General features: G+C 72.6%; 42 protein-coding genes and 1 pseudogene (1 of these 43 only partly in view). 12 read left to right on the top strand and 31 right to left on the bottom strand.

Annotated features, from left to right (window positions below):
- Window positions 1–95 precede the first annotated feature (95 nt).
- The 3 genes from pyk to AB0M11_RS16370 all read right to left on the bottom strand — a co-directional run bounded on the left by pyk (window position 96) and on the right by AB0M11_RS16370 (window position 4,537).
- Complete coding sequence (pyk, locus tag AB0M11_RS16380; RefSeq protein ID WP_365705802.1) at window positions 96–1,532, bottom strand: pyruvate kinase; 1,437 nt, start codon at window positions 1,530–1,532, stop codon at window positions 96–98.
- 234 nt (window positions 1,533–1,766) lie between these two features.
- Entirely contained in the window at window positions 1,767–3,182 is a 1,416-nt protein-coding gene (locus AB0M11_RS16375) for a SidA/IucD/PvdA family monooxygenase (RefSeq protein ID WP_365705800.1), read from the bottom strand.
- Window positions 3,179–4,537 carry an aminotransferase class V-fold PLP-dependent enzyme gene (locus tag AB0M11_RS16370; RefSeq protein ID WP_365705798.1) on the bottom strand — a complete coding sequence of 453 codons (1,359 nt, stop codon included), beginning with the start codon at window positions 4,535–4,537 and terminating at the stop codon, window positions 3,179–3,181. The genes AB0M11_RS16375 and AB0M11_RS16370 overlap by 4 nt, the downstream gene beginning before the upstream one ends.
- A 218-nt stretch (window positions 4,538–4,755) precedes the next feature.
- Between AB0M11_RS16370 and AB0M11_RS16365 the strand changes: the two genes are divergently transcribed.
- Window positions 4,756–5,304 (top strand): GNAT family N-acetyltransferase, encoded by a 549-nt coding sequence (locus AB0M11_RS16365; RefSeq protein ID WP_365705796.1) that lies wholly within the window; start codon window positions 4,756–4,758, stop codon window positions 5,302–5,304.
- Between the two features lie 301 nt (window positions 5,305–5,605).
- Here AB0M11_RS16365 and pepN read toward each other — a convergent pair whose 3' ends face one another.
- From pepN to AB0M11_RS16350, 3 genes are all read right to left on the bottom strand, one after another.
- A complete protein-coding gene (pepN, locus tag AB0M11_RS16360; protein WP_365705794.1) occupies window positions 5,606–8,089 on the bottom strand; it encodes an aminopeptidase N in 2,484 nt (827 codons plus the stop codon).
- Between the two features lie 244 nt (window positions 8,090–8,333).
- Entirely contained in the window at window positions 8,334–8,684 is a 351-nt protein-coding gene (locus AB0M11_RS16355; RefSeq protein ID WP_365705792.1) for a chorismate mutase, read from the bottom strand.
- A gap of 11 nt (window positions 8,685–8,695) precedes the next feature.
- On the bottom strand, window positions 8,696–9,589 hold the full coding sequence (locus AB0M11_RS16350) for an AraC family transcriptional regulator (RefSeq protein WP_365705814.1): 894 nt from the start codon (window positions 9,587–9,589) through the stop codon (window positions 8,696–8,698).
- Between the two features lie 122 nt (window positions 9,590–9,711).
- Here AB0M11_RS16350 and AB0M11_RS16345 point away from each other — a divergent pair, with 122 nt between their 5' ends.
- Window positions 9,712–11,463 carry a beta-galactosidase family protein gene (locus tag AB0M11_RS16345; RefSeq protein WP_365705790.1) on the top strand — a complete coding sequence of 584 codons (1,752 nt, stop codon included), beginning with the start codon at window positions 9,712–9,714 and terminating at the stop codon, window positions 11,461–11,463.
- Window positions 11,464–11,555: 92 nt separating this feature from the next.
- On the top strand, window positions 11,556–12,446 hold the full coding sequence (locus tag AB0M11_RS16340) for a hypothetical protein (RefSeq protein ID WP_365705788.1): 891 nt from the start codon (window positions 11,556–11,558) through the stop codon (window positions 12,444–12,446).
- Window positions 12,447–12,492: 46 nt separating this feature from the next.
- Here the strand turns inward: AB0M11_RS16340 and AB0M11_RS16335 are convergent, their stop codons facing one another.
- The 6 genes from AB0M11_RS16335 to AB0M11_RS16310 all read right to left on the bottom strand — a co-directional run bounded on the left by AB0M11_RS16335 (window position 12,493) and on the right by AB0M11_RS16310 (window position 22,931).
- Window positions 12,493–13,101 carry a TetR/AcrR family transcriptional regulator gene (locus tag AB0M11_RS16335; protein ID WP_365705786.1) on the bottom strand — a complete coding sequence of 203 codons (609 nt, stop codon included), beginning with the start codon at window positions 13,099–13,101 and terminating at the stop codon, window positions 12,493–12,495.
- A gap of 18 nt (window positions 13,102–13,119) precedes the next feature.
- Complete coding sequence (locus AB0M11_RS16330) at window positions 13,120–14,781, bottom strand: cytochrome bc complex cytochrome b subunit (protein WP_365705784.1); 1,662 nt, start codon at window positions 14,779–14,781, stop codon at window positions 13,120–13,122.
- Window positions 14,782–14,857: 76 nt separating this feature from the next.
- Window positions 14,858–15,595 carry a VWA domain-containing protein gene (locus AB0M11_RS16325; RefSeq protein WP_365705783.1) on the bottom strand — a complete coding sequence of 246 codons (738 nt, stop codon included), beginning with the start codon at window positions 15,593–15,595 and terminating at the stop codon, window positions 14,858–14,860.
- Window positions 15,596–15,776: 181 nt separating this feature from the next.
- Window positions 15,777–17,237, bottom strand: a complete 1,461-nt coding sequence (locus tag AB0M11_RS16320; RefSeq protein WP_365705781.1) for a glutamate synthase subunit beta — start codon at window positions 17,235–17,237, stop codon at window positions 15,777–15,779.
- The gene (gene gltB, locus AB0M11_RS16315) at window positions 17,230–21,825 is read right to left on the bottom strand and encodes a glutamate synthase large subunit (protein ID WP_365705779.1); all 4,596 of its coding nucleotides are present in this window, start codon (window positions 21,823–21,825) and stop codon (window positions 17,230–17,232) included. Before gltB ends, AB0M11_RS16320 begins: the two co-directional genes overlap by 8 nt.
- Window positions 21,826–22,199: 374 nt before the next feature.
- Window positions 22,200–22,931 (bottom strand): VIT1/CCC1 transporter family protein, encoded by a 732-nt coding sequence (locus AB0M11_RS16310; protein WP_365705777.1) that lies wholly within the window; start codon window positions 22,929–22,931, stop codon window positions 22,200–22,202.
- A gap of 298 nt (window positions 22,932–23,229) precedes the next feature.
- On the opposite strand from AB0M11_RS16310, the pseudogene AB0M11_RS16305 reads away from it, so the two are divergent.
- From AB0M11_RS16305 to AB0M11_RS16275, 7 genes and pseudogenes are all read left to right on the top strand, one after another.
- Window positions 23,230–24,219, top strand: a pseudogene (locus tag AB0M11_RS16305) (ADP-ribosylglycohydrolase family protein); the annotation flags it as partial.
- Window positions 24,220–24,677: 458 nt separating this feature from the next.
- The gene (locus AB0M11_RS16300; protein WP_365705775.1) at window positions 24,678–25,796 is read left to right on the top strand and encodes an ADP-ribosylglycohydrolase family protein; all 1,119 of its coding nucleotides are present in this window, start codon (window positions 24,678–24,680) and stop codon (window positions 25,794–25,796) included.
- Between the two features lie 8 nt (window positions 25,797–25,804).
- Window positions 25,805–26,980: an ADP-ribosylglycohydrolase family protein gene (locus AB0M11_RS16295; RefSeq protein WP_365705773.1), complete on the top strand. Its 1,176-nt coding sequence runs from the start codon at window positions 25,805–25,807 to the stop codon at window positions 26,978–26,980.
- Window positions 26,968–28,449: an ADP-ribosylglycohydrolase family protein gene (locus tag AB0M11_RS16290; protein ID WP_365705771.1), complete on the top strand. Its 1,482-nt coding sequence runs from the start codon at window positions 26,968–26,970 to the stop codon at window positions 28,447–28,449. Before AB0M11_RS16295 ends, AB0M11_RS16290 begins: the two co-directional genes overlap by 13 nt.
- Window positions 28,446–29,339, top strand: a complete 894-nt coding sequence (gene rbsK, locus AB0M11_RS16285; RefSeq protein WP_365705769.1) for a ribokinase — start codon at window positions 28,446–28,448, stop codon at window positions 29,337–29,339. The genes AB0M11_RS16290 and rbsK overlap by 4 nt, the downstream gene beginning before the upstream one ends.
- Window positions 29,336–30,637 (top strand): CoA transferase, encoded by a 1,302-nt coding sequence (locus AB0M11_RS16280; protein WP_365705768.1) that lies wholly within the window; start codon window positions 29,336–29,338, stop codon window positions 30,635–30,637. The genes rbsK and AB0M11_RS16280 overlap by 4 nt, the downstream gene beginning before the upstream one ends.
- Window positions 30,634–31,455, top strand: coding sequence for a CoA ester lyase (locus AB0M11_RS16275; protein WP_365705766.1), 822 nt, complete (start codon window positions 30,634–30,636; stop codon window positions 31,453–31,455). The genes AB0M11_RS16280 and AB0M11_RS16275 overlap by 4 nt, the downstream gene beginning before the upstream one ends.
- A 142-nt stretch (window positions 31,456–31,597) precedes the next feature.
- On the opposite strand, the gene lgt is transcribed toward AB0M11_RS16275, so the two are convergent.
- From lgt to hisI, 11 genes are all read right to left on the bottom strand, one after another.
- Window positions 31,598–32,590, bottom strand: a complete 993-nt coding sequence (lgt, locus tag AB0M11_RS16270; RefSeq protein WP_365705764.1) for a prolipoprotein diacylglyceryl transferase — start codon at window positions 32,588–32,590, stop codon at window positions 31,598–31,600.
- Window positions 32,591–32,682: 92 nt separating this feature from the next.
- Window positions 32,683–33,459 (bottom strand): thioredoxin domain-containing protein, encoded by a 777-nt coding sequence (locus AB0M11_RS16265; RefSeq protein WP_365705762.1) that lies wholly within the window; start codon window positions 33,457–33,459, stop codon window positions 32,683–32,685.
- A gap of 104 nt (window positions 33,460–33,563) precedes the next feature.
- Window positions 33,564–34,382 carry a tryptophan synthase subunit alpha gene (trpA, locus tag AB0M11_RS16260; protein WP_365705760.1) on the bottom strand — a complete coding sequence of 273 codons (819 nt, stop codon included), beginning with the start codon at window positions 34,380–34,382 and terminating at the stop codon, window positions 33,564–33,566.
- A complete protein-coding gene (gene trpB / locus AB0M11_RS16255) occupies window positions 34,379–35,662 on the bottom strand; it encodes a tryptophan synthase subunit beta (protein ID WP_365705758.1) in 1,284 nt (427 codons plus the stop codon). The genes trpA and trpB overlap by 4 nt, the downstream gene beginning before the upstream one ends.
- Window positions 35,663–35,798: 136 nt before the next feature.
- Window positions 35,799–35,969, bottom strand: coding sequence for a hypothetical protein (locus AB0M11_RS16250; protein WP_365705756.1), 171 nt, complete (start codon window positions 35,967–35,969; stop codon window positions 35,799–35,801).
- Between the two features lie 21 nt (window positions 35,970–35,990).
- Window positions 35,991–36,800 (bottom strand): indole-3-glycerol phosphate synthase TrpC, encoded by an 810-nt coding sequence (gene trpC / locus AB0M11_RS16245; RefSeq protein WP_365705754.1) that lies wholly within the window; start codon window positions 36,798–36,800, stop codon window positions 35,991–35,993.
- A 138-nt stretch (window positions 36,801–36,938) separates the two neighbouring features.
- Window positions 36,939–37,388 carry a DUF2752 domain-containing protein gene (locus tag AB0M11_RS16240; RefSeq protein WP_365705752.1) on the bottom strand — a complete coding sequence of 150 codons (450 nt, stop codon included), beginning with the start codon at window positions 37,386–37,388 and terminating at the stop codon, window positions 36,939–36,941.
- 76 nt (window positions 37,389–37,464) lie between these two features.
- On the bottom strand, window positions 37,465–37,728 hold the full coding sequence (locus AB0M11_RS16235; RefSeq protein ID WP_365705750.1) for an HGxxPAAW family protein: 264 nt from the start codon (window positions 37,726–37,728) through the stop codon (window positions 37,465–37,467).
- 244 nt (window positions 37,729–37,972) lie between these two features.
- A complete protein-coding gene (locus AB0M11_RS16230; protein WP_365705748.1) occupies window positions 37,973–38,617 on the bottom strand; it encodes a TIGR02234 family membrane protein in 645 nt (214 codons plus the stop codon).
- A 51-nt stretch (window positions 38,618–38,668) separates the two neighbouring features.
- Window positions 38,669–40,177, bottom strand: a complete 1,509-nt coding sequence (locus AB0M11_RS16225) for an anthranilate synthase component I (protein WP_365705746.1) — start codon at window positions 40,175–40,177, stop codon at window positions 38,669–38,671.
- Between the two features lie 11 nt (window positions 40,178–40,188).
- Window positions 40,189–40,611 (bottom strand): phosphoribosyl-AMP cyclohydrolase, encoded by a 423-nt coding sequence (gene hisI / locus AB0M11_RS16220; RefSeq protein WP_365705812.1) that lies wholly within the window; start codon window positions 40,609–40,611, stop codon window positions 40,189–40,191.
- Window positions 40,612–40,684: 73 nt separating this feature from the next.
- Here hisI and AB0M11_RS16215 point away from each other — a divergent pair, with 73 nt between their 5' ends.
- Window positions 40,685–41,320, top strand: coding sequence for a TIGR03085 family metal-binding protein (locus tag AB0M11_RS16215; protein ID WP_365705744.1), 636 nt, complete (start codon window positions 40,685–40,687; stop codon window positions 41,318–41,320).
- Window positions 41,321–41,342: 22 nt separating this feature from the next.
- Here the strand turns inward: AB0M11_RS16215 and hisF are convergent, their stop codons facing one another.
- From hisF to hisD, 8 genes are read right to left on the bottom strand one after another with little or no spacing between them, the layout of a single operon-like run.
- Window positions 41,343–42,098, bottom strand: coding sequence for an imidazole glycerol phosphate synthase subunit HisF (gene hisF, locus AB0M11_RS16210; protein WP_365705742.1), 756 nt, complete (start codon window positions 42,096–42,098; stop codon window positions 41,343–41,345).
- Window positions 42,095–42,499: a RidA family protein gene (locus tag AB0M11_RS16205; RefSeq protein ID WP_365705736.1), complete on the bottom strand. Its 405-nt coding sequence runs from the start codon at window positions 42,497–42,499 to the stop codon at window positions 42,095–42,097. Before AB0M11_RS16205 ends, hisF begins: the two co-directional genes overlap by 4 nt.
- The gene (gene priA, locus AB0M11_RS16200; protein ID WP_365705733.1) at window positions 42,496–43,221 is read right to left on the bottom strand and encodes a bifunctional 1-(5-phosphoribosyl)-5-((5-phosphoribosylamino)methylideneamino)imidazole-4-carboxamide isomerase/phosphoribosylanthranilate isomerase PriA; all 726 of its coding nucleotides are present in this window, start codon (window positions 43,219–43,221) and stop codon (window positions 42,496–42,498) included. Before priA ends, AB0M11_RS16205 begins: the two co-directional genes overlap by 4 nt.
- Window positions 43,218–43,868, bottom strand: a complete 651-nt coding sequence (gene hisH, locus AB0M11_RS16195) for an imidazole glycerol phosphate synthase subunit HisH (RefSeq protein ID WP_365705731.1) — start codon at window positions 43,866–43,868, stop codon at window positions 43,218–43,220. Before hisH ends, priA begins: the two co-directional genes overlap by 4 nt.
- A complete protein-coding gene (locus AB0M11_RS16190; protein WP_365705729.1) occupies window positions 43,859–44,023 on the bottom strand; it encodes a hypothetical protein in 165 nt (54 codons plus the stop codon). The genes hisH and AB0M11_RS16190 overlap by 10 nt, the downstream gene beginning before the upstream one ends.
- 3 nt (window positions 44,024–44,026) lie before the next feature.
- Window positions 44,027–44,620 carry an imidazoleglycerol-phosphate dehydratase HisB gene (hisB, locus tag AB0M11_RS16185; RefSeq protein ID WP_365705727.1) on the bottom strand — a complete coding sequence of 198 codons (594 nt, stop codon included), beginning with the start codon at window positions 44,618–44,620 and terminating at the stop codon, window positions 44,027–44,029.
- Window positions 44,617–45,723, bottom strand: coding sequence for a histidinol-phosphate transaminase (locus AB0M11_RS16180; RefSeq protein ID WP_365705725.1), 1,107 nt, complete (start codon window positions 45,721–45,723; stop codon window positions 44,617–44,619). The genes hisB and AB0M11_RS16180 overlap by 4 nt, the downstream gene beginning before the upstream one ends.
- Window positions 45,720–47,045: a histidinol dehydrogenase gene (gene hisD / locus AB0M11_RS16175; protein ID WP_365705723.1), complete on the bottom strand. Its 1,326-nt coding sequence runs from the start codon at window positions 47,043–47,045 to the stop codon at window positions 45,720–45,722. The genes AB0M11_RS16180 and hisD overlap by 4 nt, the downstream gene beginning before the upstream one ends.
- A 201-nt stretch (window positions 47,046–47,246) precedes the next feature.
- On the opposite strand from hisD, the gene AB0M11_RS16170 reads away from it, so the two are divergent.
- Window positions 47,247–48,626 carry the 5' portion of an oxidoreductase gene (locus AB0M11_RS16170; protein WP_365705721.1) on the top strand. It continues 198 nt past the right edge of the window, so the window shows 1,380 of its 1,578 coding nt (coding positions 1–1,380); its start codon is at window positions 47,247–47,249; its stop codon lies off the right edge, out of view.

The following is a 48,626-nucleotide window of genomic DNA, read 5'->3' as shown; positions in this document are numbered from 1 at the left end:
CACACTCCCCCCACCCCCCCCGCTCCCCCGATCCCCTCGGTGTCTTTTCTGGGGGGGCCCCCGGCCCCCCCGCCGCCCGGCGGCCCCCCCCCCCACTACTTCGGGCTGTCGTCCTCGCCGATGTGGTGGACGCGGACCATGTTGGTGGAGCCGGAGACGCCGGGCGGGGAGCCCGCCGTGATGACCACGACGTCGCCCTTCTGGCAGCGCCCGTACTTCAGCAGCAGCTCGTCGACCTGGTCGACCATCTTGTCCGTCGAGTCCACGTGCGGGCCGAGGAAGGTCTCCACGCCCCAGGTCAGGTTGAGCTGGGAGCGGGTGGCCGGTTCCGGGGTGAAGGCGAGCAGCGGGATCGGCGAGCGGTAGCGGGACAGCCGGCGGACCGTGTCCCCCGACTCGGTGAACGCGACCAGGAACTTCGCGTTCAGGAAGTCGCCCGTCTCGGCGGCGGCGCGGGCGACCGCGCCGCCCTGGGTGCGGGGCTTGTTGCTCTCGGTCAGCGGCGGCAGCCCCTTGGCGAGGATGTCCTCCTCGGCCGCCTCGACGATCTTCGCCATCGTGCGCACGGTCTCGATCGGGTACTTGCCGACGCTGGTCTCGCCGGAGAGCATCACCGCGTCCGTGCCGTCGATGACCGCGTTGGCGACGTCGGAGGCCTCGGCGCGGGTGGGGCGCGAGTTCTCGATCATCGAGTCGAGCATCTGGGTGGCAACGATGACCGGCTTGGCGTTGCGCCTGGCCAGCTTGATCGCGCGCTTCTGGACGATCGGCACCTGCTCCAGCGGCATCTCCACGCCGAGGTCGCCGCGGGCGACCATGATGCCGTCGAAGGCGGCCACGATGGAGTCGATGTTGTCGACGGCCTGCGGCTTCTCCACCTTGGCGATCACCGGGAGGCGGCGGCCCTCCTCGTCCATGATGCGGTGGACGTCCTCGACGTCCCGGCCGCTGCGCACGAACGACAGGGCGATCACGTCGAAGCCGGTGCGCAGCGCCCACCGCAGGTCGGCCTCGTCCTTCTCGGACAGGGCCGGGACCGAGACGGCGACGCCCGGGAGGTTGAGGCCCTTGTGGTCGGAGACCATGCCGCCCTCGACGACCGTGGTGTGCACGCGCGGGCCGTCGACGTGGGTGACCTCCAGGCAGACCTTGCCGTCGTCCACGAGGACGCGCTCACCGGGGGTGACGTCACCCGCCAGGCCGCGGTACGTCGTGCCGCACTGATGCCGGTCGCCCTCGGCGCCCTCCTCCACCGTGATGACGAAGGTGTCGCCGCGTTCGAGGAGGACGGGGCCTTCGGTGAAGCGGCCGAGCCGGATCTTCGGGCCTTGAAGGTCGGCGAGGATCCCGACGCTGCGACCGGACTCGTCGGAGGCCTTGCGGACGCGGTGGTAGCGCTCCTCGTGCTCGGCGTGGCCGCCGTGGCTGAGGTTGAATCGGGCGACGTCCATTCCGGCGTCGACCAGTGCCTTGATCTGGTCGTACGAGTCGGTGGCGGGCCCCAGAGTACAAACGATCTTTGCTCGGCGCATGGTTCGAGCCTAGGCCTTACCGGCGGGTAGAGAATCGGCCGTACATGACGCCCCAACAACCTTTGAGTGAAGGCCTGTTGACAAGTGTTGAATGTGCGGCATCCCGCTCCTATGAGCATCTCGCACTTGTTGAATGCGGCGTGATCAGGTCACCGGGCCCGAAGGGCTTCGCCGACGGAGCTGGACGGGGCGCCGGACCGGTCCCCGCTTCCGGGAGGGACCGGCGCCCCGCGCTCAGTCGACGAGCGGCGTGAGCTGCCTCGGCTGCTGCTGGGCGGGGACCCGCTCCTCCGGCCGCTCCAGGCCGAAGCTGGTGAAGGCGGTGCGCGCGGGCAGCGGGTAGGGGTTCTTCCCGGTCAGGGAGTTGAGGATGGTGGCCGAGCGCCAGGCGGCCAGGCCGAGGTCCGGGGCGCCGACGCCGTGGGTGTGGCGTTCGGCGTTCTGCACGTACACCGCGCCGGTCACCGACGGGTCGAGGACGAGCCGGAACCGCTCGTCCACCCGCGGGCGTTCGCTGTTGTCCCGGCGCAGGTAGGGGTCGAGCCCGGCGAGCAGGCGGCCGAGGGGGCGCTCGCGGTAGCCGGTGGCCAGGACCACGGCGTCGGTGGTGAGCCGGGAGCGGCTGCCCTGCTGGACGTGTTCGAGGTGCAGCTCGACCTTGGTGGTGGCGACGCGTCCGGCGGTGCGCACCTGGACCCCGGGGGTCAGCACGGCTTCCGGCCAGCCGCCGTGCAGGGTACGGCGGTAGAGCTCGTCGTGGATGGCGGCGAGGGTGTCGGCGTCGATTCCCCGGTGCAGCTGCCACTGGGCGGTGACGAGCCGGTCCCGGACGGGCTCCGCGAGGGCGTGGAAGTAGCGGGTGTAGTCGGGGGTGAAGTGCTCCAGGCCGAGCTTGGAGTACTCCATGGGCGCGAACGCCTCGCCGCGTCCGATCCAGTGCAGCTTCTCGCGGCCGGCGGGCCGGTTGCGCAGCAGGTCGAGGAAGACCTCGGCGCCGGACTGGCCGGAGCCCACGACGGTGACGTGCTCGGCGGTGAGGAAGGCCTCACGGTGGTCGAGGTAGTCGGCGGCGTGGATGACCGGGATGCCCGGGGACTCCACCAGGGGCTTGAGCGGGTCGGGCACGTAGGGGACGGTGCCGACCCCGAGCACGACGTTCTTCGTGTAGGTGCGGCCCAGCGACTCGGCCTCGCCCGCCGCGTCGAGCCGGGTGAAGTCGACCTCGAACAGGTCGCGCTCGGAGTTCCAGCGGACGGCGTCGACCTGGTGGGAGAAGCGCAGGCCGGGCAGGCTCTCGGCAACCCACCGGCAGTAGGCGTCGTACTCGGCGCGCCGGATGTGGAAGCGTTCGGCGAAGTAGAACGGGAAGAGCCGGTCGCGGGCCTTGAGGTAGGTGAGGAACGACCAGGGGCTCGCGGGGTCGGCGAGGGTGACCAGGTCGGCGAGGAACGGGACCTGGATGGTGGCGCCCTCGATCAGCAGCCCGGGGTGCCAGTCGAAACCCTGGCGTTGTTCGTAGAAGACGGCGTCGAGTTCGGCGAGCGGGTGGGCGAGTGCGGCGAGGGAGAGGTTGAACGGGCCGATGCCGATGCCGACCAGGTCCCGGGGTGCTTCGGGCTCGTGGTGTGGGGGGTTGGGCGTCGAGCTCATTGGGGCGTCGTTCCTTCCACGAGTTTCAGGAGGAGGGCCAGTTCGTCCGGCCGGGTGTGGGGGTTGAGGAGGGTGGCCTTGAGCCAGAGGCGGCCGTCGAGCCGGGCCCGGCCGAGTACCGCCCGGCCGTCCTGCAGCAGCCTGCGCCGTACACCGGCGACGTCGTCGTCGGTGGCTCCGGTGGGGCGGAACAGCACGGTGCTGATGTCCGGCCGGTCGTAGAGCTCGAAGCCGGGGTGCTCGCGGACCAGGGCCGCGAAGTCCCGTGCGCGTGCGCACACCTGGTCGACCAGCTCGCCCAGTCCGTTACGGCCCAGGGTCCTGAGGGTGACCGCGATCTTGAGGACGTCGGGGCGCCGGGTGGTGCGCAGGGAGCGGCCGAGCAGGTCGGGGTAGCCGGCCTCGGTGTCGTCGTCGGCGTTGAGGTAGTCGGCGTGGTGGTGGAGGACGCCGAGCTCGGCCGGACGGGCGACGGCGAGCAGACCGGCGGCGACCGGCTGCCAGCCGAGTTTGTGCAGGTCGAGGGTGACGCTGTGGGCGCGCTCCAGGCCTGCGAGTTTCTCCCGGTGCCGGTCGCTGAAGGCGAGGCCGCCTCCGTAGGCGGCGTCGACGTGCAGCCGGGCGCCGTGGGCGGCGCAGAGCCCGGCGATCTCGGGGAGCGGGTCGATGAGCCCCGCGTCGGTGGTGCCGGCGGTGGCGGCGACCAGCAGCGGCCGGGGCAGGTGGGTGAGGGCGTCGTGGAGGGCGGACAGGTCGAGGGTGCCGTTCGGGGCGGGGACCACGACGGGGTCGGGCAGGCCGAGCAGCCAGGCGGCGCGGGGCAGCGAGTGGTGGGCGTTGGCCCCGCAGACCAGCCGGACGGAGCCGCCGGCGGCTTCCCTGGCGAGGAGCAGGGCGAGCTGGTTGGACTCGGTGCCCCCGGTGGTGACCACGGCGTCGGCGAGGCCGATGGTGTGCGCGAGGGTGCGGGTGACCAGGGCTTCGAGGGCGGCGGCGGCCGGGGCCTGGTCCCAGGAGTCCAGGGAGGGGTTGAGGGCGCTCGCGGCGAGGTCGGCGGCGACCGCGACGGCGAGCGGCGGACAGTGCAGGTGGCCCGCGCACAGGGGGTCGGCGGGATCGGCGGCGCCCTCGGCGAGGGCGGTGACCAGGGTGCGCAGGGCGTCGGGGTCGCCGGCGTCCGGCAGGACGTCCCCCATCGCGTCCGCGACCCGCTCGGCCACCGCCACCGGACCGCCCGCGGGCAGCGGTCCGCCGCGCGCCCGGCCGCCCTCGCGCAGGGCGTCGAGCACGGTGTCCAGCAGGGGCCGCAGGGCGTCGGGACCCAGGGGTCCGGATGCGAGGGGCGGCGTGCTCATGGGCTCTCCTCGGGGCGCTGGCCGAAAGGGTGTGTCCGCAGGGGGAGTTCCAGCTTGTACGGGATTGGGTCTGCGCGTCCCCAAAGCCCAACGATCGAGACCCGAAAGTGGGTACTGCCGTGCGGGGAAAACCTGTCGGGGCGGTGTGCCCCGGGCGCGTCGGGGCGAGCGGTGCAAGGGCGTTGAGACCGGGGCTGACCGGGGTTAACGTCGGTCGAATGGTTGACGCGTGGATGATCGACGTGCCCGGTGAGCGGGTGCTGGTGCGGGAGCCGCGACCCGCGGACGAGGCGCCGCTGCTGGACCTCTTCGAGGCCTGCGAGGACTGGTTCGTGGCGGCGACGGGGCTGCCGTCGGGGCCGGGCGACGTGCAGAGCCTGTTCTACGGGCTGCCCGAGGGCGCCGATCCCGCCGACAAGGTGCTGCTGGTGCTGGAGCGGGACGGGGTCGTCTCGGGCCTGGTGGACGCGGTGCGGAACCATCCGGTGTCCGGCGCGGTCGCGGTGGGGCTGTTCCTGCTGGCGCCCTGGGCGCGGGGCCGGGGCCTGGGGCGGGCGCTGGCGGAGTCGCTGCTGGCGCATGCCGAGGGGGTGTCCCTGGTGACGGCGTCGGTGCCGCCGGGCTGGCGCCCCGGGGAGCGTTTCCTGGAGCGCCTGGGCTTCACGCTGGGCGCGGCGACGCCCAGGGCGGCCGAGGTGGGCAACCGGCGCGCCGGGCCGCGGGAGGGCGCGGTGCGCCGGGCGGAGCTGCGGCCGGCCTCGGGTTGAGCAGCCCGGTAGGGGCCGCCTCCGCGACCGGCCCACCGGTGCCGGTCTCCGCGTCCGGCCCGCCGTTGCCGTGGTGCGTGCCCGGCCCGCCCGTACCGGCATACGCAGCCCGCCCGTGCCGTCCTGCGTGACCGGCCCGCCCATACCGTGGTGCCTGCCCGGCCCGCCCGTACCGGCGTACGTGCCCGGCCCGCCCGTGCCGTCGTGCGCGCCGGGCCCGCCCGCCCATGCCGGCGTGTGCCCGGCCCGACCCTGCCGACGTACGGGGTCCGCCCGCCCGTGCCGGCGTGCGTTCGTCGCCCTAGCCCTCGCGGACCCGCAACGCCCTTTCCAGGTCGTCCAGTTCGTCGACGAGGCGGCGGCGCAGGGCCGCCACCGGATCGGCGTCGGCCAGGCAGGCCCGGCCGAGGGCGAGGTTCTCGGCGTCGACGGCGTGCGCGGGGAAGGCCTGCCGGCCGGTGACCGTGGCGATGCGGGGGCCGCGCCGGGCGGCGACGGCGACGGCGTCCTGGTAGTAGCGCGGCACGTAGTCGCGGACCAGGTCGGCCTGTTCGGGGTGCCAGAAGCCCTCGGCGGTGGCCGTGAACAGGTAGTTGGAGAGTTCGTCGCCGCCGAACATCGCCTCCCAGGCGGTGCGCTTGGCCTCGGGGTCGGGCAGCGCGGCCCGGCAGCGGGCGGCGCCCTCCTGGCCGCTGGCGCTGGGGTCGCGGGCCAGTTCGGCGGCGATCCGGTCCTCGTCGACGGCGCCGAGGACGGCGAGCCGGGTCATGACGCGCCAGCGCAGCTCGGGGTCGAGCTCGGGTCCGCCCGGCACGGTGCCCTCGGCGAGCCAGGCGGCGATGGTGTCGGGGTGGGCGGCGGCGGCGATGAAGTGCCGTACCGCGATGAGGCGCAGCCCGGGGTTGTCGCCGTCCTCGGTGCGCCGGATGAAGTCGCGGCACAGGGCGGAGACGGTGGCGAGGGCGGCGGGGCGGTCCTCGGGCCCGAGGTACCGGTCGACGACGTGGACGGCGGTGAAGGCCAGCACACCCTGGACGAGGGCGAGGTCGGTCTCGTGCGGGAGGTGGGCGCGGGCGGTCTCCAGGTAGGCGAGCGGCGACAGCTCGCCGTCGCGGACGGCGTCCCGCAGGGCGTTCCAGACCACCGCGCGGGTCAGCGCGTCGGGCACACCCGACAGGCCGGCCCTGACGGCTTCGGCGGACTCGGCGTCGAAGCGGACCTTGGCGTAGGTCAGGTCGCCGTCGTTGAGCACGAGCAGGGCGGGGCGCTTGCCGAGGACCTGGGGGACGGTCTGCGGGATGTCGAGGTCGATGCGCTCGCGCAGGGTGAACCGGCCCTCGTCGGCGAGGTCCTGGTCGTAGACGCCCACGCAGACGCGGTGCGGGCGGCTGCCGGTGCGCTCGACGGTGAGGGTGCGGGTGCCGTCGGCGGCGGTGGCCAGGACTGGGGTGAGGGTGTCGACGCCGGTGGTGCGCAGCCAGGCGTCGGCCCACGCGTGCACGTCGCGTTCGGTGGCGGCGGCGAGGGAGTCGATGAAGTCGGCGAGGGTGGCGTTGCCGAACCGGTGGCGCCGGAAGTGGATGTTGATGCCGGCCAGGAAGTCCTTCTCGCCCGTCCAGGCGACCAGCTGGCGCAGGGCGGAGGCGCCCTTGGCGTAGGAGATGCCGTCGAAGTTGAGCAGGGCGGCGGCGGTGTCCTCGACGGCCTCGGGGGCGACCGGGTGGGTGGAGGGGCGCTGGTCGGCGTCGTAGCCCCAGGCCTTGCGGGCCACCCCGAAGTCGACCCAGGTGTCCGTGAAGCGGGTGGCCTCGGTGAGGGTCTGGTAGCCCATGTACTCGGCGAAGGACTCGTTCAGCCAGATGTCGTCCCACCAGCGGAGGGTGACGAGGTCGCCGAACCACATGTGGGCCATCTCGTGGGCGATGACCATCGCGCGGGTCTGCCGCTCGGTGTCGGTGACGGCGGAGCGGTAGACGAACTCGTCGCGGAAGGTGACCAGGCCCGGGTTCTCCATGGCGCCGGCGTTGAACTCGGGGACGAAGGCCTGGTCGTAGGAGTCGAAGGGGTAGGGCTCCTCGAACTTCTCGTGGTAGCGGTCGTAGCACGCGCGCGTGATGTCGAGGATCTCCTCGGCGTCGGCGTCGAGGTGCGGGGCCAGCGAGCGGCGGCAGTGGATGCCGAAGGGCAGTCCGCGGTGCTCGGTGCGCACCGAGTGCCAGGGGCCGGCGGCGACGGCGACCAGGTAGGTGGAGATCAGCGGGGTGGCGGCGGCCCGCCAGCGGCCTTCGCCGAGGTCCTCGGTGACCCCGTTGGCGAGCACCGTCCAGCCCTCGGGAGCGGTCACGGACAGCTCGAAGACGGCCTTCAGGTCGGGCTGGTCGAAGGCGGCGAAGACGCGCTGCACGTCGTCCATGAAGAGCTGGGTGTAGACGTACGTCGCGTCGTCCGTGGGGTCGGTGAAGCGGTGCATGCCCTCGCCGGTGCGCGAGTAGCGCATGACGGCGTCGACGCGCAGCTCGTGCTCGCCCGCGGTGAGGTCCTTCAGGGGCAGCCGGTTCTCGTCCAGCGTCCCGGGGTCGAGGTGATGTCCGTCGAGGGTGACGGCGCGCAGCTCGACGGGCTTCATCTCGACGAACGTGTCGCCGTCGGACCGGGCCGTGAACCTGATCACGGTACGGGAGTCGAAGGTCTCGTCCCCGGTGGTCAGGTCGAGGTCGATCGTGTAGCGGTGGACGTCGAGGAGCTCGGCGCGGCTCTGCGCTTCGTCGCGAGTCAGTACGGACATGCGGGCCATGCTGCCCGATGACACCGGCATCGCACAGGGGCGGGAGAGGTACGCGGCTTATGTCCGGCCCGCGGGCGGTGGCGGAGGCGAGATCGCGCTGGTGGGCGCTCCCTGCGCGCCGTGAGCGCCGGTCCGAGCGCCGGACAGAGCGCCGGTCCGAGCGCCGCGTCACCGCGCGGGGGTCGCCCCGCGGTGCCGGACGCTCTCCAGGGCGTGCGCCGAGGCCCGCGGCGGGCGCCTCGGCTCAGTGCCCGCCCGGCTCCCGCCCGTTCACGGTGTCCTCGGCGATGGACTCGTGGTGCCTGATCACCTCGGCGATGATGAAGTTCAGGAACTTCTCCGCGAAGGCGGGGTCGAGCTTGGCGTTCTCGGCGAGGGAGCGCAGCCGGGCGATCTGCCGGGCCTCCCGGGCCGGGTCGGCCGGGGGCAGCCGGTGGACCGCCTTGAGGCGGCCGACCTGCTGGGTGGCCTTGAAGCGTTCGGCGAGCATGTGGACGACGGCGGCGTCGATGTTGTCGATGCTGTCGCGCAGCCGGCCGAGTTCCTCGCGGACCGCGGGGTCGACGTCACCGGTACCGGTGTTGCTGGTGGTCATGGACGTCCACCCTAAGGGGGCGGCGGGGTGGTCCCCGAGGGCCGGGGGGCCGGTTCGGCCACCGGCGGGCCCGGTTCGCCGTCCACCTGGCGGCTCTCGGGCACGGCCCGGCTCTGCTGGGCGCGGAAGCGCACGGGGGCCGTGCCCACCCGGCGGGTGAACAGGCGGGAGAAGTAGGCCGGGTCGTCGTACCCGACGCGGCGGGCGACGGCGGCGACGGACAGTTCGGTGGTGGCGAGGAGTTCCTGGGCCCGGCCGAGCCGGACGCCGATCAGATAGTCCTTGGGGCTGCACCCGGCGACCCGGCGGACGGCGGTGCGCAGCTCGGCCGGGGTCATGCCGTGCCGGGCCGCGTGGTCGGCGACGGTCATCCCGGTGCAGGCGTCCCGGGCCAGCGCGTGCAGCACCGGATCGCCGTCCGGGGCGAGGTCGGCACGCGCGCGGCGCAGGGCGACCAGCAGCTCGTGCACGGCGGCGCCGGTCTCGACCTCCAGGAGGGGGTTGCCCTGGCGGGCGGCCCTGGCGATCCGGGCGATGACGTCACGGGGTCCGGTGGCGTCCGAGAGGGGCACCACGGGACGCTCCGGCTCGATGTAGCCGAGTTCCGTGTAGGTCGCGGTGTCGGGCCCGGTGAAGGTCACGAAGGCCTCGTCCCAGCCGCTGTCCGGGTCGGGTCCGTAGTGGTGCGGGACGCCGGGTGTGAGCCACACCAGCGCGGGGGCGGTGATGGTGGTGCGGCGCCCGTCGGGGGTGCGGAACCAGCCCCGGCCCGAGCTGATCACCACGGCGACGTGTCCGTCCAGCAGGCGCGGGCCGACAGCGGGCACCGCGCCGTGCTGGAGGCCGACGCCGAGGCAGACCAGGCCGAGGCGGTGGTGGACGGCGCCGGGCGTGAAGAACCGCATCCAGGTGCGGAAGACCGGCGCTCCGTGCGGCACTGCGCGCCCCTTCCGTGCGTCTCTTCCGTCCAAGTGCTGCTGATCTTTGTCCATGGTCTCGGTGCGCGCCAGCAGGCCAAGGTGAGCGTATGAGCGACTTCACGGTGGGCGAAACCGATTTCCTGCTGGACGGCCGGCCGGTACGGCTGCTGTCGGGCGCGCTGCACTACTTCCGGGTGCACGAGGAGCAGTGGGGCCACAGACTGGCGCTGCTGCGGGCCATGGGCCTGAACTGCGTGGAGACGTACGTCCCGTGGAACCTGCACGAGCCGCACCCGGGCGACTACCGGGACGTCCCGGCGCTCGGCCGCTTCCTGGACGCGGCCCATGAGGCGGGGCTGTGGGCGATCGTGCGGCCGGGGCCGTACATCTGCGCGGAGTGGGAGAACGGCGGGCTGCCGCACTGGGTGACCGGTGAGCTGGGCGCACGGGCACGCACGCGTGACGAGCGCTTCCTCGAGTACGTGGACCGCTGGTTCCGCCTGCTGCTGCCCGAGGTGGTGTCCCGGCAGCTGGACCGCGGCGGTCCCGTGATCATGGTGCAGGTCGAGAACGAGTACGGCAGCTACGGCTCCGACGCCGCCTACCTGGCCCACCTCACCGACCTGCTGCGGGCCGAGGGGGTCACGGTGCCGCTGGTCACCTCGGACGGCCCCGAGGACCACATGCTCAGCGGCGGCTCGGTTCCCGGGCTGCTCGCGACGGCGAACTTCGGCTCGCACGCGCGCGAGGCCTTCGAGACGCTCCGCCGCCACCAGCCGCGCGGCCCGCTGATGTGCATGGAGTTCTGGTGCGGCTGGTTCGACCACTGGGGCGGCGAGCACGTCGTACGGGACGCCGAGGACGCGACGGCCGCGCTGCGGGAGATCCTGGAGTGCGGGGCGTCCGTCAACGTCTACATGGCGCACGGCGGCACCAACTTCGCCGGCTGGGCGGGCGCCAACCGCCCCGGCGGCGAGCTGCACGAGGGCCCGCTGGAGGCGGACGTGACGTCGTACGACTACGACGCGCCGATCGACGAGTACGGCCGCCCCACCGAGAAGTTCTGGCGCTTCCGCGAGGTGCTCGCCGGGTACCACGACGGCCCGCTGCCCGATCTGCCGCCCGCACCGGCCGCGCTGGCCTCGCCGGCGGACGTGGAGCTGACCGGCTGGGCCCCGCTCGCCGGCGTCCTGGACGCCCTGGGCGGCCCGGAACGCGTCCACCCGGTCCCGCCCACCTTCGAGGAACTGGACATCGCCCGGGGCCTGGTCCGCTACACGGTGGACGTGCCGGGTCCGCGCCGGCCGTACCCGCTCACCGCGCGGGGCCTGCGCGACCTCGCGGTCGTGTACGTCGACGGCGAGCGGGCCGGGGTCCTCACCGAGGAGGAGCCCCAGCTCAAGGAGCCGGTCGCCGGCCCCGCGCGGGTGGAGCTGTGGGTGGAGTCCCTGGGCCGCGTCAACTACGGCCCCCGTTCCGGCGAGCCCAAGGGCGTCTCCGGCGGTCTCCTGCACGAGCGGCAGTTCCTGCACGGGGTACGCGCGCGCGGCCTCGACCTGGACGCCTTCGAGGGGGGCGTGGAGGCGGTGCCCTTCGGCCCGCTGCCGGAGGAGGGCGCACCGGGCCTGTACCGGGGGACGGTGACGGTGCCCGAAGCCGCTGACGCCCGCCTGGAGCTGCCCGGCTGGACGCGGGGCTTCGTCTGGATCAACGGCTTCAACCTGGGGCGCTACTGGTCGACGGGCCCGCAGGGGTCGCTGTACGTCCCGGGTCCGGTCCTGCGGGAGGGCGCGAACGAGATCTGGGTCCTGGAGCTCCAGGAGACCGATCAGGGAACGGCACGCGTCACTCCCCTCTAGGGGCGCGGGACCGTGTCGGGGTACGGCTGTCCCTCCCCGTCCCCCGCATACTGAGAAGGACAGCTCCGGCGGCGTCTGTGGGGGTAGGGGACGTGGCGAACGGCGGCCCGGTGGAACACGGCTACCCGCACCTGGACACCGTGCGGGCCGCCATCACGGCGTTGTACCGGCGCCTGTCGTACGACACCGTCCAGACCTTCGCCACCAGCGTCCTCCCCGCCGACGTCGCGTTCTGCGACACCGACGACCTCCACCTCGGCTCGCAGCGCGTCGCCCGCGAGATCGTCCGGCACTTCCGGCTGCCCGACGCCCGCATGATCGTCGGCTTCAAGGACATGACCCACGCGGCGAACGTCGAACTGACCGCGGGCCCCGAGTACTTCGTCGAGCTGAACGACCGTTTCCGCACCCACCGCAGGGACATCGGCGCGGCCCTCGCCCACGAGGTGACGCACGTGTACCTGCACCGCCTGGACCTGTCCTTCCCGGGCGTCCGGGAGAACGAGATCCTCACGGACACGGCGACCACCTACCTCGGGGCCGGCTGGCTGCTCCTGGACGCCTACCGGGAGCACGGGGAGGCGTCCCAGAAGCTCGGCTACCTCACGCCGGAGGAGTTCGGCTACGTGCTGGCCAAGCGCGCCCTCGTCTTCCACGAGGACCCGTCGGTGTGGTTCACCAGCCCGCAGGCCTACACGGCGTACCAGAAGGGCATGGCCAGGGCCCGCCAGGACGAGGAGCAGCCGCCGCTGACCGCCGCGGGCTGGGCGGGCCGCCGCCGCTACGCCCGCGACCGCCGGCACGCCCCCGCCGCGCCGCCCGCCCAGGCCGGCGCCTCCTACGCCTTCACCCCCGACAGCGGCGGCCGGCTGCGGGTCTCGTTCCCCTGCCCGACCTGCCACCAGCGGATCCGGGTGCCGGTCCGGGGCCGGGTCCGGGCCCGCTGCTCGCTGTGCCGGACGGTCCTGGAGTGCGACACCTAGCCCACGGCGCCGCGGGGGCCGGCGGGGGCGCCGGCCTTCGCCGCGGTCACCGTACGGCGATCCCGTCCAGCACCATCGACAGGTACTGCCGGGCGATCTCCTCCGGGCTGTGCCGGCCGCCGGGCCGGTACCAGGAGGCGGCGACCCACACGGTGTCGCGGACGAACCGGTAGGTGAGGCGGACGTCGAGGTCGGCGCGGAAGACGCGCGCGGCGACCCCGCGCTCCAGCGTCGACAGCCACGCCGTCTCGAACCTGGCTTGCGACTCGGCGAGGAAACCGAACCGCTCCTGCGCGACCAGCTGCCTGCTCTCCTTCTGGTAGATGGCGACGGCGGCGCGGTGCCGGTCGATCTCCCGGAAGGACTCGGTGACCAGGGCTTCGAGGGTCTCACGGGGACCGAGCGCGGCGTCCAGGACGCTGTCGTAGCCGTCCCAGAGCTCGTCGAGGAAGGTCCGCAGGATCTCCTCCAGCATCGACTCCTTGGAGTCGAAGTGGTAGTAGAGGCTGCCGGCGAGCAGACCGGCCCGGTCCGCGATCTTGCGTACGGTGGTGGCGTTGTAGCCCTGCTCGGCGAAGACCTCGGCGGCGGTCTCGAGGAGTTCGCGGCGCCGGGCGGGGGCCGCGGTCGCCTGGGGCTTCTTCTTGGTCGGCACGGGACCATTCTGGTGTGCCTAGTGGTGATCCCCGCTCGTGATCTCCCGGTACTCCTCCTGCGTCGGCTTCGGGATGTGGGTGCCCGGACCGAACATCCCCTTCGCCAGGCTCGCCCGTACCCGCTGGGCGGGCGTGACCCTGCGCCGCACCCCGTTCGCGTCCACCGGCGGCCCCAGCTCGTAGGGCGGGTCCTGTTCGTGCTGGGTCAGCACGAACAGGCGGTCCTGGCTGAGGGGTTCGTGGACCTCGACGTACTCGCCGTGCGGGAGCAGTTTGATGAGGCCGGTCTCCCGGCCGTGCAGGACCTTGTCGCGGTCCCGGCGCTGCAGGCCGAGGCAGATCCGCTTGGTGAGGACGAAGGCGAGGACGGGGACGACGAAGACGGAGATCCGGACGAACCAGGTGATCGAGTTGATGGAGAGGTGGAGGTGGGTGGCGACGATGTCGTTGCCGCCGCCGACCAGGAGGACGAAGTAGAGGCTGAGCCAGGCCACGCCGAGGGCGGTCCGGACGGGGACGTTGCGCGGGCGGTCGAGGATGTGGTGCTCGCGCCGGTCGCCGGTGATCCACGCCTCGATGAACGGGTAGATGCCGATGGCCAGGAGGAAGAGCGGGAAGAGCGAGAAGGGGATGAAGACGCCCAGTTCCAGGGTGTGGCCCCAGGCGTTGATCTCCCAGCCCGGCATCACGCGGATCAGGCCCTCGGAGAAGCCCAGGTACCAGTCGGGCTGGGCGCCGGTGGTCACCAGGTCGGGGCGGTAGGGACCGAAGGCCCACACCGGGTTGATGGTGGCGACGGCGCCGATGACCGCGAGGATGCCGAAGACGAGGAAGAAGAACCCGCCGGCCTTGGCCATGTAGACCGGCAGGAAGGGCATGCCGACCACGCTCTTCTGGTCGCGTCCGGGCGCCGGGTACTGGGTGTGCTTGTGGTGGAAGACCAGGATCAGGTGGGCCACGACCAGGCCCAGCATGATCCCGGGCAGCAGCAGGACGTGGATCGGGAAGAAGCGGGAGATGATGTCGTGGCCGGGGAACTCCCCGCCGAACAGGAACATCGAGAGGTAGGAGCCGACGATCGGGACCGACAGGATCGCGCCGTCGGCGAACCGGACGCCGGTGCCGGAGAGCAGGTCGTCGGGGAGCGAGTAGCCGGTCAGTCCGGTGAGGATGGCGAGGAACAGCAGGGTCCAGCCGAACAGCCAGTTGATCTCGCGGGGCTTGCGGAAGGCGCCGGTGAAGAACACCCGCATCATGTGGACGACCATGCCGGCCACGAAGACCAGTGCCGCCCAGTGGTGGATCTGCCGGATCAGCAGGCCGCCGCGCACGTCGAAGCTGATGTGCAGCGTCGACTCGTACGCCTTGGTCATGACGATGCCGTTCAGCGGCTGGTAGGTGCCGTGGTAGACGACCTCGGCGCCGCTGGGTTCGAAGAACAGGGTGAGGTAGACGCCCGTGAGGATCAGGATGAGGAAGCTGTAGAGGCAGATCTCGCCCAGCATGAAGGACCAGTGGTCCGGGAACACCTTGCGCATGTTCGCCTTGGCCAGGGCGTAGATCCCGAGCCGCCCGTCGGCCCAGTCCGCCAGCTTCTCGCCCTTGCCCGGGGGATCCGCTCGGTGTGCCGAACTTCCCGCCCGTGCCTGCCCGTTCACCGTTCGCGCGCCGTCGTCCATACGTCGCCCGCCTCCCCGCCGGATCACCCCTCAGGGTGGCACGCCGGAGCGCTACAGCCAACGGGGCGGCGTAAAGTCAGCGCGTCCCCACGCCCGCCCCGACGATGCCCGCCGCCCGCGCCGCCGCCAGCCACTGCGGGAACTCGCCGACGAGACGGTCGTACAGCTCACCGTCCGGCACCTTCCGCGGGTCCGAACCGGCGTGGAAGAAGCCCGCGTTGTCCACCACCCGCTTGGCCGGCACCGCCAGTTCGTCGAGCTTGCGCAGGAAGTCGAACTGTTTGCTGTGCGGGTCGCCGAAGCCGACGAACTGCCAGAACAGGGGCAGCCTGGCCGCCTTGCACAGGTAGCGTTCCGCGGCGAGTTTGTTGATCGGGCCGCCGTCGGTCTGGAAGACGACCAGGGCGGGGTCCGTGGCGCCGCTGTCCAGGTAGTGGTCGATCACCGCGTCCATGGCCAGGTGGTAGCTGGTCTTGCCCATGTGGCCGAGCCCGGCCGCGATCTTCTCGATGCGGCCCGCGTGTCCGGCCAGCTCGATGCCGGTGACCGCGTCGATGTCGGTGGAGAAGAAGACGACGGGCACCCGGCCGTCGTCGTCCAGGTGCGCGGAGAGGCCGAGGACCCGGTCGGCGAGTGCCTGCACGCTGCCGTCGGCGTAGTAGGGCTTCATCGAGCCGGAGTGGTCGACGACCAGGTAGACGGCGGCCCGGAGCCCGTCGAGGCCGTGTTTGGTGAGGGAGATCCCGGCCGACCGGTACGAGCCGACCAGGGCGGGCGCGGTCCGCTCCATCTTGCTGAGACTGATCGCGGCCATGCCCTGCTCCCCCTCGCTCCGGTCCGGGAGGCCGAGGTTACTTGATCGCGGAAAGGCGGCGGCGCCTGCCCGGTCGTCCGGTCGGGGACTGTGGGGCAGGCGCCGTCTACGGGGGGTCCGGGGGGGGTGTCCCCCCGGACGGCCCGCCCGTACGCCGTTGTACGGGACGTCTCCTGAGAGGTCAGACCATCAGCGAGCGGTCCGTCGGGCGGATCGGGGACGGGAGGTCGCTCGCTCCGGTCAGGAAGCGGTCGACGCCCTTGGCGGCCGAGCGGCCCTCGGCGATCGCCCAGACGATCAGGGACTGGCCGCGGCCCGCGTCACCGGCGACGAAGACGCCGGGCACGTTGGTCTGGTAGTCGGCGTCCCGGGCGATGTTGCCCCGCTCGTCGAGGTCGAGACCGAACTGCTCGACCAGGCCGTTGACGCGGTCGGTGCCGGTGAAGCCCATGGCGAGGGTGACCAGCTGGGCCGGGATCTTCCGCTCGGTGCCCGGCTTCGGGGTCAGCCTGCCGTCGACGAACTCCACCTCGGTGAGGTGCAGCCACTGGACGTTGCCGTCCTCGTCGCCCTCGAAGTGGGTCGTCGAGACGGAGTAGACCCGCTCGCCGCCCTCCTCGTGGGCGCTGGTGACCTTGTAGAGCATCGGGAAGGTCGGCCACGGCTGGTGCGGCGCGCGGTCCTCGCCCGGCCGGGGCATGATCTCCAGCTGGGTGACGGAGGCCGCGCCCTGGCGGTGGGCGGTGCCGACGCAGTCCGCGCCGGTGTCGCCGCCGCCGATCACGACCACGTGCTTGCCCTCGGCCGAGACGGGCGACACCACGTAGTCGCCCTCCTGGACCTTGTTGGCCAGCGGCAGGTACTCCATCGCCTGGTAGACGCCCTTCAACTCCCGCCCGGGGACCGGAAGGTCACGGGCGGTCGTGGCGCCGGCGGCGATGACGACCGCGTCGTACCGCTTCTTCAGGTCGGTCGCCCTGAGGTCGCGGCCGATCTCGATACCGGTACGGAAGCGGGTGCCCTCCGCGCGCATCTGCTCGATACGGCGGTTGATGTGCCGCTTCTCCATCTTGAACTCGGGGATGCCGTAGCGGAGCAGGCCGCCGATGCGGTCGGCGCGCTCGTAGACGGCGACGGTGTGGCCGGCCCGGGTCAGCTGCTGGGCGGCGGCCAGGCCCGCGGGGCCCGAGCCGATGACGGCGACGGTCTTGCCGGACAGGCGCTCGGGGGCCTGCGGCTTGACCGTGCCCGCCTCCCACGCCTTGTCGATGATGGAGACCTCGACGTTCTTGATGGTGACGGCCGGCTGGTTGATGCCGAGCACGCACGCCGACTCGCAGGGGGCCGGGCAGAGGCGACCGGTGAACTCGGGGAAGTTGTTGGTCGCGTGCAGCCGCTCGGAGGCCGCCGTCCAGTCCTCGCGGTAGGCGAAGTCGTTCCACTCGGGGATCAGGTTCCCGAGCGGACAGCCGTTGTGGCAGAACGGGATGCCGCAGTCCATGCACCGGCTGGCCTGCTTGCTGATGATCGGCAGCAGGGAACCGGGGACGTAGACCTCGTTCCAGTCCTTGACGCGCTCGCTGACGGGACGGGTCTCGGCGACCTCACGGCCGTGCTTCAGGAAGCCCTTCGGGTCAGCCATTGATCGCCGCCTCCATCATCTTCTCGTGGGTCTCGGTCTCGGAGAGACCGGCTCGCTCGGCGGCGTCCTTGGCGGCGAGCACTGCCTTGTACGTGCTGGGGATGATCTTGCTGAACCGCTGCACGGCCGTGTCCCAGTCGGCGAGCAGCTTCTCGGCGACCGTCGAGCCGGTCTCCTCGGCGTGCCGGCGCACCACGTCGTGCAGCCACTGCCGGTCGGCGTCGTCGAGGGCCTCGACGGCGCTCACGTTGCCGACGTTGACGTTGTCGACGTTCAGGTCGATCACGTAGGCGACGCCGCCGGACATGCCGGCCGCGAAGTTGCGGCCCGTCTCGCCGAGGACCACCGCGTGGCCGCCGGTCATGTACTCGCAGCCGTGGTCGCCCACGCCCTCCGAGACCACCAGCGCACCGGAGTTGCGGACGCAGAACCGCTCACCGGTCCGGCCGCGCAGGAACAGCTCGCCGCCGGTCGCGCCGTAGGCGATGGTGTTGCCCGCGATGGTGGAGTACTCGGCGAGGTGGTCGGCCGCCCGGTCCGGACGGACGATGACACGGCCGCCGGAGAGGCCCTTGCCGACGTAGTCGTTGGCGTCGCCTTCCAGGCGGAGGGTGACACCGCGCGGCAGGAAGGCGCCGAAGGACTGGCCGGCCGAGCCGGTGAAGGTGATGTCGATGGTGTCGTCGGGCAGACCGGCGCCGCCGAACTTCTTCGTCACCTCGTGGCCGAGCATGGTGCCGACCGTGCGGTTGATGTTGCGCACCTTGATCTGGGCGCGCACCGGCTGGGCGTCGGTGGCGCTGGAGGCGGCCAGGGCGTCGGAGGCGAGCTTGATCAGCTCGTTGTCCAGGGCCTTCTCCAGGCCGTGGTCCTGCGCGACGGTCTGGTGCAGCGCCGCGCCCTCGGGCAGCTCGGGCACGTGGAAGAGCGGGGCCAGGTCCAGGCCCTGCGCCTTCCAGTGGTCGACGGCGCGGGTGACGTCGAGCGCCTCGGCGTGGCCGACGGCCTCCTCGATGGAGCGGAAGCCCAGCTCGGCGAGGATCTCGCGGACCTCCTCGGCGATGAACCTGAAGAAGTTCACCACGTACTCGGCCTTGCCGGTGAAGCGGTCGCGCAGCACCGGGTTCTGGGTGGCGACGCCGACCGGGCAGGTGTCGAGGTGGCAGACGCGCATCATGATGCAGCCCGAGACGACGAGCGGCGCGGTCGCGAAACCGAACTCCTCGGCGCCGAGCAGCGCGGCGATGACGACGTCACGGCCGGTCTTCAGCTGGCCGTCGGTCTGCACGACGATGCGGTCGCGCAGGCCGTTGAGCAGCAGGGTCTGCTGGGTCTCGGCGAGACCGAGCTCCCAGGGGCCGCCCGCGTGCTTCAGCGACGTCAGCGGGGAGGCACCGGTGCCTCCGTCGTGGCCGGAGATCAGCACCACGTCCGCGTGCGCCTTGGACACACCCGCCGCGACCGTGCCGACGCCGACCTCGGAGACCAGCTTGACGTGGATCCGCGCCTTCGGGTTCGCGTTCTTCAGGTCGTGGATCAGCTGGGCCAGGTCCTCGATGGAGTAGATGTCGTGGTGCGGCGGCGGGGAGATCAGGCCGACACCCGGGGTGGAGTGCCGGGTCTTGGCGACCCACGGGTAGACCTTGTGGCCGGGCAGCTGGCCGCCCTCGCCGGGCTTGGCGCCCTGGGCCATCTTGATCTGGATGTCGTCCGCGTTGACCAGGTACTCCGAGGTCACACCGAAGCGGCCGGAGGCGACCTGCTTGATGGCGGACCGGCGGGCCGGGTCGTACAGGCGGTCCGGGTCCTCGCCGCCCTCACCGGTGTTGGACTTGCCGCCCAGCTGGTTCATGGCGATGGCGAGGGTCTCGTGCGCCTCGCGCGAGATGGAGCCGTACGACATGGCACCGGTCGAGAACCGCTTGACGATCTCGGAGACCGGCTCGACCTCGTCGACGGGAATCGACGGGCGGTCGGACTTGAAGCCGAACAGGCCGCGGAGGGTCATCAGCCGCTCGGACTGCTCGTTCACGCGGTCCGTGTACTTCTTGAAGATGTCGTAGCGGCCGGAGCGCGTGGAGTGCTGGAGGCGGAAGACCGTCTCCGGGTCGAACAGGTGCGGCTCACCCTCACGTCGCCACTGGTACTCGCCGCCGATGTCCAGCGCGCGGTGCGCGGGAGCGATGCCGGAGGCCGGGTAGGCCTTGGCGTGGCGGGCGGCGACCTCCTTGGCGATGACGTCGATGCCGACGCCGCCGATCTTGGAGGCGGTGCCGTTGAAGTACTTGTCGACGAAGCCCGCCTCGAGACCGACGGCTTCGAAGACCTGGGCGCCGCGGTAGGAGGCGACCGTCGAGATGCCCATCTTGGACATGACCTTCAGGACGCCCTTGCCGAGGGCGTAGATCAGGTTGCGGATGGCCTGCTCGGCCTCCATGCCCGGCAGGAAGGTGCCCGCGCGGACCAGGTCCTCGACGGACTCCATGGCCAGGTACGGGTTGACGGCGGCGGCGCCGAAGCCGATCAGCAGGGCGACGTGGTGGACCTCGCGGACGTCCCCGGCCTCGACCAGCAGGCCCACCTGGGTGCGCTGCTTGGTGCGGATGAGGTGGTGGTGGACGGCCGCGGTGAGCAGCAGCGACGGGATCGGCGCGTGCTCGGCGTCGGAGTGCCGATCGGACAGGACGATGAGCCGGGCGCCGTTCTCGATGGCCGCGTCGGCCTCGGCGCAGATCTCGTCGATCCGCGCGGCCAGCGTCTCGCCGCCGCCGGAGACCCGGTACAGGCCGGACAGGGTCGCGGCCTTGAACCCGGGCATGTCGCCGTCGGCGTTGATGTGGATGAGCTTGGCCAGCTCGTCGTTGTCGATCACCGGGAAGGGCAGCACGACCGAGCGGCAGGAGGCGGCGTTCGGTTCGAGCAGGTTGCCCGAGGGGCCGAGGGACGAGCGCAGGCTGGTCACCAGCTCTTCCCGGATGGCGTCCAGCGGCGGGTTGGTGACCTGTGCGAACAGCTGGGTGAAGTAGTCGAAGAGCAGCCGCGGGCGCTCGCTCAGCGCCGCGATCGGCGAGTCGGTGCCCATGGAGCCGATCGGCTCGGCGCCGGTCCTGGCCATCGGCGCGAGGATGACGCGCAGCTCCTCCTCCGTGTAGCCGAAGGTCTGCTGGCGGCGGGTGACCGAGGCGTGGGTGTGCACGATGTGCTCGCGCTCGGGCAGGTCGCCCAGCTCGATCTCGCCGGCCTCCAGCCACTCCGCGTACGGCTGCGCGGCGGCGAGGGTCGCCTTGATCTCGTCGTCCTCGATGATGCGGTGCTCGACGGTGTCGACGAGGAACATCTTGCCGGGCTGCAGGCGGCCCTTGCGGACGACCCTGGCGGGGTCGATGTCGAGGACGCCGACCTCGGAGCCGAGGACGACCAGGCCCTCGTCGGTGACCCAGTAGCGGCCGGGACGCAGACCGTTGCGGTCGAGAACGGCGCCGACCTGGGAGCCGTCGGTGAAGGTGACGCAGGCGGGGCCGTCCCAGGGCTCCATCATCGTGGAGTGGAAGCCGTAGAAGGCGCGGCGGGCCGGGTCCATGGATGCGTGGTTCTCCCACGCCTCCGGGATCATCATCAGCACGGAGTGCGGCAGCGAGCGCCCGCCCAGGTGCAGCAGCTCCAGCACCTCGTCGAAGGAGGCCGAGTCGGAGGCGTCGGGGGTGCAGACCGGGAAGATCCGGTCCAGCTTCTCCTGCGGGCCGAACAGGTCGGAGACCAGCTGGGACTCGCGGGCGACCATCCAGTTGCGGTTGCCCTTGACGGTGTTGATCTCACCGTTGTGGGCGACGAAGCGGTAGGGGTGCGCGAGCGGCCACGACGGGAAGGTGTTCGTGGAGAACCGGGAGTGCACGAGCGCGATCGCGGACGCGAAGCGGCGGTCGGACAGGTCCGGGAAGAAGGGCTCCAGCTGGCCGGTGGTCAGCATGCCCTTGTAGACGATGGTCCGCGCGGACAGTGACGGGAAGTAGACGTCCACCTCGCGCTCGGCGCGCTTGCGCAGCACGAACGCCTTGCGGTCCAGCGCGATGCCCTCGCTGGCGCCGTCGGTGACAAAAAGCTGCCGGAAGACCGGCATGGTGGAGCGGGCGGTGGCGCCGAGCAGCTGCGGGGCGACCGGGACCTCGCGCCAGCCGAGCACGGTCAGGCCCTCGTCGGCGGCGATGGTCTCGATCCGCGAGACGGCGTCCTGGGTGCCGTCCTCGGGCAGGAAGGCGATGCCCACGGCGTACGAACCGGCCGCCGGCAGCTCGAATCCGGCCACCTCGCGGAAGAAGGCGTCGGGCACCTGGGAGAGCAGCCCCGCGCCGTCGCCGGAGTCGGGCTCCGAGCCGGTCGCGCCGCGGTGCTCCAGGTTGCGCAGAACCGTGAGCGCCTGCTCGACCAGCGCATGGCTCGCCTCGCCGGTGAGGGTGGCCACGAAGCCGACGCCGCAGGCGTCGCGCTCGTTGCGGGGGTCGTACATACCCTGCGCAGCAGGGCGAGCATCCATGAACGACCAGTTCTGGCCATTCGCGGAGTGCTGGGACGGCTGGCGCGGCGTACGCATCGGCTCTCCCGTCGTCGTCAGTGGCATATAGCAGGTGCCGAGGGACGACGCTGGCCCTCTGCGTTTTTGTTGCGAAATTTCACGCAGGTTACATGATGAAGCGATTCTCGGGAACTGGATACACCGTTCCAACATGCGGACGCCGCAGGGGTGTACGGCGAGGTACCGCGCAAAGCGGTCAAGGTGGTGGGGGACCGATCCGGACAGATCCGTGTCCATCGGTCCGCGGGGGGCGGGGTGAGCGTCGCGGCACCCCACAGGTGCCCGGCAGGCGTCATTGCCTGCGGCGCTTACGGCTCATGCCCAGTGGTTAAGCATTCGAAACCAGCGAGTAACGGGTACTTATGCGGCCCAACGCATAGGTACCAGTCGCCCTATCCTACGGCCGTCCCGAACACAGCGCCCAGGGCGTACGTCACACCGGCTGCCGCGCCGCCCAGCGCGAGCTGCCGCAGACCGCTGAACCACCAGCTCCGCGCGGTCACCTTGGCCACCACGGCACCGCATCCGAACAGCCCGACGAGCGCCAGCAGCAGGGCGGGCCAGAGCGCGGTGGCACCGAGCAGGAACGGCAGCACGGGCAGCAGCGCGCCCAGCGCGAACGACCCGAACGACGAGACGGCCGCCACCAGCGGCGAGGGCAGGTCACCGGGATCGATCCCGAGCTCTTCCCGGGCGTGTATCTCCAGCGCCTGCTCCGGGTCGGCGGACAGCTGCCGGGCGACCTCCCGGGCCAGCTCCGGCTCGACGCCCCGCGCCTCGTACAGCGCGGCCAGCTCGGCCTCCTCGTCCTGCGGGTGCCTGCGCAGCTCACGCCGCTCCACGTCCAGCTCGGCCTCGACGAGCTCGCGCTGCGAGGCGACGGAGGTGTACTCGCCGGCGGCCATCGAGAAGGCGCCTGCGGCCAGCCCCGCAAGTCCGGTGATGACGATGGTCTGGTGGCCGACGGCGCCGCCCGCCACACCGGTCAGCAGGGCGAGGTTGGAGACCAGGCCGTCCATGGCGCCGAAGACCGCGGGCCGCAGCCAGCCGCCGTTGACGTCCCGGTGGGTGTGGTTGTCGCGGTGGGCCTCGTGCAGAGTCGCCTGGGTCTCGATGACGGCCATGAGGGGTCCCCCAAGAAGTTCGCGCAGCGCGCCCCTAATAAGCTGAGGCAAAGCTAACTTTGGACAAGTTCTATCTTTCGACAACGCTCACCGTACGTCGTCACATTCCCCGCCGCCAGCAAGGAAAGGCTCGGCTAACCTGCGGTTTTATCTCTCGCTGCTCACACGTGCGAGGAACTGCACAGATGTCGACCGGGTGATGCGGAGGCCCTTCAGGGTGCGGTCAACCGCCGTTGGTGGGACACATCCGCAAACGGTTCCGCGCCCCTGAGCGCAGCCCTCCCGGAGAGGCCCGCCCATGTCATCGATCGTCTGCACCCCGCCGGCCCCCGCTCCCGACGGGCCCGCCTCCGCACTGCGCGACCGGGCGCGGGGCGCGCTGCTGGGCCTGGCCGTGGGCGACGCGCTGGGGGCACCGGCGGAGAACATGAAGCCCTCCGAGATCCGCGCCCGCTGGGGTCGCATCACGGGATACGTCACCGACCGCCCCGCGGGCACGGACGACACGGAGTACGCGATCTTCTCCGGGCTCCTCCTCGCCCGCCACGGCTCGGCGCTCACCCCGGCCCACGTCGAGGCGGCCTGGCACGAGTGGATCGCCGACCGCGCCGAGGGCCCCTTCAAGGGCGCCGGCTTCAGCGAGCGCGGCACACTGGAGAACCTCCGCCGGGGCCTGGCCGCCCCCATCTCCGCCCAGCACCGGCACGCCTGGAGCGACGGCCTCGCCATGCGGGCGGCGCCGTTCGGCGTCTTCGCGGCGGGCCGCCCCGCCGAGGCGGCCCGGCTCGTCGCCGTCGACGGCTCGGTGAGCCACGAGGGAGAGGGCATCTACGGCGGCCAGGCGGTGGCGGCGGGCGTCGCGGCGGCGATGGCCGGGGCCCCGCCGACGGCGGTGGTCGCGGCGGCCCTCGCGGTGGTCCCGGACGACTCCTGGACGGCCCGCTCCCTGCGCCGGGCCGTCTCGGTCGCCCACCGCGGCGAACGGGCGGTCCGCACCGCGGTGGTCATCGGCGGCTACCCCTGGACCGACCTGGCCCCGGAGGCGGTGGCCCTGGCCTTCGGCGCGTACGCGGCGGCGGACGGCGACTTCCGGGACGCGGTGCTGACGGCCGTCAACATGGGCCGCGACGCGGACACCACGGCCGCGGTGGCCGGCGCGCTGGCCGGAGCGACGCGGGGGGCGGCGGCGATCCCACCGGAGTGGGGGGCGGCGATCGGCCGGGCCCGGGGGAGCTGCCTGCCGTCGATGGCAGGACACCACGTCCTGGAGGTGGCCGACCTGCTGCTGGCCACCTCCCAACCCCCACCGCCCTCCCCCCCGACAGAACCACCCACCACCGACCCCCTCGCCACCGACCCACACCCTGCCCCGGCAAGCCTCCTCGCCACCGACCCACACCCTGCCCCGGCAAGCCTTCTCGCCACCGACCCACCCACCGCAACCTCAGCCCACCCGCCGACCACGCCACACCTCCGACCAGCCACCCTCGCCCCCACCGACCCACACCCCACCACCCCGGCTCCCCCGCCGACCGAGTCGTGGCCCGCCCCAGCCGACCCCCTCGTCACCGAGTCGCACTCCGCTGCATCGGCCTTGCTGCCAGTCGAGTCGTCCGCGTCCTTCCCCACCGAGCCGGAACCCCCCGCGGCCGTCTTTCTGCCGACCGAGTCGGATGGCGGGCGGGCGCGGGCTCGGGGGTCCAGGGGGCGGAGCCCCCTGGGGGCAAGCTGCAGCGAGGGGCTGCGGTGAACCGGCGGCGCATCGAGGGCCTCCTGCTGGGCCTCGCCGCAGGCGACGCCGCCGGCTGGCCTTCCGCCCGGCACCGCGCATCCCGGATGCCCGAGTGGACCCGCCGCCTCACCCGCGAGCTGGACACCTTCGCCGAGCAGAACGCGACCACCACCCTCCCCGTCCCCATCGCCCTCAACCAGCCCCCCGAGCCCCTCCGCCTCGGCCCCTCCGACGACGCCGAGTGGGCGGCCTTCGCCGCGGAAGCCGTCCTGCGGGCCGGCGCGGACACCCTCCTCGGCGACCTCAGCCGCGAGCTCCGTACCCGCGCCGCCATCGACCTCACCTGGACCGCCGTCGCCTCCGAGGTCGCCGCCGCGGCCGAACGCGCCCCGGAGATCGAGTCGGCGGTACTCCCGCTGCGCGCCCGCATCTCCGTCCGGGCCGGCCTCGGCAACCTCGCCACCGGCCTGCGCCCGCCCGCAACCGGCCACGACAACCCGCACTACTTCGACGACGCCGCCTGCGTCCGCGCCTGCGCGCTCGCCGTCGCCCACCCCGGCGACCCCGAACGCGCAGCCGACCTCGCCGAGTTCGACGCCCGCTACACCCAGGACGGCGACGGAGTGCACGGCGCCCGTGCCATGGCCGCGGCCCTCGCCCTCGCCCTCGTCGGCGCCGAGGTCGAGACCTGCGTGGCGGCCGCCCTCGGCGAACTCCCCGAGGCCACCGAGATCGGCCGTAACGCCCGGCACGCCCTCACCCTCGCCGGCACCGCGGACTCCGCGTTCGCCCTGGTCCCCCTCCTCGAACACCAAATCGTCGACCACGTCTACAGCTATGGCATCGCCGCCGCCGAGACCGTCCCGGTCGCCCTCGCCCTCGCCACCGCCTCCCGCGGCCGGATCGCCGAGGCCGTACCCGCCGCCGCCTGCCTGTCGCGGGTCGCCGACTCGGCCCCCGCACTGGCCGGCGCGGTCACCGGCGCCCTCGGCGGCGCCGAGGCGATCCCGGCGTCCTGGCGGGACGCCTGCCGTACCCTCTCCGGCTGCGCCCTCCCCCGCCTCACCGGCACCGACCTCGTGGAACTCGCCGAACTCCTGGAAGCCACACAACCGGCCCGTCCCGGTGGATGATTCGGTGCATGACGCCCAAAGGAGAAGAAAGCGCCGGAGCTTCGCTCGACGACCGGATCACCGGAGCACTGGTCGGGGCCGCCGTCGGCGACGCCCTCGGCGGCCCGGTCGAGGGCTACTCCCCCGACCAGATCGTCGAACGCCACGGCGGCCGCGTGCACGGCATCGTCGGCCCCTGGAACGGGGACGCCTGGCGCACCGCCCGCCCCATCGCGCCGTACCACAAGGGCGACGGGCACGTCACCGACGACACCTTGATGACCCATGCGCTGGTCCGGGTGTACGACAGGGTCCGCGACCACCTCGACGCGTACGCGATCGCCGACCACCTGGTCCCGGACCTGATGACCAACCCCCGCTGGATCCCGGAACTGGAGGCGGAGGCGCTCCCCCTGCACCGCGTCTTCCTCGCCGAGAAGTGGCTGGCAACCCGCCTGCACTACGGCCATGTCGACCCCCGCGAGGCCGGCGTCGGCAACATCGTCAACTGCGGCGCCGCGATGTACATGGCCCCGGTCGGCCTGGTCAACGCGGCCAACCCGCGGGCCGCGTACGCCGAGGCACTGGACATCGCGGGCGCCCACCAGTCGTCGTACGGCAGGGAGGCGGCGGGCGTCTTCGCGGCGGCGGTCGCGGCGGCGACGGCGCCCGGCGCGACACCGGACTCCGTGATCGGCGTCTGCCTGTCCGTGGCGAAGGACGGCACCCGCGAGGCGGTCGAGAAGGTCTGTGCGGCGGCGGCGCACCACACCGACGTCGAGTCGGCGCTCGTCCCGCTGCGCGCCGCGGTCGCTCCCTACGACACGGTGGGCCCCGACTACCGGTCTCCCTCCCTCGGCGCCCGGCGTCCCTCGCGCCTCCACGCCATCGAGGAACTCCCCGTCGCCCTGGGCATGGTGCTGGTGGCCGGCGGCGACTACCGGCACGCCGTCCTCGGCGCCGTCAACTACGGCCGGGACTGCGACTCCATCGCGACGATGGCGGGCGCGATCGCCGGGGCGCTGGGCTCGCCGGTTCCGGAGGAGTGGGCGAAGCGGGTCGCGGAGGCCAGCCGCCTGGACCTCTGGGAGCCGCCGCGCACGCTGGCCGCCGTGACCCGCGAGATCTTCGCCCGCGACACGGAACGCCGCCGCGTCCACGAGGAGTCCTTCGCCCGCCTCGGAGGCACCGGTTGCTCCGCCTGACCTGGGTCCAGCCGGAGGACCTGCTGGGCCATGAGCTGCGCCAGGCCCGGCAGGACGGGCGGGAGCCGTCGGCGATCGCTGCGCGCTGGCGGGCGGCGGGGGGCGCGGACGCGCCGAGCCGGGCCGGGGCCTCGCCGGACCGGGCGTCCCGCTATCTGCGCCAACTGGCGGAGGACCTGCTCGACGAACTCGCGGACCTGCCGAGTCGGTTGAACGAGCCGACGGAGCTGGCCGAGATCAAGGCGCTGTGTCCCGAGTGGCCGACTGCGCCACGGGGAGGGCGGTGCGGACCGTCCTGCGACTGCGCGTGCGCGGGGGCTGATCGCGCAGTTCCCCGCGCCCCTGACGGGGCGCTACAGCCGCCGCTCCTTTCCAGCTCAGCCGCGGGCAGTGTCCCCACCCCCCAGCCCCCACCCGCCCGCGCCTACCACGCCGCCTGGCTGGGCCGTGCCGTCGGCTGTCTGCTCGGCAAGCCCGTCGAGAAGCTCCCGCTGCACGCCATCCGCGACCTCGCCCGCGCCACCGGCAACTGGCCCCTGAACCACTACTTCACCGCCTGCGGCGTCCCCGCCGACCTCCTCTCGGCCCACCCCTGGAACCGCCGCTCGGCCGCCACCTCCCTCGCCGAGAACATCGACGGCATGCCCGAGGACGACGACCTCAACTACCCCCTCCTCAACCTCCTCCTGCTCCAGCGCCGCACCAAGGGCTTCAGCACCGCCGACGTGGCCGCCCTCTGGCTCGACGAGCTCCCCGCAGGCCGCACCTTCACCGCCGAACGCGTCGCCTACCGCAACCTGCTGACCGGCATCGAACCCCCGCAGACCGCCCGCCACCGCAACCCCTTCCGCGAGTGGATCGGCGCCCTCATCCGCGCCGACGCACACGGCTGGACCAACCCCGGCGACCCGGCCGCCGCGGCCGAACAGGCCCACCGGGACGCCACCCTCACCCACACCGCCAACGGCGTCTACGCGGCGATGTTCATGGCGGCCGTCATCGCCACCGCCGCCACCGGCGCCCACGACGTGCACGCCTGTCTGCGCACCGGCCGGTCCGTCGTGCCGCCCCACTCGCGCCTCGCCCAGGCCGTCGACCACGCGATCCGGCTCGCCGAGACGCACGCCGACTTCGACACCGTCGTCGACGAACTCCACGCCACCCACTCCCCCACCCACCACTGGGTGCACGCCGTCCCCAACACCGCCCTCATCGCCGCCGCCCTCACCCACGCCGACGGCGACTTCACCGGCTCCGTCTGCCGCGCCGTGAGCGGCGGTTGGGACACCGACTCGAACGGCGCGACGGCGGGCTCCGTCGCCGGACTGCTCGCCGGTGACCCCGACGCCCTCCCGGACCGCTGGACGACCCCGCTCAAGAACCGACTCGCCACCTCCGTCGCCGGCTTCGACGGCACCGGCTTCGACGCCCTCGCCCACCTCACCCACCTGGAGGCGACCCGCTCATGACCCACATCGCCGTACTAGGCAGCCTGAACATGGACCTCGTCGCGTACGCCGAGAAGGCCCCCCAGCTCGGCGAGACCGTGACGGGGCGCGCGTTCCGCACGATCCCCGGCGGCAAGGGCGCCAACCAGGCGATCGCCGCCGCCCGCGCCGGCGCCACGGTCTCCATGATCGGCGCGGTCGGCCACGACGCCTACGGCGTCCGGCTGCGCGAGACCCTGGAACACTCCGGCGTGGACACGGACTCGCTGCGCACCATCGAGTGCCCCTCCGGCACCGCGCACATCGTCGTGGACGACGAGGGCGGCAACGCGATCGTGGTGGTCCCCGGCGCGAACGGCACCGTCGACCACCTCGCCCCCGGCGACGAAGGGGTGATCGCCTCCGCCGACATGCTCCTGCTCCAGCTGGAGATCCCCCTCGCCGCGGTGGTGGCCGGTGCGCAGGCCGCCCGCCGGCACGGCGTCCGGACCGTCCTCACCCCCTCCCCCGCCCGCCCGCTGCCGTCCGAACTCCTCGACAGCATCGACCTGCTGGTGCCGAACGAGCGGGAGGCGGCCACCCTGACCGACCGCACCGACCCGCGCGACGCGGCGGCGGCGCTCCTCGACCGGGTGCCGCAGGTCGTCGTCACGCTCGGCGGGGCCGGCAGCCTCTACCTCACCCGCGACGCCGCGCCGCTGGTCATCCCCGCTCCCCGGGTGACCGCCGTGGACTCCACGGGCGCGGGCGACACCTTCGTCGGCGCCCTCGCGGTGGCCCTGGCCGAGGAGAAGCCGATCCGCGAGGCCCTGTCGTGGGCGGCCGCGGCGGCGGCGATCTCCGTGCAGCGGGAAGGGGCGACGGAGTCGATGCCGTACCGCCCGGAGATCGAGGCCCAGTACACCGCATGAGGACGACACCCACCGCACCCACCGCGGCCACCACACCCACCGCACCCACCGCGGCCACCGCGGCCACGGCCCCGACGGCGGCCGAGGGCCCGGCGACGCCGCCCCGGCCCGCGCTCCCGCCCCTCACCGGCCTGCGCGTCCTCGACCTCGCCACCCTCTTCGCCGGCCCCCTCGCCGCCACCCTGCTCGGTGACTTCGGCGCCGAGGTCATCAAGGTGGAGCACCCCACCAAGCCCGACCCCTCCCGCGGCCACGGCCCGGCCAAAGACGGCGTCGGCCTGTGGTGGAAGCTGCTCGGCCGCAACAAGCGGGCCATCACCCTCGACCTGTCCAGGCCCGGCGGCCGTGCCACGCTGCTCCGGCTCGCCGCCACCGCCGACGTGGTCGTCGAGAACTTCCGCCCGGGCACCCTGGAGAAGTGGGACCTCGGGTGGGAGGAGCTCTCCGCCGTCAATCCGCGGCTGGTCCTGACCCGGGTGACCGCCTTCGGCCAGTTCGGCCCCTACGCCCGTCGTCCCGGGTTCGGCACCCTCGCCGAGGCGATGAGCGGCTTCGCGGCGATCACCGGCGAACCGGACGCCCCGCCGACGCTGCCGCCGTTCGGACTCGCCGACTCCATCGCGGCGCTGGCCACCGCGTACGCCGTGCTGACCGCGCTCGCGGCCCGGGACCGCACCGGCGAGGGCCAGGTCGTCGACATGGCGATCATCGAGCCGATCCTGGCCGTCCTCGGCCCCCAGCCCACCTGGTACGACCAGCTCGGCTACGTCCAGGAACGCACCGGCAACCGGTCCGCCAACAACGCCCCGCGCAACACCTACCGCACGGCGGACGGCAGCTGGGTCGCCGTCTCCACCTCGGCCCAGTCGATCGCCGAACGCGTGATGTGCCTGGTCGGGCGGCCGGATCTGATCGACGAGCCGTGGTTCGCGACGGGGGCCGGCCGGGCCGCGCACGCCGACGTCCTCGACGCGGCCGTCGGCGACTGGGTCGCCACCCGCTCCCGGGCCGAGGTGCTGGCCGAGTTCGAGAAGGCGGAGGCTGCGGTGGCGCCCGTCCAGGACGTACGGGACGTCATGGAGGACCCGCAGTACCAGGCGCTGAACACGATCACCACGGTCCCCGACCCCGAGCTGGGCCCGCTGCGCATGCAGAACGTGCTCTTCCGGCTCTCGGCCACCCCCGGCGCGATCCGCTGGACCGGCCGTCCGCACGGTGCCGACACGGAGGAGGTCCTGGCCGAGCTGGGCCTGACCCCGGACGAGGTGCGGGCGCTGCGCGCGGAGGGTGCCGTATGACCACCGCGCCGTTCCCGCTCACCTGGCTGTACGTGCCCGGCGACCGGCCGCGCGTGGTCGCCAAGGCGCTGGTCTCCGGGACCGACGTGGTGGTGATCGACCTGGAGGACGCGGTCGCGCCCGACCGCAAGGACTACGCCCGCGCCGCCACCGCGGAGCTCCTCGCCCACCCCCAGCCGGTGCCGGTCCACGTCCGGATCAACGCCCTGGGGACCCCGTGGGCGCCGGCCGACGTCCGGGCCCTGCGCTCCCTGCCCGGTCTCGCCGGACTCCGCCTCCCGAAGGTCACCGGCCCGCAGGACATCCGCCACGTCGCGGCCCGGACCACCGCCCTCCCGCTCTACGCCCTCCTCGAATCGGCCCTCGGCATCGAACACGCCTACGCCATCGCCGCCGCCGACCCGGCCCTGCGGGGCATCTCCCTGGGCGAGGCGGACCTCCGCGCCGACCTGGGCGTACGGGGCGACATCGGCCTGGACTGGTCCCGTTCCCGGATCGTGGTCGCCGCGCGGGCGGCAGGCCTCGCCCCACCGCCCCAGTCGGTCCACCCGGACACCCGGGACCTCAAGGGTCTCGCCGCCTCCTGCGCGCACGGCCGCGCCCTGGGCTTCCTCGGCCGCGCGGCGATCCACCCCCGTCAGCTCCCGATCATCGAACGGGCCTACCTCCCCACGGAGGCCGAACTGGAACAGGCCGAAACGATCATCAAGGCAGCCACCACGGAACAGGGCGCCCAGGCCCTCCCCGACGGCAGCTTCATCGACGCGGCGGTCGTGGCAGCAGCCCGCAGAACCCTCTCCCTCACCAACCGCCGCTGATCCATGGCTTTTCCTTCCGCCGCGACGGCGAGATCCACGACGGCGCTGTCCGGTGGTGCCCGCCCCGCCGCACCCCCGGCGGCCGCCCACGAAGAGGGCGCCCGGTCGATCCCGGGCGCCCTCTTCGTCGTACCGCAGCAGGTCAGCTCTTCTTGGTCGCCGACCCGGCCTCGTCCTTGACCTCGTCGGCGGCCTCACCGTCGGAGGCGTCGGGCTCGGAAGCGGCCTCGGCCTCCGCCCCTTCCGTCGTCTTGACCTGGCCGCCGGCCTCCCCGACGCCGTCGGCACCCTCGGCGCCGTCGGCCTCCCCGTCGGAGGCGCCCGGTTCGACCACCGTCTCCCGGCCCGGCCGCTTCTTCGCCGAGATCACGATGTACAGCACCGCGAGCAGGAACACGATCATCGCGGTCCAGTCGTTCAGCCGCAGACCGAGGATGTGGTGGGCGTCGTCGACGCGCATGTACTCGATCCAGCCGCGGCCCACGCAGTACGCGGCGACGTACAGCGCGAAGGCCCGGCCGTGGCCCAGCGTGAAGCGGCGGTCGGCCCAGATGACGAGGAAGCCGACGCCGATGCACCACAGCGACTCGTAGAGGAAGGTCGGGTGGTAGTAGCCCGGGATCCGGCCGCCCTCGGAGGAGGTGATGTGCAGCGCCCACGGCACGTGCGTCTCGCGGCCGTACAGTTCCTGGTTGAACCAGTTGCCCCAGCGGCCGATCGCCTGGGCGAAGGCGATGCCGGGAGCGATGGCGTCGGCGTAGGCCGGCAGCGGGATCCCCCGGCGCCGGCACCCGATCCAGGCCCCGACCGCACCGAGCGCGATCGCGCCCCAGATGCCGAGGCCGCCCTGCCAGACCTTGAACGCGTCGACCCAGTCGCGGCCCGCGCTGAAGTACAGCTCGTAGTCCGTGATCACGTGGTACAGACGCCCACCGACCAGGCCGAACGGCACGGCCCAGACCGCGATGTCGGCCACGGTGCCGGCCCGCCCGCCCCGGGCGATCCAGCGTTTGTTGCCGAGCCAGACGGCTACGAAGACACCGATGATGATGCAGAACGCGTAGCCGCGCAGCGGGATGGGTCCGAGGTGGATCACTCCGCGCGAGGGGCTGGGGATGTAGGCAAGTTCTTCCATGGCAGGGTCGACGCTACCGTGCCGGACCGGGCCGACGGCAACCACCCCGGCTACGGCTCCATAACGGGGACGTGAGAAACACTTACCCCCTCCTACTGCTTGTTCGCGTCCTCGACCAGCTGCTTCAGCTTGTCCGGGGTCATGGTCTGGTCCTGGTAGATGTTCTTGCCGTCGAGCAGGACGGTCGGCGTGCCGTTGAACTTCGCCGCCTGGAAGGCCTCGTTGGATCTGACCACCCAGGAGGTGTGCGTGCCGTCCTTGACGCACTTCTGGAAGGCCGGCGTGTTCAGCCCCTGCACCTTGCCGGCCAGCTCGATCAGCTTGTCGTTGCTCGCGAACGCGTCGTCCGTCTCCTTCGGCTGGTTCTCGTACAGCACGTCGTGGAAGTCCCGGAACTTCCCGGCGTCCTGGGCGCAGGCCGCCGCGTTGGCCGCGTTGCGGGAGCCGCTGCCGCCGAGGTTGCCGTCGATCAGCGTGACCAGGTGGTACTCGACGCGCAGCAGGCCGGCGTCGACCAGCTCGTGGAGCGTGGGACGGTACGCCGTCTCGAAGGCCTGGCAGGCGGGGCACCGGAAGTCCTCCCAGACGGTGAGCGTCGCCTTGGCGCCGTCCTTGCCGACCGGGATCGCGAGGCTGTCCTTGCCCTGCGCGCCGGAGGGCGCCACGACCGGGCCGGAGCTCGCGCCGCTCTTGCCCTTGCCCGCGTTCGCGGCGATCACGCCGACCACCGCCGCCAGGCCCAGGACGCAGACGACGCTCGCACCCACGATCAGCGCGCGCCGTCGCTTGTCGGCGGCCCGCTGCTTCTCACGCTCGGCCGCCAGCCGCTCACGGGCCATCCGCTTTCCGTCACGATTCTTCTCGCTCACACCCCCAGAACGAACCGGGGAGGCGCACCGCGCCTCCCCGGTCCCAGGTCCACCCGTTCGAGTGACCGTAGGTTCCGTTGTGTCCGGCGGTAGCCCCTGCGGGTCTACGCCTGCCTGCGCACGCCCTTCGCCAGGTCCCCGGCGAGTTCGAGGACGGCCGCCAGGCCGGCCGCGTGGTCCGGCGCGTCCAGCATCCGCTTCACGAAGGCCGAACCGACGATCACACCGTCGGCGAAGCCGGCGACCTCGGCGGCCTGGGCCGCGTTGGACACGCCGAGGCCGACGCAGACGGGCAGCCCGGTGCCGGTGGCCCGGGTGCGCTCCACCAGGGTCTGGGCCTGCGCCCCGACCGATTCGCGCGTACCGGTGACGCCCATCAGCGAGGCCGCGTAGACGAACCCGCTGCCCGCCGCCGTGATCGTGGCGAGCCGTTCGTCCTTGCTGCTGGGCGCCACGACGAAGACCGTCGCGAGGCCGTGCTTCTCGGCGTGCTCCCTCCAGAGGGCGGACTCCTGCACCGGCAGGTCGGGCAGGATGCAGCCCGCGCCGCCCGCCTCGGCGAGTTCGGCGGTGAACCGCTCGACGCCGTAGCGGTCGATCGGGTTCCAGTACGTCATGACGAGGATCGGCTTGCCGGTGGCCTCGTGGGCCTCCCTGACCGTGCGCATGACGTCCGCGATCTTCACGCCGCCGCGCAGGGCGATGTCGTCGGCGGTCTGGATGACCGGACCGTCCAGGACCGGGTCGCTGTGCGGCAGCCCGACCTCGACGACGTCCGCGCCGCCGTCCAGGACCGCCTTGACCGCCTCGATGCCGCCGTCCACCGTCGGGAACCCGGCCGGGAGGTAGGCGATGAGCGCGGCGCGGCCTTCGGCCTTGGCGGCTGCCAGGGTCTCGTCCAGCAGCTGGATGTTCCCGCTCACTTGGCGTCCCCCTCGATCTCGGCGGTGGCGGTGGCGTCGGCGGCGACCTCGGCGTCGGCGTCGTACAGCCCGAAGTAGCGCGCGGCTGTGTCCATGTCCTTGTCGCCGCGCCCGGACAGGTTGACGACGATCAAGCCGTCCTTGCCGAGCTCCCTGCCGACCTCCAGGGCCCCGGCGAGGGCGTGGGCGCTCTCGATGGCCGGGATGATGCCCTCGGTGCGGGAGAGCAGGCGCAGGGCCTGCATGGCCGCGTCGTCGGTGACCGCGCGGTACTCGCCGCGGCCGGAGTCCTTGAGGTAGGAGTGCTCCGGCCCGATGCCGGGGTAGTCCAGACCGGCCGAGATCGAGTACGGCTCGGTGATCTGGCCCTCGTCGTCCTGGAGGACGTAGGACCGGGAGCCGTGCAGGATGCCGGGCTCGCCGGCGGTGAGGGTGGCGGCGTGCTCGCCCGTCTCGATGCCGTGGCCGGCCGGCTCGCAGCCGATGAGGCGGACGCCCTCGTCGGGGATGAAGGCGTGGAAGAGTCCGATGGCGTTGGAGCCGCCGCCGACGCAGGCGATCGCCGCGTCGGGGAGCCGGCCGGCCCGCTCCAGGAGCTGGCGGCGGGCCTCGACGCCGATGACCCGGTGGAAGTCGCGGACCATCGCCGGGAAGGGGTGCGGGCCCGCGACCGTGCCGAAGAGGTAGTGGGTGTGGTCGACGTTGGCCACCCAGTCGCGGAACGCCTCGTTGATGGCGTCCTTGAGGGTGCGGCTGCCCGACTTCACGGCGATGACCTCGGCGCCGAGCATGCGCATCCGGGCCACGTTGAGGGCCTGGCGCCGGGTGTCGATCTCGCCCATGTAGATGGTGCAGTCGAGGCCGAACAGCGCGCAGGCGGTGGCCGTCGCCACGCCGTGCTGGCCTGCACCGGTCTCCGCGATCACGCGGGTCTTGCCCATGCGCTTGGTGAGCAGGGCCTGGCCGAGCACGTTGTTGATCTTGTGTGAGCCGGTGTGGTTGAGGTCCTCGCGCTTGAGGAAGATCCGGGCGCCGCCTGCGTGTTCCGCGAAGCGGGGGACCTCGGTCAGGGAGCTGGGGCGGCCGGTGTAGTTGACCAGGAGGTCGTCGAGTTCGCGGGCGAACTCCGGGTCGTGCTTGGCCTTGTCGTACTCGACGGCGACCTCGTCCACGGCGGCGACGAGGGCCTCCGGGATGAACTTGCCGCCGAAGGCGCCGAAGTAGCCCTCGGCGCTGGGCACCTGGCCGGCGGGGTCAGGGAAGAAGAAATCACTGGGCATGCGGAAACCTCACGGTGAGTGCCGATGAAAAAACACTGCTCGCCGTGGGGCGGGGGGTGGTCAGTCGACTGCGGGCCCGTCGTGGCTGGTCGCGCCCACGCGACGGAGTCGCACAATCAGAGACAGCCCCGCGCCCCTAGAGGGCGCGCTGCCATCGACGGCCGTTCACCTGTCCCGGTTCGTCGCCGATGACGTAGCGGACCCGGCGGCCGTGGACCCGGCGGGCCGGCGCACGGCAACCACGGGGCCGGCAGCCGCGCGCGAGGCGGGCGTACCGGTCCACTGTCGTCGTCATCGTGAGAGTCATCGGGGTCAGCCTAGCGGGTGATCAGCCCCGGCCGTGCCGGAGCGCGGGGTGTTCGCCCGCCGCCACCAGGTCGGCCACCGCGGCCTTGGGGTCACGGCCCGTCACCAGGGACTCGCCGACCAGGACCGCGTCGGCGCCCGCGTTGGCGTACGCGATCAGGTCGTGGGGGCCGCGCACGCCGGACTCGGCGACCTTGACGACGCGGTCGGGGATCTCGGGGGCGACCCGCTCGAAGGTGGCGCGGTCGACCTCCAGGGTCTTCAGGTTGCGCGCGTTGACGCCGATGACCTTGGCGCCCGCGTCCACCGCGCGCTCGACCTCGTCCTCGTCGTGGACCTCGACGAGCGGGGTGAGGCCGATGGACTCGGCACGCTCGATCAGCGACTCCAGGGCCGGCTGGTCGAGGGCGGCGACGATCAGCAGCGCGAGATCGGCGCCGTACGCGCGGGCCTCCCACAGCTGGTACGACGTGACGATGAAGTCCTTGCGCAGCACCGGGATGTCCACGCGGGCCCGGACCGCCTCCAGGTCGGCCAGCGAGCCGCCGAAGCGGCGCTGTTCGGTCAGGACGGAGATGACGGCCGCGCCGCCCGCCTCGTAGTCCGCGGCGAGCCCCGCCGGGTCGGCGATCGCGGCCAGCGCGCCCTTGGAGGGGCTGGAGCGCTTCACCTCGCAGATGACCTTGACGCCCTCGCCGCGCAGTGCGGCCACGCCGTCCTTGGCGGCCGGTGCCTTCGCCGCGCGCTCCTTCAGCTCGTCGAGGCTGACGCGCGCCTGCCGCTCCGCGAGGTCGGCACGGACTCCGTCGATGATCTCGTCGAGCACACTCACGCGAGCGGTCCCCTTCCGGTTCCGGGCGGTTCTTCCAGTCGGGTCACAACCCATGGTCACATCGATGGTATCCGCAGGACGGCACAGGCCCCGCATCCAGCGGACGCCGGTCCCAGTACCTGGACGTTCACCACTTGATCAAGGATGCAACCAGCCACCGAAGGGCAGGTTCCGGACAATGGTGAAGACCAGAAGCAGCACGCCCAGGCTCCATGCCTGCGCGGGCCTGAGCACGATCCTGGCGGGCCGCCCGCGCACCGCGCGCGCCACCCAGACGGTCCACACCACGGCGAAGGCCACGTAGGCGAGCACGCCCGCCGCGTTGTCGCGCAGCGCGGCCAGGAAGTCGCCGTGCACGAACGCGTGCGCGCTGCGCAGGCCGCCGCAGCCGGGGCAGTACAGGCCGGTGAACCGGTACAGCGGGCAGACCGGATAGTGGCCGGGCTGGTTGGGGTCGACGGTGCCGACGTAGGCGAAGGCCGCGACGACCGCGCCGAGCACGGAGACGGGCACGGCCAGCCGGCCCCGGAGGGAGGGCGGCACCGGCGGGGCGGCCACGCTGTGGCTGTCGGCGTTCACGCCTCGCATTGTGCCCCCTGCGGCCCGCGCACGCGCCCGAGGGGCGCCCCGACGGCTCGGGGCGCCCCTCGGGAAGCGGTGCGGATCAGCTCTCGGCAGCGGCCGGCTCGCGGGTGGTGGCCGGGGCGCCGGTGGTGTAGGCGAGCGCGCCGCTCTGCTTCGGCTGGCCGAGGCCCATCGAGCGCATGATCATGCCGACGACACCGCCGAGGAGCACGATCACCATGCCCGCCCAGAAACCCACCGGCTGCGCCATCACCATGAAGGCGCCCGCGACGCAGAAACCGATGAAGGCGATGGTGACGCCGGTCCAGGCGGCCGGGGTGTGACCGTGGCTGCTGCCCGCCATGACTTGCTCCTCGTTACTGGTACGTGTCGTACGGGCCCGAGCTCGTACGTGTCCTTCCGGACGCTCGTCCCCCATTGTCCCGTACCCACACCCGTCCCAGGAGCTGGGGTGGCGTCTGATTCGCCACATCGACTGAGACATCCCCGTCGGCTGAAGCGCCCCGGAAGGCGCGCGGGGAAGTGCGCGCCCAGCCCCACCGGCCGTCAGCCCGCCGACGACCCGCAACGGCGCCTCCAGCGAAGCGTCACGCGCCGGTCGGGTCCTCGCCCCGGTCCAGCGCCTTCCAGATGTCCTCGGGCCGGTCCGGATCCACCGGCTTCGGCGCCCGGCGCGGCCGCCCCGCCCCGGTGCCGCGCTCGTAGCGGCCGGACATGGCGGGCCACAGCCGGCCGTAGCGCAGCGCCAGAAGCCCGGCGACCAGGATGAGCACGCCTCCGGCCGCGGCGACGTACGGCCAGCCCGTGTGGCTGAGCGCGTCCACGGTGGCGGAGGTGTCCCCGCTGGCCTCGGCGGCCTTGTCGTCGAGCGCGGAGCCGTCGGACGCGCCCAGCAGGGCGGCGGCGGCGATGCCCGCGCCGGAGAGGGCGAGGAGCCCTGAGACCAGGAGGCGGCCGGCCCTGCGGACGGCGAAGACGGCGACGAGCGCGGCGAGGCCCACTATGGCGAGGGCCGCGGGGACGCCCGTGACGTCGCTGCCCCTGGCGGTCAGCGGGAAGGCGCCACCGGCCACCGTGGCGGTGCCCTCCGCCCAGCGCTGCCGGCTGGCCAGCAGGGCCACGGCCGCGCCGAGCGCGCCGAACAGCAGCGCCACAGCGAGGCTGCGGCGGCCGGACCGGGCGGGTTCGCCGGCTTCGGAACGGGAGTGAGGAACAGCAGTCACGTACTCCACTATCGCCTGAACCCGCGGCGAACGGTCACCCGGGGTGGGGTGACGAGCGCCCTACTCGCCCGCTCTGTCGGCCTTCTCGCCCAGTCTGTTGGCCGTGTGCACGGCCCGCAGGACCGCCGCGGCCTTGTTGCGGCACTCCTGGTCCTCGGCGACCGGGTCGGAGTCGGCGACGACGCCCGCGCCCGCCTGGACGTACGCCGTGCCGTCCCGGAGCAGGGCGGTGCGGATGGCGATGGCGGTGTCGGAGTCGCCGGCGAAGTCGAGGTAGCCGACACAGCCGCCGTACAGGCCCCGACGTGACGGCTCCAGCTCGTCGATGATCTGCATCGCGCGGGGCTTGGGTGCGCCGGAGAGGGTGCCGGCGGGGAAGCAGGCGGTGAGGACGTCGAAGGCGGTGCGGCCCTCGGCGACCTTCCCGGTGACCGTGGAGACGATGTGCATGACGTGCGAGTACCGCTCGACGGACATGAAGTCGACGACCTCGACGGAGCCGGGCTCGCAGACTCGCCCCAGGTCGTTGCGCCCGAGGTCGACGAGCATCAGGTGCTCGGCGCGCTCCTTGGGGTCGGCCATCAGCTCCTCGGCGAGGGCCTGGTCCTCCTGCGGGGTGGCCCCGCGCGGCCGGGTGCCGGCGATGGGGTGCACCATGGCCTGCCCGTCCTCGACCTTAACCAGGGCCTCCGGGCTGGATCCCACGACGTCGAAGCCGTCGAAGCGGAAGAGGTACATGTACGGCGAGGGGTTGGTGGCCCTGAGGACCCGGTAGACGTCCAGCGCGCTGGCCGTGCACGGGGTCTCGAAGCGCTGGGAGGGGACGACCTGGAAGGCCTCGCCCGCGCGGATGCGCTCCTTGATGTCCTCGACGGCCACCTGGAAGTCGGGGCCGCCCCACAGCGCGGTGTACTCGGGGAGCTCTGAGGGCGGCAGGACGGCGGGCGGCTGGGCGACCGGGCGGGACAGGTCCGCCTCCATCGCGTCCAGCCGGGCCACGGCGTCGGCGTGGGCCTCGTCGACGCCGGTGGCGAGGTCGTTGTGGTTGATCGCGTTGGCGATCAACAGGACCGAGCCCTCCCAGTGGTCCATGACGGCGAGGTCGCTGGTGAGGAGCATGGTCAGCTCGGGGAGCCGGAGGTCGTCGCGCTCCCCCGGGCCGATCTTCTCCAGGCGGCGCACGATGTCGTAGCCGAGGTAGCCGACCATGCCGCCGGTGAAGGGGGGCAGGTCCTGGGTGTGCGGAGTGTGCAGGGCCTCGATGGTGGCGCGCAGGGCGGCCAGCGGGTCGCCGTCGACGGGCACGCCGACGGGCGGGGTGCCGAGCCAGTGGGCCTGGCCGTCGCGGGCGGTGAGGGTGGCGGCGGAGCGGACGCCCACGAAGGAGTAGCGAGACCACTGGTACGCCGTGCGGCCGTTCTCGGCGGACTCCAGCAGGAAGGTGCCGGGGCGCTCGGCGGCGAGCTTGCGGTAGAGCGCGACCGGGGTGTCGCCGTCGGCGAGGAGCTTGCGGGTGACCGGGATGACACGCCGGTCGGTCGCGAGCTTGCGGAAGGTCTCGAGGTCCATGGCGGCAGACCTTACTGACCGGAGGCCGCGGCGCCGGAACCGGCACCGTCCTCGAGGAGCACGTCGGCGTCGAAGCAGGTGCGGTCGCCGGTGTGGCAGGCGGCGCCCACCTGGTCGACCTTGACCAGCACGGTGTCGCCGTCGCAGTCGAGGGCGACCGACTTCACCCACTGGAGGTGGCCGGAGGTGTCTCCCTTGACCCAGTACTCCTGGCGGCTGCGCGACCAGTAGGTGCAGCGGCCGGTGGTGAGGGTCCGGTGCAGCGCCTCGTCGTCCATCCAGCCGAGCATCAGCACCTCGCCGGTGTCGTACTGCTGGGCGATGGCGGGGAGGAGTCCGTCGGCGCTGCGCTTGAGGCGGGCGGCGATCTCGGGGGCGAGGCCACTGGACGGGGTCGTGCCCGTCGTACCGGTCGAACTGGTCATGGGTGCCATTGTGCCGCGCGGCACCGACAGTGACGGTCCGTGTCCACTGTCCGGACGGTGAGTGTGGTCGTAGGCTGATCCCATGTCGACCTTCGCCAAGCGTGAACGGCTTCTGCTCGCCGACCTCTTGGAGACCGCCGGTCCCGAGGCACCGACCCTCTGCGAGGGCTGGACGACCCGTGATCTGGCCGCGCACGTGGTGGTGCGCGAACGCCGGCCGGACGCGGCCGGGGGCACCGTGATCAAGCAGCTGGCGCCGCGCCTCGAGAAGGTGACGGCCGAGTTCGCGGCGAAGCCGTACGAGGAGCTGATCCAGCTGATCCGCACCGGTCCGCCGCGGTTCTCGCCGTTCCAGCTCAAGCAGGTGGACGAGGCGGCGAACACGGTCGAGTTCTACGTGCACGCCGAGGACGTCCGCCGGGCCCAGCCGGACTGGTCGCCGCGGGAGCTGGACCCGGTCTTCCAGGACGCCCTGTGGTCCCGTCTGGAGCGCACCGCGCGGCTGCTCGGCCGGGGGGTGCCGACGGGCCTGGTGCTGCGCCGCCCGGACGGCCAGACGGCGGTCGCCCATCGCGGCGCCCCCGTGGTGACGGTGACCGGGGAGCCCTCCGAGCTGCTGATGTACGCCTTCGGTCGGCAGAGCACGGCCAAGGTGGAGGTGGAGGGCGACGAGAACGCGATCGCCAAGCTGCACGAGTCCCGGTCGCTGGGGCTCTGAGGAGTCCCGGCGCCGGGGCCCTTCAGCGGACCGGGTGGCCCGCGTCCCGCAGGGTCTGCTTGACCTCGCCGATCCTCAGGTCGCCGAAGTGGAAGACGGAGGCGGCGAGGACCGCGTCCGCGCCCGCCGTGACGGCCGGCGGGAAGTGGGACAGGGCGCCGGCGCCGCCGGAGGCGATGACCGGGACGGTGACGTGCTTGCGCACGGCACTGATCATCTCCAGGTCGTAGCCGTCCTTGGTGCCGTCCGCGTCCATCGAGTTGAGCAGGATCTCGCCCGCGCCCAGCTCGGCGGCCCGGTGGGCCCACTCAACCGCGTCGATGCCGGTGCCGCGGCGGCCGCCGTGGGTCGTCACCTCGAAGGAACCCGACTCGGTGCGGCGGGCGTCGACCGACAGGACCAGGACCTGGCGGCCGAAGCGTTCCGCGATCTCGCGGATCAGGTCCGGGCGGGCGATGGCCGCCGTGTTGACGCCCACCTTGTCGGCGCCGGCACGCAGCAGCTTGTCGACGTCCTCCGCCGTGCGGACGCCGCCGCCCACCGTCAGCGGGATGAAGACCTGCTCGGCCGTGCGGCGCACCACGTCGTAGGTGGTCTCCCGGTCGCCCGAGGACGCGGTGATGTCCAGGAAGGTCAGTTCGTCGGCGCCCTCCGCGTCGTACACCTTGGCCATCTCGACCGGGTCGCCCGCGTCGCGCAGGTTCTGGAAGTTGACGCCCTTGACGACCCGGCCGCCGTCCACGTCCAGGCAGGGGATGACTCGGACCGCCAGGGTCATGAATCCACGGCTCCTCGGTATGCCTCTAGCTCTGCCTCGACCAGGATGCGCGGGTCGACGAAGCCGGTCACCACGACGAACGTGGTCACCGGGCGCACCCGGTCGAAGACCTCCTTGTGGGCGCGTCCCACCGCGTCCATGTCGCGCGCGTGCGCCAGGAACAGGCGGGTGCGGATCACGGACTCGGGTCCGAGCCCGAACTCGGCGATCGCCTCCAGGGCGGTGGCGAAGGCCACCTTGGCCTGCTCGTAGGGGTCGCCCTCCCCGTACAGCACGGTGCCCTTGAAGGACGTCGTACCGCCCACCACCACCAGGTCGCCCGCCGCGACGGCACGGGCGAATCCGAAGGGCTCCTCCCAGGGGCTTCCGCTCTGCACGCGCCGTACGGCCTGTGACGTCATCGGGACACTGCCTCCAGAGCTTCTTCCAAGGTGAACGCCTTGGCGTACAGGGCCTTCCCGACGATGGCGCCCTCGACACCGAGGGGTACCAGCTCGGCCAGGGCCCGGAGGTCGTCCAGCGACGACACGCCGCCGGAGGCCACGACCGGCCGGTCCGTCGCCGCGCACACGTTTTTCAGGAGCTCCAGGTTCGGGCCCTGGAGGGTGCCGTCCTTGGCGATGTCGGTGACGACGTACCGGGCGCAGCCCTCCTTGTCGAGGCGGGCGAGCGTCTCGTAGAGGTCGCCGCCGTCGCGGGTCCAGCCGCGGCCCCTGAGGGTCGTACCGCGCACGTCCAGGCCGACGGCGATCCTGTCGCCGTGCTCGGCGATGACCTTGGCGACCCACTCCGGGGTCTCCAGGGCGGCCGTGCCGAGGTTGACCCGGGTGCAGCCGGTGGCGAGGGCCGCGGCCAGGGTGGCGTCGTCGCGGATGCCGCCGGACAGCTCGACCTTGATGTCCATCGCCCCGGTGACCTCGGCGACCAGCGCCCGGTTGTCGCCGGTGCCGAACGCCGCGTCCAGGTCGACCAGGTGCAGCCACTCGGCGCCCGACCGCTGCCAGGCGAGGGCGGCCTCCAGGGGGGAGCCGTAGGAGGTCTCGGTGCCCGACTCGCCGTGCACGAGGCGGACGGCCTGGCCGTCGCGGACGTCGACGGCGGGGAGGAGTTCGAGCATGCTCACAGTGTTCCGATCCAGTTGGTGAGGAGCTGGGCGCCGGCGTCGCCGGACTTCTCGGGGTGGAACTGGGTGGCCCACAGGGCGCCGTTCTCCACGGCGGCCACGAACGGCTTGCCGTGCGTCGACCAGGTCACCTTGGGGGCGTGCATGGCGGCGTTGTGCGTCTCCAGGGTCCAGTCGTGGACGGCGTAGGAGTGCACGAAGTAGAAGCGTGCGTCGGCGTCCAGGCCGGCGAACAGCTCGGAGCCGGCCGGCACGTCCACGGTGTTCCAGCCCATGTGGGGGACGATCTCGGCCTGCAGCGGCTCGACCGAGCCGGGCCACTCGTCGAGGCCCTCGGTCTCCACGCCGTGCTCGATGCCGCGGGCGAACAGGATCTGCATGCCGACGCAGATGCCCATCACCGGCCGCCCGCCGGACAGCCGGCGGTCGATGATCCAGTCGCCGCGCGCCCCGCGCAGGCCCTCCATGCAGGCGGCGAAGGCGCCGACACCGGGCACCAGCAGGCCGTCCGCGTTCATGGCCCGGTCGAAGTCGCGGGTGATCTCGACGTCGGCCCCGGTACGGGCGAGGGCGCGCTCGGCGGACCGGACGTTGCCGAAGCCGTAGTCGAAGACGACGACCTTCTTCGCGGATCCGCTCAATTCCACACCTCCAGCCTCATGACGCCCGCCACCAGGCACATCGCGGCACCGATCGAGAGCAGCACGATCAGGCTGGCGGGCATCTTCTGCTTGACGAAGGAGACGATGCCGCCGACCAGGAAGAGTCCGACGACGATCAGTAGGGTCGAGAGGCCGTTCATCGCTTACAGCGCGCCCTTCGTCGAGGGGAGGATGCCGGCCGCGCGCGGGTCGCGCTCGGAGGCGTAGCGCAGCGCCCGCGCAAGCGCCTTGAACTGGCACTCCACGATGTGGTGCGCGTTGCGCCCGTACGGCACGTGCACGTGCAGGGCGACCTGCGCCTGCGCGACGAAGGACTCCAGGATGTGCCGGGTCATGGTGGTGTCGTACTCGCCGATCATCGGCGCCATGTTCTCCGGCTCGGTGTGCACGAGGTACGGGCGGCCGGAGAGGTCGACCGTCACCTGGGCGAGGGACTCGTCCAGCGGGACCGTGCAGTTGCCGAAGCGGTAGATGCCGACCTTGTCGCCGAGGGCCTGCCTGAAGGCGGCGCCGAGGGCGAGGGCGGTGTCCTCGATGGTGTGGTGCGAGTCGATGTGCAGGTCGCCGTCGGTCTTCACGGTGAGGTCGAACAGACCGTGCCGGCCGAGCTGGTCGAGCATGTGGTCGTAGAAGCCGACGCCGGTGGCGATGTCGGTCCTGCCGGTGCCGTCGAGGTCGATCTCGACGAGGACCGCGGTCTCCTTGGTGGTGCGCTCCACGCGCCCTACGCGGGTCATGCGTCCAACTCCTTCGTGACTTCACGGACCGCGTCGAGGAACGCGTCGTTCTCTTCGGGGGTTCCGGCGGAGACCCGCAGGTACCCGGGCACGCCGTTGTCCCGGACGAGGACTCCCCGGTCGAGGATCTTCTGCCACACGGCGTGCGGGTCCCGGAACCGCCCGAACTGCACGAAGTTGGCGTCGGACTCGGTGACGTCGAGGCCCGCCGCGCGCAGCTCGGAGACCAGCCGGTCCCGCTCGGCCTTCAGTTGCTCCACGTACTTCAGCAGCGTGTCGGTGTGCTCCAGGGCGGCCAGCGCGGTCGCCTGGGTGACCGCCGACAGGTGGTACGGCAGCCGTACCAGCTGGACGGCGTCGACCACCGCGGGGTGCGCGGCGAGGTAGCCGAGGCGCAGGCCGGCCGCGCCGAAGGCCTTCGACATGGTCCGGGAGACGACGAGATGCGGCCGGCCTTCGAGCAGCGGCAGCAGCGAGGCGCCGTGGCTGAACTCGACGTAGGCCTCGTCCACGACGACGATCGAGGGCTTGGCCGCCTGGGCGGCCTCGTAGAGCGCGAGGACCGTCCCGGCCGGGACCGCGTTGCCGGTGGGGTTGTTGGGGGTGGTGATGAAGACGACGTCGGGCTGGTGCGCGGCGACGGCCGCCGAGGCCGCCTCGACGTCGAGGGTGAAGTCGTCGTTGCGCGGGCCGGAGATCCAGCGGGTGCCGGTGCCGCGCGAGATGAGCGGGTGCATCGAGTACGACGGTTCGAAGCCGATCGCGCTGCGGCCCGGCCCGCCGAAGGTCTGCAGCAGCTGCTGGATGACCTCGTTGGAGCCGTTGGCCGCCCACACGTTCGCGGCGGAGAGCGGGTGGCCGCCGGTCCGCGTCAGGTACTTCGCCAGCTCGGTGCGGAGCTGGGCCGCGTCCCGGTCGGGGTAGCGGTTGAGGTCGCGGGCGGCCTCGCGCACCCGCTCCGTGATCCGCTCGACCAGCGGTTCGGGCAGCGGGTACGGGTTCTCGTTGGTGTTCAGCCGTACCGGGACGTCCAGTTGGGGCGCACCGTAGGGGGACTTGCCGCGCAGCTCGTCCCGGACGGGGAGATCGTCGATGCCTGTCACTTGCCTTCGGGTACCTTCCAGCCGAACCTCGCCTTGATCGCCGCGCCGTGCGCGGGCAGGTCCTCCGCCTCCGCCAGCGTGACCACGTGGTGCGCGACCTCGGCCAGCGCGTCCTTCGTGTAGTCGACGATGTGGATGCCGCGCAGGAAGGACTGGACGGACAGCCCGGAGGAGTGGCAGGCGCAGCCGCCGGTGGGCAGCACGTGGTTGGACCCGGCGGCGTAGTCGCCGAGGGAGACCGGCGCCCAGGGTCCGATGAAGACCGCGCCCGCGTTCTTCACCCGGTCGGCCACGGCGGCGGCGTCGGCCGTCTGGATCTCCAGGTGCTCGGCGCCGTACGCGTCGACGACCCTCAGGCCCTCCTCGACCCCGTCGACCAGGACGATCGCGGACTGCCGGCCCCTCAGGGCGGGCACGATCCGGTCCTCGACGTGCCGGGTGGCCGCGACCTGCGGTTCGAGCTCCTTCTCGACCGCGTCCGCCAGCTCCACCGAGTCGGTGACCAGCACGGCGGCGGCCAGCGGGTCGTGCTCGGCCTGGCTGATCAGGTCGGCGGCGACGTGCACCGGGTCGGCGGTGGCGTCCGCGAGCACCGCGATCTCGGTCGGCCCGGCCTCCGCGTCGATGCCGATCCTGCCGGTGAAGTAGCGCTTGGCGGCGGCCACCCAGATGTTGCCGGGGCCGGTCACCATGGCGGCGGGCGGGCACGACTCGGTGCCGTACGCGAACATCGCGACGGCGGTGGCGCCACCGGCGGCGTAGACCTCGTCGACGCCGAGCAGGGCGCAGGCGGCGAGGATCGTCGGGTGCGGGAGGCCGCCGAACTCGGCCTGGGCCGGTGAGGCGAGGGCGACGGACGGGACGCCGGCCTCCTGGGCGGGCACCACGTTCATGATCACGGAGGACGGGTAGACCGACCGGCCGCCGGGCGCGTACAGCCCGACGCGCTCCACGGGCACCCACTTCTCGGTCACGGAGCCGCCCGGCACGACCTGGGTGGTGTGGGTGGTGCGACGCTGCTCGCGGTGGACGAGACGGGCCCGCCTGATGGACTCCTCCAGGGCCGCGCGCACGGCCGGGTCGAGCTCGGCCAGTGCCTTGGCCAGGGCCTCGGCCGGGACCCGCACCTGCTCCAGAGCCACCCCGTCGAACTTCTCGGCGAAGTCGATCAGCGCCGCGTCGCCCCGATGATGCACGGCCTCGCAGATCGGGCGCACCTTCTCCAGGGCGGCCGAGACGTCGAAGTCGGCTCGGGGCAGCAGGTCGCGCAGGGCGGGGCCCTCGGGAAGGGCGTCGCCGCGCAGATCGATTCGAGAGATCACGGAATCAATTCTCTCAGACGGCACTCGGGGCCCGTCCGCACGTATCAATGGCTGATACAGACCGGGGACCGACGGCCGGCACATAGCCTGACCGGAAACCCGGAAGACGACCTTCACTTTGTGTGTTCGAGGCATGACCCACCGGGCATCACCGGTGGTACCGACCACGACTGACGAGTAGTTGAGGAAGAAGGAATTGCCGTGACCGAGGGGGACGGCGTCCGGGACGGGGACCTGCCGGACGATCTGACCGCGGCCGAGGCCGGTATGTGGCAGGCGTTCCGCAACGGCAGTGTGTACGACCTGAGCAGCGGCGACCCGCGTGTGGACGACCCGCACGGCGGCCACCCGTGGGGGCCGGAGCGGACCGTGCGGGCGCGGATCGTCTGCTGGCTGCTGCTCGACGGGCCGCCGGCGCTGGCCGGCCGGGTGTCCTCGCTGAAGCTCTCCGGCGTCCGCGTCACCGGCACGCTGGACCTGGCGGGCGGCACGGTCAAGCCGTACGTGGAGCTGCGCGGCTGCCGGTTCGACGACGAGATACTGCTGCCGGAGGCGTACTTCACGACCGTGCGGTTCGTGGACTGCGCGGCCCCCCGCCTGGAGGCGGCCCGGGTGCACACGGAGGGCGACCTGCACCTGCCGCGCTGCCGTTTCCTCGGCGGGGTCCGGCTGACCGACGCGCACATCGGCACCGATCTGCTGCTGAACCAGGCGGTGGTGTACCGCGACCGCAGCGGGCGGTCGATCGCGGCGGACGGTCTGACCGTCGGCCAGGACTTACAGGCGGAGCTCCTGGAGTCGCACGGGGAGCTGAGCCTGCGCGGCGCCAAGGTGGGCGCCTCGCTGAGCCTGCGCGGGGCGCGGCTGCGCAATCCCGAGGGCCGGTTCGCGCTGAACGCGCCCCAGCTGACCGTGGGCCGGACCCTCTACCTGACCCCGGCCGGGGTGGGCGGACCCTGGCAGAGCGGGACGACCCCGGCGCGCGGAACGCGGATCCAGCGCTTCGAGTGCCGGGGCGGGGTCCGGCTGGACGACGGGCGGTTCGGGGACGCGGTGGACCTGGAGCGGGCACGGTTCGTCCTCACCGACGACCAGAACCTGTCGCTGCGCCGGGTGCAGACGCCGGAGCTGCGGTTCCTCGGCGAGGAGCCACAGCTCGGCGGGGTGCTGCTGTCGGGTGCCCGGACCACCAACCTGGTCGACCGGTCGGTCAGCTGGCCGGGGCCGGGGCGTTTGCACATGGGCGGGTTCGTCTACGAGAACCTGGTCCCGCAGGGGCCCTTCCCGCTGACCCGGCGCCTGGAGTGGGTGGCGGCGGCGACCGCCGAGTACAACCCGGAGCCGTACGAGCGGCTCGCGGCCGTGCTGCGGGCCGCCGGCGAGGACGAGGACGCGCGCGAGGTGCTGCTCGCCAAGCAGCGGCGGCGCCGCGAGACCCTGCCGCTGGCCGCCAAGCTCTGGGGGTACGCGCAGGACCTGACGGTGGCCTACGGCTACCGGCCGGGCCGGGCCGCGGTCTGGATGGCGGTGCTGTGGGCGGCGGGCACGCTCGCGTTCACGCACGCGCCGCATCCGCCGATG

The organism is Streptomyces sp. NPDC051987, from assembly GCF_040680735.1.
GTDB lineage: Bacteria > Actinomycetota > Actinomycetes > Streptomycetales > Streptomycetaceae > Streptomyces.
This window is presented reverse-complemented; position numbering and strand designations above follow the sequence as displayed.

Excerpts from the sequence above, each read along its gene's own strand:
- pyk (WP_365705802.1), bottom strand. The coding sequence starts at position 1,532 with ATGCGCCGAGCAAAGATCGTTTGTACTCTGGGGCCCGCCACCGACTCG.
- AB0M11_RS16375 (WP_365705800.1), bottom strand. The coding sequence starts at position 3,182 with ATGAGCTCGACGCCCAACCCCCCACACCACGAGCCCGAAGCACCCCGG.
- AB0M11_RS16370 (WP_365705798.1), bottom strand. The coding sequence starts at position 4,537 with ATGAGCACGCCGCCCCTCGCATCCGGACCCCTGGGTCCCGACGCCCTG.
- AB0M11_RS16365 (WP_365705796.1), top strand. The coding sequence starts at position 4,756 with ATGGTTGACGCGTGGATGATCGACGTGCCCGGTGAGCGGGTGCTGGTG.
- pepN (WP_365705794.1), bottom strand. The coding sequence starts at position 8,089 with ATGTCCGTACTGACTCGCGACGAAGCGCAGAGCCGCGCCGAGCTCCTC.
- AB0M11_RS16355 (WP_365705792.1), bottom strand. The coding sequence starts at position 8,684 with ATGACCACCAGCAACACCGGTACCGGTGACGTCGACCCCGCGGTCCGC.
- AB0M11_RS16350 (WP_365705814.1), bottom strand. The coding sequence starts at position 9,589 with ATGCGGTTCTTCACGCCCGGCGCCGTCCACCACCGCCTCGGCCTGGTC.
- AB0M11_RS16345 (WP_365705790.1), top strand. The coding sequence starts at position 9,712 with ATGAGCGACTTCACGGTGGGCGAAACCGATTTCCTGCTGGACGGCCGG.
- AB0M11_RS16330 (WP_365705784.1), bottom strand. The coding sequence starts at position 14,781 with ATGGACGACGGCGCGCGAACGGTGAACGGGCAGGCACGGGCGGGAAGT.
- AB0M11_RS16325 (WP_365705783.1), bottom strand. The coding sequence starts at position 15,595 with ATGGCCGCGATCAGTCTCAGCAAGATGGAGCGGACCGCGCCCGCCCTG.
- AB0M11_RS16320 (WP_365705781.1), bottom strand. The coding sequence starts at position 17,237 with ATGGCTGACCCGAAGGGCTTCCTGAAGCACGGCCGTGAGGTCGCCGAG.
- gltB (WP_365705779.1), bottom strand. The coding sequence starts at position 21,825 with ATGCGTACGCCGCGCCAGCCGTCCCAGCACTCCGCGAATGGCCAGAAC.
- AB0M11_RS16310 (WP_365705777.1), bottom strand. The coding sequence starts at position 22,931 with ATGGCCGTCATCGAGACCCAGGCGACTCTGCACGAGGCCCACCGCGAC.
- AB0M11_RS16295 (WP_365705773.1), top strand. The coding sequence starts at position 25,805 with ATGACGCCCAAAGGAGAAGAAAGCGCCGGAGCTTCGCTCGACGACCGG.
- rbsK (WP_365705769.1), top strand. The coding sequence starts at position 28,446 with ATGACCCACATCGCCGTACTAGGCAGCCTGAACATGGACCTCGTCGCG.
- AB0M11_RS16280 (WP_365705768.1), top strand. The coding sequence starts at position 29,336 with ATGAGGACGACACCCACCGCACCCACCGCGGCCACCACACCCACCGCA.
- AB0M11_RS16275 (WP_365705766.1), top strand. The coding sequence starts at position 30,634 with ATGACCACCGCGCCGTTCCCGCTCACCTGGCTGTACGTGCCCGGCGAC.
- lgt (WP_365705764.1), bottom strand. The coding sequence starts at position 32,590 with ATGGAAGAACTTGCCTACATCCCCAGCCCCTCGCGCGGAGTGATCCAC.
- trpB (WP_365705758.1), bottom strand. The coding sequence starts at position 35,662 with ATGCCCAGTGATTTCTTCTTCCCTGACCCCGCCGGCCAGGTGCCCAGC.
- AB0M11_RS16250 (WP_365705756.1), bottom strand. The coding sequence starts at position 35,969 with ATGACTCTCACGATGACGACGACAGTGGACCGGTACGCCCGCCTCGCG.
- AB0M11_RS16240 (WP_365705752.1), bottom strand. The coding sequence starts at position 37,388 with ATGCGAGGCGTGAACGCCGACAGCCACAGCGTGGCCGCCCCGCCGGTG.
- AB0M11_RS16235 (WP_365705750.1), bottom strand. The coding sequence starts at position 37,728 with ATGGCGGGCAGCAGCCACGGTCACACCCCGGCCGCCTGGACCGGCGTC.
- AB0M11_RS16225 (WP_365705746.1), bottom strand. The coding sequence starts at position 40,177 with ATGGACCTCGAGACCTTCCGCAAGCTCGCGACCGACCGGCGTGTCATC.
- hisI (WP_365705812.1), bottom strand. The coding sequence starts at position 40,611 with ATGGCACCCATGACCAGTTCGACCGGTACGACGGGCACGACCCCGTCC.
- AB0M11_RS16215 (WP_365705744.1), top strand. The coding sequence starts at position 40,685 with ATGTCGACCTTCGCCAAGCGTGAACGGCTTCTGCTCGCCGACCTCTTG.
- hisF (WP_365705742.1), bottom strand. The coding sequence starts at position 42,098 with ATGACCCTGGCGGTCCGAGTCATCCCCTGCCTGGACGTGGACGGCGGC.
- AB0M11_RS16205 (WP_365705736.1), bottom strand. The coding sequence starts at position 42,499 with ATGACGTCACAGGCCGTACGGCGCGTGCAGAGCGGAAGCCCCTGGGAG.
- AB0M11_RS16190 (WP_365705729.1), bottom strand. The coding sequence starts at position 44,023 with ATGAACGGCCTCTCGACCCTACTGATCGTCGTCGGACTCTTCCTGGTC.
- hisB (WP_365705727.1), bottom strand. The coding sequence starts at position 44,620 with ATGACCCGCGTAGGGCGCGTGGAGCGCACCACCAAGGAGACCGCGGTC.